50 protein-coding genes, 2 tRNA genes, 3 rRNA genes and 1 other RNA gene (1 of these 56 cut by a window edge) are annotated in these 55795 nt (G+C 69.7%); 26 read left to right on the plus strand and 30 right to left on the minus strand.

Going from position 1 to position 55795, the window contains the following annotated elements; translation table 11 throughout:
* The first annotated feature begins 28 nt into the window (after positions 1-28).
* The 5 genes from H0E84_RS17335 to H0E84_RS17355 all read left to right on the plus strand — a co-directional run bounded on the left by H0E84_RS17335 (position 29) and on the right by H0E84_RS17355 (position 5277).
* Entirely contained in the window at positions 29-1000 is a 972-nt protein-coding gene (locus tag H0E84_RS17335; RefSeq protein WP_180679912.1) for an aldo/keto reductase, read from the plus strand.
* A 96-nt stretch (positions 1001-1096) separates the two neighbouring features.
* Positions 1097-1291 (plus strand): hemin uptake protein HemP, encoded by a 195-nt coding sequence (gene hemP / locus H0E84_RS17340; protein WP_180679913.1) that lies wholly within the window; start codon positions 1097-1099, stop codon positions 1289-1291.
* A gap of 142 nt (positions 1292-1433) precedes the next feature.
* Positions 1434-3656, plus strand: a complete 2223-nt coding sequence (locus tag H0E84_RS17345) for a TonB-dependent hemoglobin/transferrin/lactoferrin family receptor (RefSeq protein ID WP_257644281.1) — start codon at positions 1434-1436, stop codon at positions 3654-3656.
* Positions 3653-4309, plus strand: a complete 657-nt coding sequence (locus tag H0E84_RS17350) for a Hemin transport protein (protein WP_425600507.1) — start codon at positions 3653-3655, stop codon at positions 4307-4309. The genes H0E84_RS17345 and H0E84_RS17350 overlap by 4 nt, the downstream gene beginning before the upstream one ends.
* On the plus strand, positions 4306-5277 hold the full coding sequence (locus H0E84_RS17355; RefSeq protein WP_180679914.1) for a DUF6607 family protein: 972 nt from the start codon (positions 4306-4308) through the stop codon (positions 5275-5277). Before H0E84_RS17350 ends, H0E84_RS17355 begins: the two co-directional genes overlap by 4 nt.
* A gap of 18 nt (positions 5278-5295) precedes the next feature.
* Here H0E84_RS17355 and H0E84_RS17360 read toward each other — a convergent pair whose 3' ends face one another.
* The 5 genes from H0E84_RS17360 to H0E84_RS17380 all read right to left on the minus strand — a co-directional run bounded on the left by H0E84_RS17360 (position 5296) and on the right by H0E84_RS17380 (position 9226).
* A complete protein-coding gene (locus H0E84_RS17360) occupies positions 5296-6336 on the minus strand; it encodes an alpha/beta fold hydrolase (RefSeq protein WP_180679915.1) in 1041 nt (346 codons plus the stop codon).
* 258 nt (positions 6337-6594) lie between these two features.
* A complete protein-coding gene (locus tag H0E84_RS17365) occupies positions 6595-6834 on the minus strand; it encodes a hypothetical protein (protein WP_180679916.1) in 240 nt (79 codons plus the stop codon).
* A gap of 9 nt (positions 6835-6843) precedes the next feature.
* Entirely contained in the window at positions 6844-7974 is a 1131-nt protein-coding gene (locus tag H0E84_RS17370; protein ID WP_180679917.1) for a PDZ domain-containing protein, read from the minus strand.
* A gap of 24 nt (positions 7975-7998) precedes the next feature.
* Positions 7999-8580 (minus strand): hypothetical protein, encoded by a 582-nt coding sequence (locus tag H0E84_RS17375; RefSeq protein WP_180679918.1) that lies wholly within the window; start codon positions 8578-8580, stop codon positions 7999-8001.
* Positions 8573-9226, minus strand: coding sequence for an RNA polymerase sigma factor (locus tag H0E84_RS17380; RefSeq protein WP_180679919.1), 654 nt, complete (start codon positions 9224-9226; stop codon positions 8573-8575). Before H0E84_RS17380 ends, H0E84_RS17375 begins: the two co-directional genes overlap by 8 nt.
* A gap of 125 nt (positions 9227-9351) precedes the next feature.
* Between H0E84_RS17380 and H0E84_RS17385 the strand changes: the two genes are divergently transcribed.
* Positions 9352-10311, plus strand: a complete 960-nt coding sequence (locus H0E84_RS17385; RefSeq protein ID WP_180679920.1) for an SPFH domain-containing protein — start codon at positions 9352-9354, stop codon at positions 10309-10311.
* A 3-nt stretch (positions 10312-10314) separates the two neighbouring features.
* Entirely contained in the window at positions 10315-10749 is a 435-nt protein-coding gene (locus H0E84_RS17390) for an NfeD family protein (protein WP_180679921.1), read from the plus strand.
* 324 nt (positions 10750-11073) lie between these two features.
* On the opposite strand, the gene H0E84_RS17395 is transcribed toward H0E84_RS17390, so the two are convergent.
* Complete coding sequence (locus H0E84_RS17395) at positions 11074-12909, minus strand: M48 family metallopeptidase (RefSeq protein WP_345776340.1); 1836 nt, start codon at positions 12907-12909, stop codon at positions 11074-11076.
* Between the two features lie 47 nt (positions 12910-12956).
* Entirely contained in the window at positions 12957-13559 is a 603-nt protein-coding gene (locus H0E84_RS17400; protein WP_180679922.1) for a LemA family protein, read from the minus strand.
* A gap of 82 nt (positions 13560-13641) precedes the next feature.
* On the opposite strand from H0E84_RS17400, the gene H0E84_RS17405 reads away from it, so the two are divergent.
* From H0E84_RS17405 to H0E84_RS17420, 4 genes are all read left to right on the plus strand, one after another.
* On the plus strand, positions 13642-15042 hold the full coding sequence (locus tag H0E84_RS17405) for a serine hydrolase domain-containing protein (protein ID WP_180679923.1): 1401 nt from the start codon (positions 13642-13644) through the stop codon (positions 15040-15042).
* A 244-nt stretch (positions 15043-15286) separates the two neighbouring features.
* Entirely contained in the window at positions 15287-15697 is a 411-nt protein-coding gene (locus tag H0E84_RS17410) for a hypothetical protein (protein WP_180679924.1), read from the plus strand.
* Positions 15694-17169, plus strand: coding sequence for a DUF7125 family protein (locus H0E84_RS17415; RefSeq protein WP_180679925.1), 1476 nt, complete (start codon positions 15694-15696; stop codon positions 17167-17169). Before H0E84_RS17410 ends, H0E84_RS17415 begins: the two co-directional genes overlap by 4 nt.
* A 17-nt stretch (positions 17170-17186) precedes the next feature.
* On the plus strand, positions 17187-17933 hold the full coding sequence (locus H0E84_RS17420; RefSeq protein WP_180679926.1) for a GGDEF domain-containing protein: 747 nt from the start codon (positions 17187-17189) through the stop codon (positions 17931-17933).
* A gap of 96 nt (positions 17934-18029) precedes the next feature.
* On the opposite strand, the gene H0E84_RS17425 is transcribed toward H0E84_RS17420, so the two are convergent.
* The 4 genes from H0E84_RS17425 to H0E84_RS17440 form a co-directional block, all read right to left on the minus strand.
* Positions 18030-18482, minus strand: a complete 453-nt coding sequence (locus H0E84_RS17425; protein WP_180679927.1) for a hypothetical protein — start codon at positions 18480-18482, stop codon at positions 18030-18032.
* Positions 18483-19518: 1036 nt separating this feature from the next.
* Positions 19519-19914, minus strand: a complete 396-nt coding sequence (gcvH, locus tag H0E84_RS17430; RefSeq protein WP_180679928.1) for a glycine cleavage system protein GcvH — start codon at positions 19912-19914, stop codon at positions 19519-19521.
* A gap of 279 nt (positions 19915-20193) precedes the next feature.
* On the minus strand, positions 20194-21300 hold the full coding sequence (gene gcvT, locus H0E84_RS17435; RefSeq protein WP_180679929.1) for a glycine cleavage system aminomethyltransferase GcvT: 1107 nt from the start codon (positions 21298-21300) through the stop codon (positions 20194-20196).
* Between the two features lie 125 nt (positions 21301-21425).
* A complete protein-coding gene (locus tag H0E84_RS17440; protein ID WP_180679930.1) occupies positions 21426-22682 on the minus strand; it encodes a 6-phosphofructokinase in 1257 nt (418 codons plus the stop codon).
* Between the two features lie 131 nt (positions 22683-22813).
* Here H0E84_RS17440 and H0E84_RS17445 point away from each other — a divergent pair, with 131 nt between their 5' ends.
* From H0E84_RS17445 to H0E84_RS17460, 4 genes are all read left to right on the plus strand, one after another.
* Positions 22814-23395, plus strand: coding sequence for an adenylate kinase (locus tag H0E84_RS17445; protein ID WP_180679931.1), 582 nt, complete (start codon positions 22814-22816; stop codon positions 23393-23395).
* 3 nt (positions 23396-23398) lie between these two features.
* On the plus strand, positions 23399-23920 hold the full coding sequence (locus tag H0E84_RS17450; protein ID WP_180679932.1) for a hypothetical protein: 522 nt from the start codon (positions 23399-23401) through the stop codon (positions 23918-23920).
* 22 nt (positions 23921-23942) lie between these two features.
* Positions 23943-25382 (plus strand): UDP-N-acetylmuramate:L-alanyl-gamma-D-glutamyl-meso-diaminopimelate ligase, encoded by a 1440-nt coding sequence (gene mpl / locus H0E84_RS17455; RefSeq protein ID WP_180679933.1) that lies wholly within the window; start codon positions 23943-23945, stop codon positions 25380-25382.
* 64 nt (positions 25383-25446) lie between these two features.
* Entirely contained in the window at positions 25447-26028 is a 582-nt protein-coding gene (locus H0E84_RS17460) for an LON peptidase substrate-binding domain-containing protein (RefSeq protein WP_180679934.1), read from the plus strand.
* Positions 26029-26040: 12 nt separating this feature from the next.
* Here the strand turns inward: H0E84_RS17460 and H0E84_RS17465 are convergent, their stop codons facing one another.
* On the minus strand, positions 26041-28059 hold the full coding sequence (locus H0E84_RS17465) for a bifunctional DedA family/phosphatase PAP2 family protein (protein ID WP_180679935.1): 2019 nt from the start codon (positions 28057-28059) through the stop codon (positions 26041-26043).
* Between the two features lie 112 nt (positions 28060-28171).
* Between H0E84_RS17465 and H0E84_RS17470 the strand changes: the two genes are divergently transcribed.
* Together H0E84_RS17470 and H0E84_RS17475 are read left to right on the plus strand one after the other, a co-directional pair.
* Positions 28172-28834 carry a protein kinase family protein gene (locus H0E84_RS17470; RefSeq protein ID WP_180679936.1) on the plus strand — a complete coding sequence of 221 codons (663 nt, stop codon included), beginning with the start codon at positions 28172-28174 and terminating at the stop codon, positions 28832-28834.
* 151 nt (positions 28835-28985) lie between these two features.
* Positions 28986-29804, plus strand: a complete 819-nt coding sequence (locus tag H0E84_RS17475) for an SDR family oxidoreductase (protein WP_180679937.1) — start codon at positions 28986-28988, stop codon at positions 29802-29804.
* 37 nt (positions 29805-29841) lie between these two features.
* Here the strand turns inward: H0E84_RS17475 and H0E84_RS17480 are convergent, their stop codons facing one another.
* Positions 29842-30711 (minus strand): ion transporter, encoded by an 870-nt coding sequence (locus tag H0E84_RS17480; RefSeq protein WP_180680089.1) that lies wholly within the window; start codon positions 30709-30711, stop codon positions 29842-29844.
* A 92-nt stretch (positions 30712-30803) separates the two neighbouring features.
* Between H0E84_RS17480 and H0E84_RS17485 the strand changes: the two genes are divergently transcribed.
* The gene (locus tag H0E84_RS17485; protein WP_345776341.1) at positions 30804-32009 is read left to right on the plus strand and encodes an acetylornithine transaminase; all 1206 of its coding nucleotides are present in this window, start codon (positions 30804-30806) and stop codon (positions 32007-32009) included.
* A gap of 29 nt (positions 32010-32038) precedes the next feature.
* Here the strand turns inward: H0E84_RS17485 and H0E84_RS17490 are convergent, their stop codons facing one another.
* The 5 genes from H0E84_RS17490 to thiE form a co-directional block, all read right to left on the minus strand.
* Entirely contained in the window at positions 32039-34267 is a 2229-nt protein-coding gene (locus H0E84_RS17490; protein WP_180679939.1) for a TonB-dependent receptor family protein, read from the minus strand.
* 292 nt (positions 34268-34559) lie between these two features.
* Complete coding sequence (locus tag H0E84_RS17495; RefSeq protein ID WP_180679940.1) at positions 34560-35684, minus strand: trans-sulfuration enzyme family protein; 1125 nt, start codon at positions 35682-35684, stop codon at positions 34560-34562.
* 54 nt (positions 35685-35738) lie between these two features.
* Positions 35739-36404: an HAD-IA family hydrolase gene (locus H0E84_RS17500; RefSeq protein WP_180679941.1), complete on the minus strand. Its 666-nt coding sequence runs from the start codon at positions 36402-36404 to the stop codon at positions 35739-35741.
* The gene (hemL, locus tag H0E84_RS17505) at positions 36401-37693 is read right to left on the minus strand and encodes a glutamate-1-semialdehyde 2,1-aminomutase (RefSeq protein ID WP_180679942.1); all 1293 of its coding nucleotides are present in this window, start codon (positions 37691-37693) and stop codon (positions 36401-36403) included. The genes H0E84_RS17500 and hemL overlap by 4 nt, the downstream gene beginning before the upstream one ends.
* 83 nt (positions 37694-37776) lie before the next feature.
* Positions 37777-38418, minus strand: a complete 642-nt coding sequence (gene thiE / locus H0E84_RS17510) for a thiamine phosphate synthase (protein WP_180679943.1) — start codon at positions 38416-38418, stop codon at positions 37777-37779.
* A 68-nt stretch (positions 38419-38486) separates the two neighbouring features.
* On the opposite strand from thiE, the gene H0E84_RS17515 reads away from it, so the two are divergent.
* On the plus strand, positions 38487-38678 hold the full coding sequence (locus H0E84_RS17515; protein WP_180679944.1) for a rubredoxin: 192 nt from the start codon (positions 38487-38489) through the stop codon (positions 38676-38678).
* 38 nt (positions 38679-38716) lie between these two features.
* Here H0E84_RS17515 and H0E84_RS17520 read toward each other — a convergent pair whose 3' ends face one another.
* Together H0E84_RS17520 and H0E84_RS17525 are read right to left on the minus strand one after the other, a co-directional pair.
* Positions 38717-39562 (minus strand): SirB1 family protein, encoded by an 846-nt coding sequence (locus H0E84_RS17520; protein WP_180679945.1) that lies wholly within the window; start codon positions 39560-39562, stop codon positions 38717-38719.
* Between the two features lie 47 nt (positions 39563-39609).
* Complete coding sequence (locus tag H0E84_RS17525) at positions 39610-40062, minus strand: DUF192 domain-containing protein (RefSeq protein ID WP_180679946.1); 453 nt, start codon at positions 40060-40062, stop codon at positions 39610-39612.
* Positions 40063-40646: 584 nt separating this feature from the next.
* On the opposite strand from H0E84_RS17525, the gene H0E84_RS17530 reads away from it, so the two are divergent.
* The 5 genes from H0E84_RS17530 (at position 40647) to rrf (ending at position 45886) form a co-directional block, all read left to right on the plus strand.
* Positions 40647-42191, plus strand: a 16S ribosomal RNA gene (locus tag H0E84_RS17530).
* A gap of 105 nt (positions 42192-42296) precedes the next feature.
* Positions 42297-42372 (plus strand) — tRNA-Ala (locus H0E84_RS17535).
* A 69-nt stretch (positions 42373-42441) separates the two neighbouring features.
* A tRNA-Ile gene (locus tag H0E84_RS17540) sits at positions 42442-42518 on the plus strand.
* Between the two features lie 233 nt (positions 42519-42751).
* A 23S ribosomal RNA gene (locus H0E84_RS17545) occupies positions 42752-45633 on the plus strand.
* A gap of 139 nt (positions 45634-45772) precedes the next feature.
* A 5S ribosomal RNA gene (rrf, locus tag H0E84_RS17550) occupies positions 45773-45886 on the plus strand.
* Together the 16S, 23S and 5S rRNA genes with 2 tRNA genes alongside form the textbook arrangement of a ribosomal RNA operon.
* 255 nt (positions 45887-46141) lie before the next feature.
* Here the strand turns inward: rrf and rpiA are convergent.
* From rpiA to H0E84_RS17585, 7 genes are all read right to left on the minus strand, one after another.
* Complete coding sequence (gene rpiA / locus H0E84_RS17555) at positions 46142-46789, minus strand: ribose-5-phosphate isomerase RpiA (RefSeq protein WP_180679947.1); 648 nt, start codon at positions 46787-46789, stop codon at positions 46142-46144.
* Between the two features lie 11 nt (positions 46790-46800).
* Entirely contained in the window at positions 46801-47271 is a 471-nt protein-coding gene (locus H0E84_RS17560) for an EVE domain-containing protein (RefSeq protein WP_180679948.1), read from the minus strand.
* Positions 47268-47855 carry a 5-formyltetrahydrofolate cyclo-ligase gene (locus H0E84_RS17565; RefSeq protein ID WP_180679949.1) on the minus strand — a complete coding sequence of 196 codons (588 nt, stop codon included), beginning with the start codon at positions 47853-47855 and terminating at the stop codon, positions 47268-47270. The genes H0E84_RS17560 and H0E84_RS17565 overlap by 4 nt, the downstream gene beginning before the upstream one ends.
* Before the next feature lie 123 nt (positions 47856-47978).
* Positions 47979-48164: non-coding RNA, 6S RNA (gene ssrS, locus H0E84_RS17570), on the minus strand.
* A gap of 142 nt (positions 48165-48306) precedes the next feature.
* Positions 48307-48603 carry a cell division protein ZapA gene (locus H0E84_RS17575; protein WP_180679950.1) on the minus strand — a complete coding sequence of 99 codons (297 nt, stop codon included), beginning with the start codon at positions 48601-48603 and terminating at the stop codon, positions 48307-48309.
* Positions 48600-48821 (minus strand): TIGR02449 family protein, encoded by a 222-nt coding sequence (locus H0E84_RS17580; protein ID WP_180679951.1) that lies wholly within the window; start codon positions 48819-48821, stop codon positions 48600-48602. Before H0E84_RS17580 ends, H0E84_RS17575 begins: the two co-directional genes overlap by 4 nt.
* Before the next feature lie 31 nt (positions 48822-48852).
* The gene (locus tag H0E84_RS17585; protein WP_345776342.1) at positions 48853-51072 is read right to left on the minus strand and encodes a putative bifunctional diguanylate cyclase/phosphodiesterase; all 2220 of its coding nucleotides are present in this window, start codon (positions 51070-51072) and stop codon (positions 48853-48855) included.
* A 123-nt stretch (positions 51073-51195) separates the two neighbouring features.
* On the opposite strand from H0E84_RS17585, the gene H0E84_RS17590 reads away from it, so the two are divergent.
* Both H0E84_RS17590 and H0E84_RS17595 read left to right on the plus strand, forming a co-directional pair.
* On the plus strand, positions 51196-51735 hold the full coding sequence (locus H0E84_RS17590) for a UPF0149 family protein (RefSeq protein ID WP_180679952.1): 540 nt from the start codon (positions 51196-51198) through the stop codon (positions 51733-51735).
* Between the two features lie 70 nt (positions 51736-51805).
* Positions 51806-53167, plus strand: coding sequence for an aminopeptidase P N-terminal domain-containing protein (locus H0E84_RS17595; RefSeq protein ID WP_180679953.1), 1362 nt, complete (start codon positions 51806-51808; stop codon positions 53165-53167).
* Here the strand turns inward: H0E84_RS17595 and pepQ are convergent.
* The 3 genes from pepQ to H0E84_RS17610 form a co-directional block, all read right to left on the minus strand.
* On the minus strand, positions 53142-54470 hold the full coding sequence (pepQ, locus tag H0E84_RS17600) for a Xaa-Pro dipeptidase (RefSeq protein ID WP_180679954.1): 1329 nt from the start codon (positions 54468-54470) through the stop codon (positions 53142-53144). The genes H0E84_RS17595 and pepQ overlap by 26 nt on opposite strands.
* 79 nt (positions 54471-54549) lie before the next feature.
* The gene (locus H0E84_RS17605) at positions 54550-54903 is read right to left on the minus strand and encodes a PilZ domain-containing protein (RefSeq protein WP_180679955.1); all 354 of its coding nucleotides are present in this window, start codon (positions 54901-54903) and stop codon (positions 54550-54552) included.
* On the minus strand, positions 54900-55795 hold the final stretch of the coding sequence (locus H0E84_RS17610) for a DUF1631 domain-containing protein (protein ID WP_180679956.1). Its footprint extends 1396 nt past the window's final position; the window shows 896 of its 2292 coding nt (coding positions 1397-2292); its start codon lies beyond the right edge, outside the window; the stop codon is at positions 54900-54902. Before H0E84_RS17610 ends, H0E84_RS17605 begins: the two co-directional genes overlap by 4 nt.

Here is a 55795-nt window from a genome sequence, read left to right on the forward strand (position 1 = left end):
CTGTCGGCCCGTCCCGAAGGAGCCTGCCATGCAGTATCGCCGCCTCGGCCACTCCGGCCTGCAGCTGTCCGCGCTGTCGTTCGGCGCCTGGGTGACGTTCGGCAAGCAGGTCGGGCGCGGCGCGGCGCGCGAACTCATCGCCGCGGCCTGGGATCACGGCATCAACTTTTTCGACAACGCCGAGGGCTATGCCAACGGCGAGGCGGAACGGGTGATGGGCGACGCGATCGCCGACCTGCGGCTGCCGCGCGACGGCTTCTGCGTCTCGAGCAAGGTGTTCTTCGGCGCGGCCGACGCGCCGCGGCCGACCCAGAAGGGGCTGTCGCGCAAGCACGTCCACGATGCCTGCCACGCGGCCCTCGCGCGCCTGCGGGTGGACTATCTCGACCTGTACTTCTGCCACCGCCCCGATCCCGACGCACCAGTGGCGGAGACGGTCTGGGCGATGGACACCCTGATCCGCCAGGGCAAGGTGCTGTACTGGGGCACCTCCGAATGGCCGGCGGCGCTGATCCGCGAAGCGGCCGACCTGGCGCGCAAGCACCGCCTGCACCCGCCGACGATGGAGCAGCCGCAGTACAACCTGCTGCATCGCGAGCGCGTGGAGCTGGAATACGCGCCGCTGTACGGGGAGCTGGGCCTGGGTACCACCATCTGGTCGCCGTTGGCCTCGGGGTTGCTCACCGGCAAGTACAACGAAGGGGTGGTCGGCGACTCGCGCCTGGGCCAGGAGGGCTACCAGTGGCTGCAGCGCTGGGTGCTCGGCGACAGCGGCGAGCGACGCGTCGAGCGCGCCCGGGCCTTCACCGCGCTGGCGGCGGAACTGGGGGTGGCGCCGGCGCCCCTGGCGATTGCCTGGTGCCTGCGCAATCCGCACGTCTCCACGGTGCTCACGGGCGCGACCCGGGTCTCGCAGCTGCTGCAGAACCTCGAGGCGCTGGACCTGGACGCGCGCATCGACGACGCCACCTGGAAACGCGTCGAGGCGGCGGTCCGCTAGCGTTCGGTCCGCCGGAGAGCTGCGGAGCGCCGCCCGGGCACTTGACAGTCGAATGAGAATCATTAGCATCGACTCCTCCCGCCAGGAGTCGCGCCGATGCTTGCCTTCCATCCCCACGACACGGCGCCCGCCGCGGTCGAATCGGGCTCCGCCCCAGGCGCCGGCCGCGGCGAAGCCGAGGTCGACAGCGCGCGCCTGCTGCGCGGCCGGCGCGAGCTGCTGATCCGCCATGGCGACGAGTGCTATCGCCTGCGCCATACCCGCAACGACAAGTTGATCCTGACCAAGTGATCCGCACCGGACGCCCCGCAAAGGGGCGCCCGGCCACCGTAAACGAGCGGCCCCGCGGCCGCCCGCCGTTCCTCCAGGCCCGCCCGCCCCGGCCCCGTCCGGACGCCAGCTCGCCGCCCGCCTTTTCATCCGCGAGCACGAGATGCGCCCGAACCGACTCTTCCTTGCCCTCTGCCTGGCGCTGCCGGGCGCCGCCTTCGCCGCGACCGCGCCCGAGGCGCCGGCAGACACCGGTCCCGTCGAATTCGACCGGGTGGTGGTCACCGCGACGCGCACCGAGCGCGCAATCGCCGATGTCCCCAACACCGTCGACGTGATCGAGCGCGAGCGCATGGACGAACTGCTGGTGCGCGATCTGAAGGACCTGTTCCGCTACGAGCCGGGCATCACCGTGACGCAGTCGTTCGGCCGCTTCGGCATCGGCGACATCCGCATCCGCGGACTCGGCGGCAACCGCGTGCGCATCCTGGTCGACGGCATCCCGGTGTCGGACGCCTTCGAGATCGGCAGCTTCTCCAACGCCAACCGCAATTTCGTCGATCTGGACACGCTCAAGCGCGTCGAGGTGGTGCGCGGGCCCGGCAGCGCGCTCTATGGCTCCGACGCCCTCGGCGGCGTGGTCTCCTTCGTGAGCAAGGACCCTTCGGACTATCTGGAGGCGGGCAGGGACGCCCATTTCGGTTTCAAGCTCGGCGCGGAGAGCGACTGGGACGGCCTGTTCGGCGGCGCCACGGCCGCCTTCGGCGGCGACCGCTGGTCCGGCCTGGTGGCAGTGGGGCACCGCCAGGGCCGGGAGCTCGAGAACCAGGGCGAGGACGACAGCGCCGGCGCCGCCCGCACCCGTCCCAATCCGCAGGACCGCAACGGCCGCAGCCTGCTGTCGAAGCTGGTGTTCGCGCCGTCGACCGACCAGCGTTTCCGCCTGACGGTGGAGGGCAACGAGGATCGCGCCGACACCGACGTGCTGACCCAGCGCGGCTTCCAGGCGCTCACCGGCGCCACCAATACTTTGGTGCTGGCCGACGATCGCCAGACCCGCGCGCGGGTGGCGTTCGCGCACGAGATCGACGCGCTCGGCAGCGCCTTCGCCGACGCGCTCGACTGGCAGGTCTACCGCCAGGACAGCGAGACCACCCAGGACACGCTGGAGGAGCGGGTCACCGCCGCCGGTGTGCCGGAACGGCGCGAACGCAGCTTCAACTTCGACCAGCGCGCGTACGGAGCGCAGGCGAACTTCGTCAAGGGATTCGTCACCGGCGCGGTGCAGCACGACCTGGCCTGGGGCCTGGACGTTTCGCGCACCGAGACGCGGCAGAAGCGCGACGGCAGGGTGACCGACCTGGTCACCGGCGCCAGCACCAACATGATGCTGCCCGACGTGTTCCCGGTCCGCGACTTCCCGGTCAGCCGCACCACCACCGCGGCCCTCTACCTGCAGGACGAAATCGCCTTCGCCGACGGCACGTTCCGGCTGGTGCCGGCGCTGCGGGTGGATCGCTACGAACTGGATCCAGAGATCGACGGCATCTTCGCCGAGGACAACCCCGGGGTCGAGGTGGTGGGCCTGTCCGAGACGGAGGTCCTGCCAAAGCTGGGTGCGGTGTGGAAGTTCTTCGGCGACTGGTCGCTGTTCGGCGGCTACGCCCGAGGCTTCCGCGCGCCGCCGTACAACGACGTCAACATCGGCTTTACCAACCTCATGTTCGGCTACACCGCCATCGCCAATCCCGGGCTGAAGCCGGAGACCAGTGACGGGCTCGAGGCCGGGCTGCGCTTCGCCGGCCAAGCCGTCCATGCCGGCCTGACCGGCTACCACAACCGCTACGACGACTTCATCGAGTCGTTCCGCTTCGTCGGCTTCAACGACCAGGGACTGATGGTGTTCCAGTCTCAGAACGTGGCCGATGCGCGCATCTACGGCGCCGAATTGAAGGCCGGGGTCGACCTGGGCGCGCTGTCGCAGGCCTGGGCGGGGTGGTCGGTGCGCGGCTCGGCCGCCTGGTCGCGCGGCGAGGACCGCACCGCCGACGCGCCGCTGGATTCGGTCGATCCCCTGACCGCGGCGCTGGGCGTCGGCTACGCCGCCGACGCCTGGGGCGTCGAACTGGCCGGCCGCTTCGCCGGCAAGAAGCGCCGCGTGTCCGACCCCGATCTCTACCGCACCGCGGGCTACGGCGTGCTCGACCTCTACGCGCACTGGGCGTTCGCGCCGGGCGCGCGGGTCAACCTCGGGCTGTTCAACCTGGCCGACCGCAAGTACTGGGCCGCCGGCGACCTGCCGCTGGTGGCCGCCACCAGCGGCACGCTCGATCGCTACACCGCGCCGGGCCGCAATTTCGCGGTCAGCCTGGCGGTGGAGTTCTGACGGTGGCGCGGGCCCTGCCGATCGGCGGCATTCCCGCCGCGTGGGAGCCGACGGCGGCGCTGCCGCAGCCGCGCGAACTGGCCGCGCTGGGCACCGTGGCGTGCCTGTATCGCGCGCAGCCGGGCGGCGAACTGGCCGGCTGGTGCCGGGCGCGGCGGGTCGTCGCGCGCAGCGTCATGGACAGCGACGGCCTGCAGGCCAGCCTGGATTTCCTCGACGGCGGCGGCGACTGCTGCTGGCGGCTGTTCCTGCTTCCCGACACCGATTTCCTCGCCTGGGAACGCCTCGCCTCGCGGCTGCCTCCGGCAGCGCCGGAGGCCGCCGCCGGGATCGCCGAACGGCTGTGGCGGGGCCTGGCCGGACGGCTGGGCGCTGCGCAATGGCAGTGCAGCGTGCTGCGGCTGGACGTCTCCAATCCCGGCCCCGGCTTCGCCGGCCATGCGCTGCTGTCGGCGAGCCTGGCCACCGTGTCCGACCTCGGGGCGGCGATGGCGGCGCGGATCGCGCGGCAGCACGCCGCGGGCAACGCCGCCCTGATCCACGAATGCTGCTGCGCGCGCGCCGCGCGCGCCTCGCGTTCCGCCGCCGATGCCGCAGCGCATCGCGTATCGGCTTTCGCCCACCGCCAGTCCGCAACGAGGATCCTTCCATGACGCCAGCCAGATTCCTTTCGCTCGCCGCCTCCGTATCGCTGTGGCTGTCCTGTGCGACCGCCGCCGCGCAGCAGTCGCCGGAGCCCGACCCGCAGCGCGATCGCGCCGCCATCCTCGCCATGCAGGGCGAGTACGACGTCGACTTCAGTTTCGACGAGACCGTGCTGCTGGCCCCGGACTACGAGCGCGCGTCGGCCAAGCGCAGCGGCGGCAGCGAGATCGTGATCGTGGTCGAGGACGGTCCGAAGCGGATCGTGCTGCAGCACATCCTGGTCGATCCGAAGAGCGGCCACGTGACCAAGCACTGGCGGCAGGACTGGGAATACGAGGCGCCACGGCGCTTCGAGTTCAGCGCCGACCAGACCTGGCACGTCCGCGACATCGCCCCGGAACTCACCCGCGGCGCCTGGACCCAGTGCGTGTACGAGGTCAGCGACGCGCCGCGCTACTGCGGGACCGGCCGCTGGAACCACCGCTACGGCGTGGCCACCTGGACCTCGGACCGCACCTGGCGCCCGCTGCCGCGGCGCGAGTACACCACCCGCGAGGACTACAACGCGCTGAACGTCGAGAACCGCCACACCCTCGTGCCCGGCGGCTGGACCCACGAGCAGGACAACACCAAGGTGGTGCGCGCCGCCGACGGCAGCACCGTGCGAACCATCGCCCGCGAGTTCGGTTTCAACGACTACCGCAGCGACACCGAAGTCGACTTCACCCCCGCCATCGACTACTGGCGGGCGACGAAGGACTACTGGGCGCGGGTGCGGGCGCATTGGGATGCCTACCTGTCGCAGCCGCCGGGACTGCGGCTGAAGACCGAGGTCGATGGCATGGCGATGATCGTCCCGCTCTTCGAGCAGGCGCAGCGCGTGCAGGACGGAGAAACCGTGAGCGACGCGGAAATGGAGGCGGTGTTCGCGCAATGGGCGGAGGCGGCCCCGGGGGCCGGCGCGGGAGCGCGTTGACCCGCGCCGCCCCGGCAATCAGGGGCCGTGGAAATGCGCGATCAGGGCCGCGGTCACCGGGTCGATCGCATGGGGCGGCAGGTCGTGGCCCATGTCGTCGATCCACAAGCCCCGGGCGCCGGGGATGGTCGCGACCAGCTTTCGGCCGTGGGCGATCGGCACGAAGGGGTCCGCGGTCCCGTGCAGCACCAGCGTCCGGACGCCCTCGAGCCGTTCCAGGCGCGCCAGGCGCGCGCCCGAGCGCTGGACCGCGGCCTGGTGCGCCGCGGACGCGCGCAGGTTGTAGCCTCGGCGCACGCGCAGGTTGTACAGCACCTGGCGGGCGATCTCGGAAACGTCGTGCGGATGCGCGGAGGCTTCTCCCGCCAGGATGATCCGGCTGGCGACGTGGAGCTTGATCGCGTTGCGTTCCCCGCCCGCCAGGCCGTACTTCAGTGCGGTACGGATCAGGCTGTAGGCCACGTCAGAGGAGAGCGGCGGCAACGTCGGATCCCGGACATCGGCGATGGACATGATCAGGGCCAGGCTCGAGACCCGGCCTGGATGGTCGAGGACCAGCTCCTGCGCGATCAGCCCTCCCATCGACGCCCCGACGACGTGCGCCCGCTCGATGTCCAGCGCGTCCAGGACGGCGATCCCGTCGGCCGCCATGTCGGAAAGATCGTAGGCGTCCGACGCGCCGTCGGGCGCGCGCCAGTCGGACATGCCGGTCCCGCGATGATCGTAGCGGACCACCCGGTATCCGGCTGCGGTGAGCGCCTCGATGAACGGTTGCGGCCATCCGAGGGCGTCGTTGGAAATGCCCATGATCAGCAGTACGGTGCCGCGCGGCGGTCCGCCGGGGTCGATGCGCTCGTACCAGATGGACCAGCCCTGCGAATCCGCCAGCCCGCTGTGCCCGGTCACCAGTTCGGGCAGGGGCGAGCCGATCGCCCGGTCGATGGCCTGCTCGGTTCCCTGCGGCAGCGGCGGGCCGGACCGGTACAGGTACACGGCCACGCCCGCCGACAGCGACAGCAGCACGACCAAAACGGCCAGCAGGATGGGTTTCAGGCGCATGGACGGAACCTCGATCGGCGGGGTCGGCGGGCCCGACCATCCCGCGCGACCGGGGCTCGTAGCGTTGATTGGGACGCGGCGAGGGATTCGCAAGCGCGCCGCGAGCCGCGCTCGGCGGACTACGGATCGGCCGGGGCGTCGCCGAGCTTCCGCAGGCCTGTCCTGGCGCTGTCGTTGCCGGCATACACCTCCAAGGTGGGGACCGGCGCGGCAATGGGCGGCGTGGAGGCTGCGCCGCCCCACGCGCCATCGGGCGGATCAGGGGGGGCGCGGCTGGCAGCGCCCAACCAGGCCGATCGCCAGGCGTGGCTGGCCGCGGGCATCGTGGACGACCAGTCCGCCGGCGCCGCTGCCGCCGCCGCTGCAGCGGTCCTGCGCCGCCGCGAGATAGACCGTGCCGGCCGCCCCTGCGAGTAGGGCGGCGATGGCGCCGACGCGGTAGCGCAGCAGGCGCCGCCGCATGGCGTCGGGGTCGGGACCGGCGTCGTCGTCGCGCATCGTCGTTGCTCAGCCGAGGCTTGCGGCGGCAGCGGTCGTGGCCACTGCCAGGACTCGGACGCGCGTGGGAGGCGCCGGCGCCCCGGGCGGCGGCGGCGCGGGCGGTGCTTCGGCCTTCGGCGGGGCAGGCGGACGCGGCGGTGCCGGAGGCGCGGGAATCCGCAGCGCGCGCAGCCTGGGGACGGTGATCCGGGTGGTGGCGGACCTGCGGTCGCGCAGGTAGGTCACTTCCACCCGGGCATCGGCGGGCTTGTCGCGCAAGGCGGCCATCGCCTCGCGCGGCGTGCCCACCTCGCGTCCGTCGATGCGCTGGATCACGTCGCCGGGCTGCAGCTCGTCGAGCCCGCCCGCCGACAGCACCAGGACGCCGCGCTCGGTGCCGAAATAGCGCCCGAGCCGGGGATCCACCTCGGCCAGGTTGAGGCCGTTCCAGCGGAAGGCCGACAGCAGCATCGGCGGTGCGCAGTCGTCGCCGTCGCAGTGCGCGTCGAGGCCGGAGTCGGCGAGCGCCGCCCGCACTTCGGCGGCGATGTCGGGAATCTGGATGTCGCGCAAGGCGGCGGCCGCGAGGTCCATCCCTTCCGAGGCGCGCAGCCGCGCTTCGCGCAGCACCTCGTCCATGTCCAGGTCCGCGCCGTGAAGCACAGCCATGCCGCGGTCGACCTTCGGTGTGAGCGCCACGGTCGCGGCACGGCCTTCGCGCTCGTAGCCGATCCTGACCGGTTTGTCCGCGGCGAGCGAGCCGAGCAGCTTGCGCGCGTTGGCGGCGCGCAGCTCGCCGCCGCTGCCGAGAATGCGGGTGCCGTCCACCGACACCAGTCGGTCGCCGCTCCTCAGCCCTGCCTCGTCGGCGGCGCTGCCGGGCGTGACCCCGGCGATGCGCACGCCGGCCTGCGCATCGGGTGCGAGCAGCACCCCGAGCACCGGCCGGCCGGCCAGGCGCTGGCGCAGGTCGGCGATGCGGGCGTCGTGGGCCATGCCGTCCTCCGACAATTCGGCCACGCGCGCGGCGGCGCGGGCCAGTTCGGCACGGGCCGCGGCGAGGGCGTCCGATTCGGCCGCATCCTGGGCGCAGGCGGCACCGGCGGCGAGGGACAGGGCGGCTGCCAGGAGGCCGCGGGTGAATGGAGATCGGGTCATGTCGGCTCCAGGTGGGTTGCGTGGTCAGTAGACCCGCACGAGCGCGGGGTCGTATTGGTCGCCGTGGGCTGCCAGCCAGCCGCGCGTGCCCTCGAAGCCGGCCAGTGCGCGCAGCGTGTCCACGCGTGCCTGCCACAGGTCCAGTTCGCGCTCGGGCGGCAGTTCCGGCTGCGCCAGCGCGGCGTCGAGCGCCGCCAGACGGGCTTCCATCTCGCCTGCCAGCAGCGCGGCGGTGCCGCTGGACACGCGCGCGTCCTGGATCAGCGGCAGCAGCGACTCGAGCTGCGCCGATTCGGCCTGCAGCGCCGCGAGCGCGCCGTCGGGCCCGGTCGCGACGACAGGCGCGGAAGGGCCGGCGTGCGTCGTGCCGCGCGGGCCTGCGTCGTCTTCCATGGCCGGCATCTGCAGCCGCCACGGCAGCGCGATCGCAAGCAGCAGCGCCGCGGCCGCTGCCGTCCACGGGATCCAGCGGCGAGGGCGGCGGCGCGCGTCCAGCCTGGCCGCGAGTGCGCTCCAGCCGTCCCGGGGCGGAGCCTCCGAGGGCAGCGTCGCGAAGGCGGCGCCCCAGTCGCCGGGTCCGGCCGCGCGGTCGTGGGGCTCATGCATGGCTGCACTCCGCGGCGGCGGGGGCTTCGAGCAGCGCCCGCAGCCGCCGGCTGCCGCGCGCCAGCTGCGACTTGGAGAAGCTGGGAGTGCGCTGCATCAGCGCGGCGATCTCTTCGTGGGTGTAGCCCTCGGCGTGATACAGCCACAGCACGCTGCGGGTCGCCGCGGGCAGGGCCGACAGCGCGCGCTGCAGCCGCGCCGCATCGGCGGCCGCAGACGGCGGCGGCTGTTCGCCGGCGGGCTCGTGCGCGTCGAGGTCCAGCGCGTCGCCGATGCGGCGATGGCGCCGCAGGCGCATCAGCGCTTCGTTGACCGCGATCTGCCGCAGCCAGCCCCAGAACGGGCTGCTGCCGCGGAATTCGCCGATCCGGTCGATCATCTTCAGCATCGTGTCCTGCAGCACTTCGAAAGCCTCCTCGCGGTCGCCGCAGATGCGCAGCGCCAGGGTGAATGCGGGCCGCTCGAACCAGCGATAGAGTTGTTCCAGCGCTGCACGCTCGCCGCGCCGCGCCCGCGCCAGCAGCGCCGCCGGCACCTCGATCGCGAAGCTCGAGCGCGGCCCGGGCGCGGCGACGACCGAGGCGGCGCAGCCATCGGCGGCGGTAGCCGGGGCGGGGCGGGCGGGTTGCGGCGATTCGGCGGCCATTCCCCATTCTGGATGCGCCGGGGCGCGAAAGCGTCGCAGACGCCGTCGCCCCTGCGGTCCGGGACCGGCAGGTCCTATACTTGCCGGCAGCCGGGGGGAGCCGCGCTGCGAGAGGGGAGAGGATCATGGGGGCATCGGGATTTCTGGCGGCGGTCTTGCTGGTCGCCGGCATCGTCGTGTTGTTCAAGACCGTGCGGATGGTGCCGCAGGGCTACGAATGGACCGTCGAGCGGTTCGGCAAGTACACCCACACCATGGATCCGGGGCTGCATTTCCTGGTTCCGGTGGTCTACGGCGTCGGCCGCAAGATCAACATGATGGAGCAGGTGCTGGACGTCCCCAGCCAGGACGTGATCACCAAGGACAACGCGGTGGTCAAGGTGGATGGCGTGGTGTTCTTCCAGGTGCTGGACGCCGCCAAGGCCGCCTACGAGGTGGCGAACCTCGAGGTCGCCACGATCGCGCTGGTGCAGACCAACATCCGCACCGTGATCGGCTCGATGGACCTGGACGAGTCGCTGAGCAACCGCGAGACCATCAACGCGCAGCTGCTCAACGTGGTCGACCAGGCCACCAATCCCTGGGGGATCAAGGTCACCCGCATCGAGATCCGCGACATCCAGCCGCCGCGCGACCTGATCGATTCGATGGCGCGGCAGATGAAGGCCGAGCGCGAGCGCCGCGCGGTAATCCTGGAGGCCGAGGGGCACCGGCAGTCGGCGATCCTGCGCGCCGAAGGCGAGAAGCAGGCGGCGATCCTGGAAGCGGAGGGCGAGAAGGAGGCGGCGTTCCGCGAGGCCGAGGCGCGCGAGCGGCTCGCCGAGGCGGAGGCGAAGGCCACCGGCATGGTGTCCGAGGCGATCGCCCAGGGCGACGTGCAGGCGATCAACTACTTCATCGCCCAGAAGTACGTGGAAGCCTTCGAGAAGCTGGCCACGGCGCCCAACCAGAAGTTCGTGCTGATGCCGATGGAGGCCAGCGGCCTGATCGGCACCATCGGCGGCGTCGCCGAGCTGGCGAAGGAGGCGCTGGGCAAGCAGCAATCGGCCACGCAGACGCGGCTGGCGCCGCGGCAGGAGAGCTGAGCCGTGCGCTGGGACGTGGTGGCCTGGGCGGCGATCGCGCTGCTGCTGTTCGCGGCCGAGACCTTGGCGCCGGGCGCGTTCATGCTGTGGATGGGCTTTGCCGCGGTGGCAGTGTTCCTGGCGGTGCTGTTCGTGCCGGGGATCCCGCTGCTGGCGCAGATCGGGGCGTTCGTGGTGCTGAGCTTCGTGTCGATCCAGGTCTACCGGAAGTGGTTCCGCCAGCATGCGCGCCAGAGCGACCATCCGACGCTCAACAAGCGCGCCGCCCAGCACGTCGGCCGGGTGGTGGCGCTGGAGCAGCCGATCGTGGCCGGCCGCGGCCGGGTCAAGATCGGCGACGCCTTCTGGGTAGTCGAGGGCCCGGACCTGGAGATCGGTACCCCGGTGCGCATCGTCGGTACCGACGGGGTGGTGCTGAAGGTCGACGCGCAGGCCTGAACGACACCATCCCCCCGTGGGTGGCGGGGACGGGACAGCCGGGGATGCGCCGGGGGCGGGCCGGGGGATACGTGACAAGTCGCTCCCCGATACTCGCTTGGTTGTCACGCATCCCCCGGCCCGCCTGGGACGACGTGGCGACCGGGCCGGAAAGCGTGGCTCGCGGCCGAGTGCAGTCGCTCGGCTCCTGCTTTCTGGAGGCGCCGTCGAATGTCTCTCCGTCTGGTGGGGTGGCGCCGAGCGAGTATCGGGGGGCGACTTGCGGCGCCGCCCCACCCGATGGCCCCAGGTGGCTTCCGGCCGTTCGTTCGAGCGGCTCTGGCCTCAGCCGCGGTCGAGCATCGGCGGCAGCGGGCAGTGGAGCACGCCGCAGATGGTGCGCAGCAGCTCCGCTTCGGCCACCGAGACGCGGCCGTCGTGCATCGCCGCGGCGGTGACCGCCTCCACCATCACCTGCTTGGCCAGGGGCGCCAGGCGGTCCAGAGGCTCCCACACCGCGTCCAGCGCCTGCACGCCGCGGGCGGGTGGTTCGTAGGGCACGTGGTCGCGCGGCAGCACCCGCTGCAGCCCGGCCAGATAGGCGCGCTTTGCTTCGGCCGGGTCGGCATGGCCGGCCTGGGCGACGACCGCCAGCAGCGTCGAGAACTCGTGCTTGACGCCGCCCGGCTTGCCCCGGCCGGTGCGCCCGTGGCGCGCCGGATCCAGGGTTTCGCGAACCTGGGTCTCGAGCAGCGTGCCCAGGCAGTACTCGAACAGCGAGACGTGGTCGTCGGCGTGGACCACCGCGTGCACGGTGTCGAGGAAGGCGTCGAGGTCGGGCCGCGGCCGCAGCCGCAGCACGGGAAAGGCCAGGGAGGCCAACGGCAGGCGCTGCATGGGGTGCAGGTCCTGCAGGCCGGTCTTGCGCAGGTGCGCGGCGCGCTCGGCGACGCGCGCGCCCAGCCGCGCCGAGATCTCCTGGTGCTGCCGCCGGCGTACCTCGCCCTCGCCTTCGAGCAGCAGCGCCAGCAGCAGCGGCATGACGCTCTCGCGCTCGCGCGCAAGCACGCGCAGGGACTCCGGCATCGCCGCCACCAGCGCATCGGCGCGCCGGTAGTCGTCGTCCTGCGGATGCGCCACCTGCGCCGAAACCATCGGCGGGGTCAGGTCCATTTCGGCGCTGGCGGCGGGCAGGGCGCCGTGGTCGTGCGCGGCCAGGCCCAATTGCACGTCCTCCTCCAGTCCGTTCGGCGGCGCCGCCAGCCACTGCGCGCGCAGGCGCTCCACCTGTTCGGGGCGGAAGCCGGGTTCCAGGGCCTGGATCCGCTGCAGGATCGGCGGGTGGGTGGCGAACAGCCCGCGCAGGCCGACGCCGTCGCCGAACAGCATGTGGCTGACTTCCTCGGCATCGCCGCGCTGCTCCAGCTGCGAGCCCTCGCGCAGGCCGGCGATCTTCTTCAACGCCCCGGACAGGCCGCTGGTCTGGCGCGTGAACTGCACCGCCGAGGCGTCGGCCAGGACTTCGCGCGAGCGGCTCACCCCGGCCTTGATCATGCGCCCGAAGAACACGCCGACGTAGCCGATGACCAGTGCGACGATCGCCGCGCCCAGGATCCCCAGTGCGCCGCGGCCGCGGATGCCATAGCTGTGCAGGAGGATCTTGCGGCCGATCAGCCCGAGCATGAGGATCCCGAACAGGATTCCCATCAGGCGGATGTTCAGGCGCATGTCGCCGTTGAGCACGTGGCTGAACTCGTGCGCCACCACGCCCTGCAGCTCGTCGCGGTTGAGGCGGTCGAGCGCGCCGCGGGTCACCGCCACCACCGCGTCCGAGGGCGAATATCCCGCGGCGAAGGCGTTGATGCCCGCCTCGTGCTCGAGCACGTAGACCTTGGGGACCGGCACGCCGGAGGCGATCGACATCTCCTCGACCACGTTGCGCAGCCGGCGCAGCTGCGGATCCGCGGTGTCCTCGGCGACGGCCACGCCGCCCAGCTGTACCGCCACCGCCTCGCCGCCGGCGCCCAGCGAGGAGATCCGGTAGAGCGAGCCGAGGCCGATGATCGCCACCGTGGCGACGGTCGCCAACAGCAGCGTCGCCGGCCTGGGCCCGGCGAACGCCAGCACCACCAGGTTCACCGTCACCACGATCCCGATCACCGCAAGCGCGAACAGCAACACCAGCCGGGTGGTGTTGCGTCGGGCCTGGGCCTGGCGTTCGAAGAAGTTCAGAACTCGACCTTCGGCGCCTCGCGCACCTCGGCCTTGTCTTCCGGGATCTCCAGCAGCGCGGCGGGGGCGAAGCTGAACATGCCGGCGACGATGTTCGAGGGGAACACCTCGCGCCGGTTGTTGTAGGCCATTACCGAGTCGTTATAGGCCTGGCGTGCGAAGGCGACGCGGTTCTCGGTGCTGGTCAGCTCCTCGGTCAGCTGCATCATGTTCTGGTTGGCCTTGAGGTCTGGATAGGCCTCGACCACGACCATCAGCCGGCCCAGCGCGCCGTTCAGGGCGCCCTGGGTCTGGGCCAGTTCGGCCATTGCCGCCGGGTCGCCCGGACTGGCCTTGGCCGCGGACAATCCCGCCTGCGCCGCGGTGCGGGCCGCGGTCACCGCCTCGAGCGTGCCGCGCTCGTGCGACAAGTAGCCCTTGGCGGTCTCGACCAGGTTGGGGATCAGGTCGAAGCGCCGCTGCAGCTGCACGTCGATCTGGGCGAAGGCGTTCTTGAAGGCGTTGCGGGCCGTGACCAGGCCGTTGTAGATGCCCACCGCCCACAGGGCGAAGGCCACCAGGATGCCGAGAAATACCAGCAGGATCAGCGCGCTACCCATCGAAGCTCCCCTTGTTCATGCAAATCCGGATACAGGCGCTATGATCGGCCCGCAAGCCAAGCATACGCAGGGGGCAGACCCGATGAAAGACAAAGCGCAGCCGCGCCGTCGGCACCGGGTACGGGCCTGGCAGCTGGGGCTGGTGGGACTGTTGATGCCGATGGCGCTGGGAAGCGCGGCGCAGACGCCGGGCGCGGTGCAGCCCGCGCCGGCCAGCGCCCATCCGGAAACCATGACCGCGTTCCCGCCGCCCACCGACGGGCGGCCGATGCAGATGCCGCCTCCGGCGGCGACGATGCCGCTGGCCGCCGATTTCGACGTACGCCGGTTCGAGGCGATGGCGCAGGCGATGGTCGCCGACCAGCGCGTACCCGGCCTGGCGATGGCGATCGTGCACAACGGGCGCGTGCTCAGCGCGCGCGGCTACGGCATCACCGACGTGCGCGCCGCCGAGCCGGTCGACGCCCATACCGTGTTCCGCCTGGCGTCGCTGTCCAAGTCGTTCGCCGGCACCCTGGCCGGCGTGCTGGTGTCCGAGGGCGCGCTGCGCTGGGACAGCAAGGTGGTCGACTACATGCCCGGCCTGCAGCTGTCGGATCCCGGGGCGGCCGGCCGCATCACCGTCGCCGACGTGCTCAGCCACCGCGTCGGCCTCGGCCGCCATACCTACGACCGCGACATCGAGCGCGGCGCCGACTACAACGCGCTGGTGCAGAAGCTCGCCCAGGCGCCGATGACCTGCGAGCCGGGCGACTGCTACAGCTACCAGAACGTCGCCTTCAGCCTGGTCGGCGACGTGGTATTCGCGACCTCGGGCCAGTTCTACAACGAGGCGGTGTCGCGGCGCCTGTTCAAGCCGCTGGGCATGAACGACGCCAGCCTCGGCCTGGAAGGCATCCAGGCGAGCGCGCGCTGGGCCAAGCCGCACGTGCGCGCGGGCAAGGGCTGGAGCTCGCTGATGCCCAAGCCGACCTACTATCGCGTGTCTCCGGCGGCCGGCGTCAACGCCAGCATCGCGGACATGGCGCAGTGGCTGATCGCGCAGGGCGGACACCGGCCCGACGTGCTGCCGGCGCCGCTGCTTTCGACGCTGCACGCCCCGATCGTCGGCACTCCCGGAGAAATGCGCAGCCGGTCCGCCTCGTGGCGCGGCCAGCGCCTCAACGCCGCCGGCTACGGCCTTGGGTGGCGGATCTACGACTACGCAGGCCACCGCATGGTCTTCCACGGCGGCGCGGTGCAGGGTTATCGCGGACTGATGGCGCTGCTGCCGGAGCGCGATCTCGGCCTGGTCGTGCTCTGGAACAGCGAGAGCAGCCTGCCTTCGGGCCTGCTGCCCACCATCCTCGACAGCGCCATCGGGTTGCAGTCGGACCGCTGGCTCGACGTCGACATCGAGTCCCTGTACGCGGCCGGCGAACGGCCCAGCCAGGGTCAGACGGCCGGCGGCGGCACCTCGGTCTCGCGCGCCCAGCCCGAATAAGCTCCCAAAAAAGCGGCCAGGTTCATTCTGCCGGGCCCGTGGCAGTCCCAGGGACGGCTGGAGCACAAGCGTGGCAACGGCCGATGCCTGGCGTCCCCGCGACCGGCTCTGCGGTTCCGAGCTGCAGAACGCCGCACCTCTCGGCGCTGGCTTCACACCATGCCCGCGTCGCCAGCACTACTCTTCCTGCCACTACGCCACAAGGCAATGGCTGGTCCCCTGAGTGGAAAGGCCGAATCCGTGGTTGGCAGCGACCCTGCGCGCAAGGGTCGGCGAAAGCTTGGAGCCGGCAAGGATCGCCGACGTGCTGGTCTCCATCCTGCGCGAGATCCAGGCCGCCCTGGTCCCGGTCATGGGATCGCATGGCTTCGCGCTGATCTACCGGCGCAGTCTTTATCTCAGCGCTACCCTGGGGCCGCTGATGACGAGCCTCTCCGACCAGGAAGGGGCGCCGGGTACGCCTGATTTCGACGCGTTGCGATCCGCGGTCGCCCAGCACAGCGGGGTCGACGCCATCAGCAACGGCGCGTCACTGCTGCAAACGATCCACGACCTGCTCGTCACCCTGGTCGGGCTGTCGCTTACCGAGCGGCTGCTTCGTTCCGTGCGGGCGAATCATTCGAGCGGCCCGCCCGCTCCGGACAATTCATCATGAAAACGAAATCGATCATCCAATGCTTGCGCACCGGCGTGCCCGGACTGGACGAGGTGCTGGGTGGTGGGTTTCCGGAGTTCTCGTTCAACCTGATTTCCGGCGCCCCGGGCAGCGGCAAGACCACCCTGGCGCACCAGATCATGTTCGCCCTGTCCACGCCCGAGCGTCCCGCCCTGTATCTGACCGTGCTGGGCGAGCCGCCGCTGAAGATGCTGCGCTATCAGCAGCAGTTCGATTTCTTCGACAGCGACGCGATCGGCCGCTCCATCCACTTCATCAACCTGTCCGACGAGGTGGGCAAGTCGGGCCTCGACCAGCTCCTGCGTCGCATCGTGGCCGAGGTCGAAAAGCACGGTCCGTCGCTGGTCTTCGTGGACTCGTTCCGCTCGATTGCGCAGGCCAACGCGATCCAGGGCCGGTCGGACAACGACCTGCAGCAGTTCATCCAGCAGCTCGGCATGCTGATGACGAGTTGGCAGGCGACGACGTTCCTGATCGGCGAGTACTCCACCGAGACCGAAGCCAACCCGGTTTTCACGGTGGCCGACGGCATGATCTGCATGCAGCAGAGCGTCCAGCGCAACTCCATGGTCCGCAAGCTGGAGGTCGCGAAGATGCGCGGCCGCCCGCCGTTGCCGGGGTTGCATACGTTCCGGATCGGGGAAGCCGGCATCACGGTCTTCGCACCCGCCCGCGTGCAGCCCATGCCCGGGACGATCGACGAACCGGGCGCTTCGCGCGCCCTGATGGGCGTGCCGGGCCTGGACGAGATGCTGGGGGGCGGCCTGCCGCGCGGCTACTCGTTGCTCGTCGCGGGGCCCTCGGGGTCCGGCAAGAGCATCCTGGCCGCCGCGTTCCTGGCCGAAGGCGCGCGCTGCGGCGAGGCCGGCGTGATCGCGGCGTTCGAACAGCACCCGCATCGATCGCGCAATCCCGCGCTGGCCGACCTGGTCGGCAGCGGGCGGGTCGGCGTCGTGGACAGCCGAGCGCCCGACCTTTCCATCGACGAAGTCGTCGGCCTGCTGCTGGGCGAGATCCGCCGTCTCGATGCGAAGCGAGTCGTCATCGATTCCCTTTCGGGTTTCGAACTGGCCCTGGCCCCCACCTTCCGCGCCGACTTCCGCGAGAACCTGGCGCGCATGGTCGCCGCGCTGGCGGGCGCGGGCGTCACCGTGTTGATGACCTCCGAACTCGAGGACCGCTACACCGACCTGCGCTTCAGCCCCTACGGGACCGCCTTCATGACCGACGCGATCATCGTGCAGCGCTACATGGAGGTCGACAGCCGGTTGCTGCGGATGATGGCGGTCGTCAAGGTGCGGGCCAGCGACCACTCGAACGAGTTGCGCGAATACAGCATCGACGGCGACGGCCTGCGCATCGGCGACAAGCTCGTCCGGCTCGAGGGCCTGCTCGGCGGGAGGCCGCGACGGCCCGACGCTTCCGGTGGGCCGGGCGGCCGCCCGGAGTGAAGCGCGAGCCTGCAGCCATGAACGCATCTTCCGGCAGCGATGGTTCCCCCGTGTCTCGGGCCGGCGAAGAACTGGCCCGTCTCCAGGAGCGGATCGGGTTGGCGCGCGAGGAGCTGGCCCGCCTGCAGCGCCTGGCCTGTGCCGAAGAACGGCGCGTGGACGACTGCCTGCTGGTCGAGGCCGTCGAGCAGATGGTCGCTTCCACCCTTCGCGCCCACCTGCAAGCCGAGGATGCCGCGTCCCGGCTCGAGGAGGTGTCGCGGTCGGCCGAGCTCGATGGATTGACCGGCCTTCCCAATCGGACAGTGCTGCTCGACCGTCTGGGGCGGGCGATCGCCAGTGCGAAGCGCCGTGGTACGCATCTGGCGCTGCTGTTCGTGGATATCGACGACTTCAAGCGCATCAACGATACGCTGGGCCACGCGGGCGGCGACCAGGCCCTCCGGTTCGCGGCCCGATGCCTCGCTTCGGCGGTTCGCGAAGCCGATACCGTCAGCCGATACGGTGGGGACGAGTTCCTCATATTGCTGGATGAGGTCTCCGGCCCGTCGGGTGCCCTGGTCGTGGCCAACAAGGTCATCGCGGCGCTCGGCGCCCCCAGCCAGCTGGGTGGTCAACGGATCAGGTTGAAGGGAAGCATCGGCATCAGCATCTATCCGGAAGACGGCGAAGACGATGCGACGCTGATCGCCCAGGCCGACGCCGCCATGTACATGGCCAAAAGAGGGGCATGCGGGTCCGTCGCGACCGCGCGGAGCCGGTGAAGGCGCCAGCTCCGGAGCCGGTCGAGCCAAAAAAAAACTCCCTCTCCGCCTGGGCACGCGGAGAGGGAGTCCTGACTACGAACAACCGGGGCTTGCTTACATCAGCGGTGCGGGCGCGGCCGGGATCACGACCGGAGCCGCTTTCCGGGCACGCCGCGCAGGCTTCGCCTTCTTTTTGGCGGCCTTCTTGGCCGGCTTCTTCTTGGCCGCCTTCTTGGCGCGCTTCTTGGTGGCGGTCTTGGTCGCCGCCTTCTTGGCCGGGCGCTTCTTGGCGACCTTCTTCGCGGACTTCTTGGTGGCCTTCTTCGCGGTCTTCTTGGCGGTCTTCTTGCGGACTGCCTTCTTGGCGACCTTCTTCTTGGCTACCTTCTTTTTCGCGACCTTCTTTTTCGCGACCTTCTTCTTGGCTACCTTCTTCTTGGCGGCCGGGCGCTTGGCGACCTTGCGGGTTGCCTTCTTGGCGGTCTTGCGGACTGCCTTCTTCGCCTTGGCGACCTTTTTCGCCGCCTTCTTGGCGGGACGTTTCTTTGCAGCTTTCTTAGTGGCCATGTGATGGCTCTCCTCGTCAGTTGACTTGCTTTGCTTCCAGTGCCCAGTACGCAAACACATCGCGGGTATCGGACCCGCGATCAACCGCCGACGCGCACCGCGCATCGGGACGGATGGGGTGCCGGCACGGGAGCGGCCGGCGGGCGCGGACAGGTCCGCGTCGAACGAAAACACCCGCGACGCGATGCGTCGCGGGTGCGGTGTAGGGGTGGGTCGCGTTTTTGCAGGGGAGACGAAGGCTGATTCCACCTTTGGCAAGTTCGGGGCGGAAGGCTGAGTTGTCTGGTGCGTTTTTCGTCTTGACTCGGATCACTCGTTCCTGCAGCAACGTCTGCTTGGGCGAAACCTAATCACGGTTTTTTCCACTGTCAACACCCCGAAGCGATAATTTTCCGGGGTCTGTCGCGGCTGCTCGCCCCTGAAACCGCCGCGATCGCCGCGTGCGGCGTCGGCGGATTGCCGGGCACGCGGTCGGTGCAGCGGCAACGCGCGTGCGAAACCGCTTTTTTCAAGCGCTTTTCTTCTCGTTGCGCGGGTGCGGCACGAAGACGCCTTGCGCGGCGACGCGCGCCGGACGCGTCGCTCGCGCGGGCTGACCGGATGCCGAGCGGGCGTCGAGACGATGGTCGAACGGGGAGCGGATTTCGCGTTGCACAAGTCCGTTTGCGCGAAAGTGCGCGAACTTCGCGACGGCCGCGAGCGTCTTCTTCGTCTTCCGCGACCGCTCCCCGCGATGTCCTTCCGGGTCTGCAGTCGGCGTTGCGAAGAACGCATGAAGGTCGTCCGGCAGCCGTTCGCGTTCCAGTGCGGCAGCCGCTGATCGTCGTGCATGCCCGCTTGCGGGAGTTATCCGGAACAGGCTTCGCGAAGGATCTCCGGCAGAGCCGCCGGGGGGTGACGCCGTGTTCAGTGCCGGCAGGCCGATGGCGGAGGAGCGGAACGTCCCGCGTCCGCAGCCTGTGCGGCTGCGGACTGCCGCCCGCCCGCGACTACGCCGTGGCGGGGGGCTGCTGCACGCCGCCCGGAGGGTCGGCGATCAGAGGTCGTCGTCCTCGAGCAGCGACCCATAGGCGTCCGGATCGAGCAGCTCGTTGAGCTGGTCGGTGTCGTCGGCCTGGACCACGAAGATCCACCCCTCGCCGTAGGCGTCCTCGTTGATGGTTTCGGGTTTGTCCGCCAAGTCGTCGTTCACCGCGACGATGGTGCCGGAGACGGGCGCGTACACGTCCGACGCCGCCTTGACCGACTCGACCACCGCTGCGGCGTTGCCGGCCTCCACCTTGTCGCCCACGTGCGGGAGGTCGACGTACACCAGGTCGCCCAGCAATCCCTGCGCATGGTCGGAAATGCCCACGGTCACCTTGCCGTCGTCCTCGACGCGCGCCCACTCGTGGGACTTCATGAACTTCAGGTCGCCTGGGATCTCGCTCATGTCTGGCTCCGGGGTGGGGGTCGCGGTGTCGGGAGAAGCGGGCGCTAGTGTAGCGAAGGTGATGCGGGGGTTGTCAGCCCCTGCCAGCGCCTGGCGTCCGCTGGCGGGCATGTCCCGGGCCGCGGGATCGCGGTCCTCCGCCCGCAGCGCGCGAGGGGCGCCGAGACAGGCCGGAAAGTCACGAGGCCGGGGTGGTTCCTGCGGCGATCCGGCATGACGATCGCGGCCGGCGGCCGGCCGGCAAGCGCATCCGCCGTGTCGGCCGCGGCTCCTGGCGGCCTAGCCGAGGACTCCCGGCTGCGCCTGCCCTTCGCGTACGAACGGGAACTTCACCGGTCGCAGCGGAACCTCGCGGCCGCGGAGGTCCACACGCACCGCGCCCGGATCGCCCGCCGGTACCCGCGCGAATGCGATCGCCTTGCCGAGCGTGGGCGAGAACGTGCCGGACAGGACCTCGCCCTCGCCGTTGCCCGTCAGCACGCGCTGGCCGTGGCGCAGCACGCCGCGTTCGTCCATCACCACCCCGATCAGCTGGCGCGGGGCGCCCTCGGTCCTCTGCCGCTCGAGCGCGTCGCGGCCGATGAAGTCGCGACCCTCGTCGAACGCCACGGTCCAGCCCAGGCCCGCTTCGTACGGGGTGACGGTGTCGTCCATGTCCTGGCCGTACAGCGCCATGCCCGCCTCCAGGCGCAGGGTGTCGCGCGCACCGAGGCCCGCGGGCGCGACCCCGGCATCGAGCAGCGCGCTCCAGAGCGCCACCGCGTCGGTGTCGGGCAGCACGATCTCGAAGCCGTCCTCGCCGGTATAGCCGGTGCGGGCGACGAACAGGGCGGCGCCCGACGCCGTTCGCGCTTCGGTGGCGGCGAAGCGGCTCAGCTTCTCCACCGCCGCGCGATCCTCCTCGCGCAGCAGGCCGATCACCCGCGCCCGCGCCTGCGGCCCCTGCACCGCGATCATCGCCAGTTCCGGGCGCTCGCTCACCTCGACCGCGAATTCGCCGGCGTGGCCGGCGATCCAGGCCAGGTCCCTGTCGCGGGTGGCGGCATTGACCACCAGGCGAAAGAAGCCCTCGCCGAGGAAATACACGATCAGGTCGTCGATCACCCCGCCTTCGGGGTTGAGCATGCAGGTGTAGAGCGCCTTGCCGGGCTTCTTCAGCTTGTCCACCGAGTTGGCGAGCAGCCGGCGCAGGAACGCACGCGCGCGCTCGCCTCGCAGGTCGACCACGGTCATGTGGCTGACGTCGAACATGCCGGCCTCGCGGCGCACCCGGTGGTGCTCCTCGATCTGCGAACCGTAGTTGAGCGGCATGTCCCAGCCGCCGAAGTCCACCATCCGGGCGCCGAGCGCGCGATGGCTGTCGTTGAGGATGGTCCTGCGGATCATGGCGGCGGGCTCGTCTGCGAAGGCCGGGCATTATCCCAGATGCGATGGCCGCGGGCCGAAGGGTCCATCCGCGGCGCCGCCGGAACCGGAGCGCCGGCCGCGCACGCGCGCCCGGCGCCCCCGCGTCAACCGTCCCAGCCGGGCAGCTTCTTCTTCACCGCGACGTTCTTCAGGGTGACGTACGCGGGAATGCCGTCGCGCCCGTAGGGCGGATAGGCCTCGCCGCGGATCAGCGGCTCGAGGTAGCGGCGCGCGTTGGCTGTGATGCCGAAACCGTCCTTGCGCAGGAAGCCCGCCGGCATCTTCTTCTCGTGGTTGGCCACCTTATCCAGCGGAGCGCTCTCGATCTTCCAGCGGTAGGGCTTGTCGGAGGTGCGGCGGATCACCGGCATGGTGGCGTTGCGCCCGGCCAGCGCGAACTGCACCGCCGCCTTGCCCACCGCCTGCGCCTGCAGCAGGTCGGTCTGCGAGGCGATGTGCCGCGCCGAGCGCTGCAGGTAGTCGGGCAGCGTCCAGTGCACCTTGAAGCCGAGTTCGTCCTTGACCTTGCCGGCCAGGTACGAGGCCACCCCGCCGAGCTGGGTATGGCCGAACGAATCCTTGCCGCCGCCGGCGTCGGCGACGAAACGGCCGTCGGCGGTCTGAATGCCTTCGCTGGCCACGACCACGCAGTAGCCCACCTTCGCCACCACCTTCTTCACCTGGGCCAGGAAGACGGCCTCGTCGTAGGCCCGCTCGGGGAACAGGATGATGTGCGGGGCATCGTCGGGGCCCTGGCCGGCGAGGCCAGCCGCCGCCGCCAGCCAGCCGGCATGGCGGCCCATCGCCTCGTACACGAACACCTTGGTGGACGTGTCGGCCATCGCCGCGACGTCGAGCGCGGCTTCGCGCACCGAGACCGCGGTGTACTTGGCGGCCGAACCGAAACCGGGACAGCAGTCGGTCACCGCCAGGTCGTTGTCGATGGTCTTGGGTACCCCGATGCAGGTCAGCGGATAGTCGAACTCCGCCGCCAGCTGCGAGACCTTGAGCGCGGTGTCGGCCGAATCGTTGCCGCCGTTGTAGAGGAACCAGCGCACGTCGTGGGCGCGCAGCACCTCGAGCAGGCGCTCGTACCTGGCGCGATCGGCTTCGAGCGACTTGAGCTTGTACCGGCAGGAGCCGAACGCCCCGCCCGGGGTGTGGGCGAGGCCGCGGATCGCCGCGGCGGACTCCTTGCCGGTATCGATCAGGTCCTCGCGCAGGGCGCCGAGGATGCCGTTGCGGGCGGCGAGGACCTTGACCTTGCGTGCGCGCGCCTCGCTGATGACCCCGGAGGCGGTGGCGTTGATGACGGCGGTGACGCCGCCCGACTGGGCGTAGAGCAGGGTTCCGGATGGCATGGCGAACTCGTATGGAGGGAGGGGAGGCCGGAAATCGCCGGCGGATACGGTAAGCTGACGCCTGCGACGGCGCGCGGGGCAGTTTAACGCCACATCCGCGCCGTCCGGATTCCGTCCGTGTGGAGCGAACGATGCGACTGGTTCTTCTTGGTGCGCCCGGGTCGGGCAAGGGCACGCAGGCCGCGCGGCTGAAGGATGCGCTGAACGTGCCGCATATTTCCACCGGCGACCTGCTGCGCGCCGAAGTCGCCGCCGGCACCCCGTTGGGGCTGCAGGCGAAGGAAGTGATGGCCCGTGGCGACCTGGTCTCGGACGAGATCCTGCTGGGCATGCTGGAAGACCGCTTCTCCCGCGACGACACCCGCGAGGGCTTCATCCTCGACGGCTACCCGCGCAACCTGGCCCAGGCGGCGGCGCTGGACGCGCTGCTGCAGCGCCTGGGGCAGCCGTTCGATGCCGCGGTGCAGTTGGCGGTGGACAACGAACTGCTGATCGAGCGCCTGGCCGGCCGCGCCCAGGCCGAGGGCCGCGCCGACGACCGGCCCGAATCGGTGCGCAAGCGCCTGCAGGTCTACGATCAGCAGACCGCGCCGGTGATCGAGTTCTACCGGCAACACGGGCAGCTGACGGTGGTCGACGGCGTGGGTTCCCTGGACGACGTGTTCAACCGGATCCTGGCGGCGATCGCCCCGGCGGCCACGACCGCCGGTTGAGCCTTGCCGAACCCGTGGCTGCGTTTCCTGGCGCTGCGAGGGCCGCTGCAGGCGCTGCCGCCGGCGTGGTCGCCGACGCTGCTGCTGTGGGGGCTGGCGCTGGCGGCGATCCCGGTCGTCGGCCTGGTCGCGCCGCACCCCGCACAGGGCGCCGCCGCGCCGATGCTGGCCGCGGCGACGATGGAGATCCTGCTGTGCTGGCTGCTGCTGACGGCGGCCGGCCGGCGCGCGCTGCTGCTGCCGGCGCTGCAGGCGTTGGCGATGGCGGCGCTGGTGCGGGTGGCGGCTTCGCTGCCGCTGCTGTGGCTGGCGGTGCAGCCGCCGCCCACCGCGGAACGCGCCGGCGGCCTGCTGCTCGCCGTGGTCGCCGTGCTGGCACTGGAGGCGGCGCTGCTGGCCTGGCTGCTGCGCTACTGGTTCCGGCTGTGGCAGCAGGCGCTGTTGGCCACGCGCGCCAGGGTGGCCGCGATCACCGCAGCGATGGCGGCAACGCTCCTGCTGCTGCATCTGGGGCTCGATTGGTGACGGCCCGATGCGCGCGGCGGGGATGCGATCCATCGCGGCGGCGACAACGTTTCGACAGGGGCCGGGCGACGGCCGGAGCGGGAAAGCCTTGAAGATCCATATCCTCGGGATCGCCGGCACCTTCATGGGCGGCGTGGCGGCGCTGGCGCGCGAGCTGGGCCATACGGTGGAGGGCAGCGACCAGGCGGTCTACCCGCCGATGTCGACCCAGCTCGAATCGCTGGGGATCGGACTGCGCCAGGGCTACCTGCCCGCGCACGTCTCTCCCGACTGCGATGCGGTGGTGGTCGGCAACGCGCTCTCGCGCGGCAACGCCGCGGTCGAACACGTGCTCGACCGCGGGATGCGCTACACCTCCGGAGCGCAGTGGCTGGCCGAGGAGGTGCTGCCGGGGCGCGAGACGATCGCCGTGGCCGGCACTCACGGCAAGACCACCACCACGGCCATCCTCGCCTTCCTGCTGCAGGCGGCCGGCCGCGAACCCGGCTTCCTGATCGGCGGGGTCGCCGGCGACTTCGACGTGTCGGCGCGTCTCGGCGGCGGCCGCGAGTTCGTCGTCGAGGCGGACGAGTACGACACCGCCTTCTTCGACAAGCGCAGCAAGTTCGTGCACTACCGGCCGGCGGTGGCGGTGCTCAACAATCTCGAGTTCGACCACGCCGACATCTTCCCGGACGTGGCCGCGATCCAGCGCCAGTTCCACCACCTGGTCCGCACCGTGCCCGGGCGCGGGCGGCTGATCGTCAACGGCGAGGACGCACGCCTGGCCGAGGTGCTGGAGATGGGCTGCTGGACGCCCGTCGAGCGCTTCGGCATCGACGGCGCGTTCGACTGGAACGCGCGCCTCGAGCGGGACGATGGCAGCGTGTTCACGGTGCAGCGCGGCGGCCGCGAGGTGGGCACCGTGCGCTGGCCGCTGCTGGGGCGCCACAACGTGATGAACGCGCTGGCGGCGCTGGCCGCCTGCGCCGCGGTGGGGGTCGACGTGGACGCGTCGATTCCGGCGCTGGCCGGATTCGGCGGCATCCGGCGGCGCATGGAACTGCTGGGCGAGGCGGATGGGATCTCGGTCTACGACGACTTCGCCCACCATCCCACGGCGATCGCCACCACGCTCGCGGGGCTGCGCGCCCGGGTCGGGGGCGCGCGCGTGGTGGTGGCGCTGGAGCCGCGCAGCAATTCGATGCGGCTGGGCGCGCACGCCGAGGCGCTGGCGCCGGCGCTGTCTGGCGCCGACGCGGTGGTGTTCCTGCATCGGCCGGAGCTGGCCTGGGATGCCGGCAGCGTGGTCGCCGCGTTGCGCGGCCGGGCGCAGGCGGTGGCCGACGTCGAAACGCTGGTGCGGGCGCTCGGCGCGATCGCGCGCGGCGGCGACCATGTCGTGTTCATGTCCAACGGCGGTTTCGACGGCGCGCCACGGCGCTTCCTGGCCGCACTGCGCGGCGAGCAGCCTCGGGCCTGAGCGCCGCGCCCGGCCGTGCGCCGCGGCGGTGTTCATCCACGCCGATCCGTGGCACAACTGCCGCATGAGCGACGACGGCCAGCTCCTGCCGCTGTTCCCGCTGCACTCGGTGCTGGTGCCGGGCGCGGCGCTCGGGCTGCGGGTCTTCGAGCCGCGCTACCTCGACCTGGTGCGCGACTGCGGCCGCAGCGGAGGGACCTTCGGCATCTGCCTGATCCTCGATGGCGAGGAGAGCGGCGCTCCGGCATCGCCGGCCGCGTACGGCACCGAGGCGCTGATCGAGGACTTCGACCGCGATGCGGACGGCCTGCTGTCGCTGCGCGTGCGCGGCGCGCGGCGCTTCCGGGTGCACAGCACCCGGGTCCGCGACAACGGCCTGGTAGTGGCCGGGATCGCGTGGCAGGACGAGGATCCGCGCGTGCGCCTGCTGCCGGAGCATGCGCTGCTGGCCGAACTGCTGCGGCGGATCCTGGAGCATGCCGGTGCGGCGGTCTCGGGGGTACCCAAGGCGCGGTTCGACGATGCCGGCTGGGTCGGCTGGCGCCTTGCCGAACTGTTGCCGCTGGAGCATGCGCAGCGGCAGGCCCTGCTGCAGGAGGCGGACCCGCACCGGCGGCTGCAGCAGTTGCTCGAATTCGTATCCTGAACCGCGGCGCGGTCAGCCGGGCGGGGGCGTGGCCGGAAGCGCCGGCCCGGCGGTGCGGATGCGCAGCACCGGCCGGCCCGAGCGCGGGTGCGTGTCGCTGCGCGCATCGAGGCCCCCGACGTCGCCGCGCAGGCGTTCCCACGCGGTGGCGCCGGCATCGCCCTGCGGCTGCCAGAGTCCGAACAGGCCGAACGGCCGGGTGTAGTCCAGCGTCTGTACCGAGCCGATCCACAGCGGCGTCCCGCCGGACAGGCGCGCCGGCGCGCGCCACAGCCGCAGCACCTGGATGCGCTCGGGCGAGAGCGGGCGCCGCAGCAGCAGCGATTCCGCGCTGGTCTCGAGGGTGGCCGGCAGCACCGGCTGGGCGTCCGGCGCGGTGTCGTCGTCGAGCAGTCCGAGGGTGGCGGTCCAGTCCGCCTGGGGCTGGATGCGCCAGCCATGCGGCTCCAGCTGGGCCTGCAGCGGCTGCAGCGGGCCTGCAACCTGGACGTCGAGGGGCCAGCGCTGTTCGCTGTCGCGCTCGTTGCGCTGCGACGGCAGGCGCGCCCACCCGCTCCGCCACCAGTCGTCCTGCGCCATGCTGATGTTCGGCAGCGGCGGGGTGAAGCTCGCCAGCAGCGGGTCCACTGCGCGCGGCGCGTGCCATGCCGCCGCCACCACGAAGCTGCCGTAGAAGACCCAGGCCAGCGGCCGCATCCAGAACGAGCGCGCCACGTGGCGCCGGTACGCCAGCCCCAGCGCCAGCAGCCAGACGATGCCCAGCAGCATTCCGCCGACCACGTCGCTGAGCCAGTGCGCGCCGAGGTAGATGCGCGAGAAGCCCAGCAGCGACACCACCACGCCGGACACCAGGTAGGGCCATACCCGGGTGCGGCCCGGCAACTCGCGCGCGATCAGCACCGCGAAGAACCCGAAGGCGATCGTGGCCATCGTCACGGTCATCGACGGGAAACCGAAGCCGAGGTGCGCGGTCGGCGGCTGCGGCATGTCGATCAGCCGCTCCAGCACGGTGGTCAGCACCAGCCCGAAGGCGAGGGCCGCCAGCCAGTGCGCGGCGGCGATCCAGCGCCGCCGCCAGAGCAGCCACAGCGTCGCCAGCCCGGCCGCCGGCACCAGCACCGCCGCGTCGCCGATCGACGCCAGCCCCGCGAGCATGCGGTCGGCCAGCGGGTTGCGCAGGGAAACCATGAACTCGTACACGCTGCGGTCGATCGCCAGCGGCTCGCCGCGCATCAGGACCGTGGTCAGCAGCGCGAACCAGGCCCAGGCGATCGCCAGCAGGCAGGCCGCGAGGATCGCCAGCGACGGAGACTCCGGTCGGTTGGGGTCGATCAGCGCCGCGGCGTAGCGACCCAGGCGCGGATGGGTGCGCGTCCATTTCAGCGCGCGCGCCAGCAGCGCATTGGCGTGGCCGTCGAACCAGCGCCAGGTGTAGAGCACGCTGGCCCACGCCAGCGCCATCACCGCGAGCATCGCCCCGAGCACCAGGGCGAGGCGGTCGGCGACCGCCGCCACCGCGTCGTAGGAGGCGCCGAACAGCCACCCCGGCGCCAGGAACGCCACCGACCAGGAGACCGCCGCGAACAGGCTCACCGGCACGTAGCGGCGCAGCGGCATCCGCAGCATCCCGGCGATCGCCGGTACGAACGGCCGCACCGCGCCGACGTAGCGCGCGATCAGGATGCTCTTGGTGCCATGCCTGCGAAACAGGGTCTCGCCGCGGTCGAGCAGCTGCGGATAGCGCCGGAACGGCCAGTGGGCGTGCATCTGCGAACCCCAGCGGCGTCCGACCCAGAAGCTCAGCGCGTCGCCGGCGAAGGCGCCCGCGGCGGCGCAGGCGATCGCGTAGCCGCCGTCGATGTGCCCGAGCCCGATCAGCGTCCCCACCGCGAAGAGCAGCGGCAGCGCCGGTACCACGATGCCCAGCACCACCAGCGAATCGAGAAACGCGATCAGGAAGATCAGGCCGCCCGCGGCCACGGGATGCGCGCTGATCCAGGCGAGGATGCTGTCGAACCAGGCATCTGTCATCGCGCAATTATGGCAGCCGCGGTGCCGGCGGCGGGTCGCCTTCGACCATGGTTGCGCGACCGGGTGCCGGGTGCGGCGCTCCGGGGCCGGAGCCAGCGCCTACAATGCGGCGATGGCACGCGAGGACGCCGTCGAGATCCAGGCCTTGAAGGCCGACAGCTTCGGCCGCATCGCGCTGATGCGCGACGCGCGCGGCGTGTTCGTGCGCCGCGATCTCGCCCACGTGCCGCCGTGGCTGCGGCTGCCGGCCTGGTGGCTGGCGCGCCGCGAGGCGCGCGGCCTGCGCCGCGTGGCCGGCCTGCCCGCGGTCCCTCGCCTGCTGGGATGGGACGGGCGGCGCCTGGACCGCAGCCACCTGGCCGGTGCGGCCATGTACCAGCGCCCGCCGCGAGGCGACCTGCGCTATTTCCGCCAGGCCAGGCGCCTGCTGCAGGCCCTGCACCGGCATGGCCTGGCGCACAACGACCTCGCCAAGGAGGCCAACTGGCTGGTGCTCGAGGACGGCAGCCCGGGGATCATCGACTTCCAGCTCGCCACCTGCGGCAATCCGCGCGCGCGCTGGATGCGGCTGCTGGCGCGCGAGGACCTGCGCCACCTGCTCAAGCACAAGCGCATGTACTGCCGCGAGTTCCTGACCCCGGTGGAGCGGCGGTTGCTCAAGCGCCACTCCTGGCTGCGCGACCTCTGGTTCCGCACCGGCAAGCCGGTGTACCGCTTCGTCACCCGGCGCATTCTCAAGTGGGAGGACAACGAGGGCCAGGGGCCGAAGCCTTGAGAGCCGGTGATTCGTGATTGGCAGAACCGCGATTGGTGATTCGTGATTCGCAAGAGCAGGAGCCCGAGTGCGCTAGCATCTGACCAATCACCAATCACCAATCACCAATCACCAATCACCAATCACCAATCACCAATCACGGGTATCCCCCATGTCCACGCTCGCTGGCAAGACGCTCTTCATCACCGGCGCCTCGCGCGGGATCGGCCTGGCGATCGCGCTGCGCGCGGCGCGCGACGGCGCCAACGTGGCGATCGCCGCCAAGTCCGACGTTCCCAACCCGAAGCTGCCCGGCACCATCCATACCGCCGCCCAGGCGGTGGCCGATGCCGGCGGGCAGGGGCTGGCGCTCAAGTGCGACATCCGCGAAGAGGACCAGGTGCGCGCGGCGGTGGCGGCCGCAGTGGATGCCTTCGGCGGCATCGACATCCTGGTCAACAACGCCAGCGCGATCTGGCTGCGCGGCGCGCTGGACACGCCGATGAAGCGCTTCGACCTGATGCAGCAGGTCAACGCGCGCGGCAGCTTCCTGTGCGCCCAGGCCTGCCTGCCGCACCTGCTCGAGGCGCCCGATCCCCACATCCTCACCCTTGCGCCGCCGCCTTCGCTGGACCCGAAATGGTGGGCGCCGCATACCGGCTATACCCTGGCCAAGATGGGGATGAGCTTCGTCACCCTCGGCCTGGCCGGGGAGTTCGGCCCGCGCGGCGTGGCGGTCAACGCGCTGTGGCCGCGCACCCTGATCGCCACCGACGCGCTGAACATGATCCCCGGCGTGGAGCAGGGCAACGGCCGCGACCCGGCGATCATGGCCGATGCCGCGCACGCGATCCTCACCCGTCCCGCGCGGGGCTTCAGCGGGCAGTTCCTGATCGACGACGAAGTGCTGCGGGAGGCCGGCATCGCCGACCTGGACCGCTATGCGGTGGATCCGTCGCAGCCGCTGCTGCCCGACCTGTTCCTCGATTGAAGGCGCCCCGGCGCGCCCGCACCCGGGTTCGCCGCCCTCAGTCCGCGCGCGGCAGCGGTCCGCCGCAGCGGCGGCAGTGCGCGGCGTCCGCGGCATGGCCGCGCAGGCCGCATTGCCCGCAGCCGCGCGCGTCGTGGCTGCGCGCCTCCGCGTCTTCCTGGCGCAGGTGGGTGACCAGCTCGGCGGTGTAGATGCCGGTGGGGATGGCGATGATGCTGTAGCCGATCAGCACCAGGATCGAGGTGATGAAACGTCCGGTCGGGGTGACCGGCACGATGTCGCCGAACCCGACCGTGGCCACGGTGATGATCGCCCAGTACATGCTCAGCGGAATGTTGTCGAAGCCGTTGGCCGGACCCTCGATCACGTAGATCAGCGCGCCGGCGATCACCACGATCGTGACCACCGCGAAGATGAACACGAAGATCTTGCGCCGGCTGCGCCACAGCGCCTGTACCAGCACCCCGCTTTCCTCGACGTAGCGGGTCAGCTTGAGAATCCGGAACAGGCGCAGGATGCGCAGCACCCGCACCACCAGCAGGCTCTGGCTGCCGGGCAGCAGCAGCGACAGGTAGGTGGGCAGGATCGACAGCAGGTCGATCACCCCCCAGATGCTCAGCGCGTAGCGCAGCGGCCGCCGCACCACCACCAGCCGCAGCACGTATTCGGCGGTGAACAGCAGCGTGAACGCCCATTCCAGCCCGTAGAGCAGCCGTGCGTGGCCCAGATGGATGGAGGCCACGCTGTCCAGCATCACCGCCACCACGCTGGCCAGGATCGCCACCACCAGCAGCAGGTCGAAATTGCGCGACAGCGGGGTGTCGTGCCGGTAGATGATGTCGAACCCGATGCGGCGCCAGCCGGTGGCGCTGGCGGGCTCGAGTGGTGGGGCGGTGCCCGGACGCATCGGCATGCTCATCCGCCGATTGTGCCGCAGGTGCGGCGATCGGTGAGAATGCACCTCCTCCGCATGGATTCTGGACGATGCCGGATACGGTCGTGTCGCCTCTCTCGCTCGCCGACCGGTACCTGCCGGTCTACCGGCAGCGCGCGCTGGTGCTCGAGCGCGGCCGCGGATCGCGGCTGTGGGACAGCGACGGCCGCGAGTACGTCGACTTCGCGGCCGGGATCGCCGTCTGCGGCCTCGGCCACGGCGACCCGGACCTGCTGGCGGCGCTGCAGGAGCAGGCGGGGCGCCTGTGGCATACCAGCAACGTATTCCACAGCGAGCCGCCGCTGCGCCTGGCCGACGAGCTGGTCAGGGCCTCGCGTTTCGCCACGCGCGTGTTCCTGTGCAACTCCGGCGCCGAGGCCAACGAAGCGGCGATCAAGCTGGTGCGCAAATGGGCGGCGACCCAGGGGCGCCCGCCGGAGCGGCGCACCATCCTCACTTTCAGGGGCTCGTTCCACGGCCGTACCCTGGCCGCGGTGACCGCCACCGCGCAGCCGAAGTACCAGGCCGGCTACGAGCCGCTGCCTGGCGGGTTCCGTCATGTCGATTTCAACGACGTTGCGGCGCTCGAGGCGGCGATGGGGGGCGGCGACGTGGCCGCCGTGCTGGTCGAGCCGGTGCAGGGCGAAGGCGGAGTGATGCCGGCCGCGCCCGGCTTCCTGCAGGCGATACGCGCGCTCTGCGACCGCCACCGCGCGCTGCTGGTGCTGGACGAGATCCAGTGCGGCATGGGCCGCACCGGCGGGCTGTTCGCCCACTGGCAGGACGGCGTCACCCCGGACGTCGTCACCCTGGCCAAGGCGCTGGGCGGGGGCTTCCCGATCGGCGCCATGCTGGCCGGGCCGGAAGTGGCCGAGGTGATGCGGTTCGGCGACCACGGCACCACGTTCGGCGGCAACCCGCTGGCGGCGGCGGTGGCGCGGGTGGCGCTGCGCAAGCTGGGTTCGGCGGAGATCGCGGCCAACGTCGCCCGGCAGTCCGCCGCCCTGCGCGCCGGCCTGGCCGCGCTCGACGACAAACTGCGGCTGTTCTCCGGCGTGCGCGGACGTGGCCTGATGCTGGGGGCGGTGCTGGCGCCCGATCTCGCCGGGCGCGCCGGCGAGATCCTCGACCACGCCGCTGCCGAGGGCCTGCTGCTGCTGCAGGCGGGGCCGGACGTGCTGCGTTTCGTGCCGCCGCTGAACATCGGCGACGACGACATCGCCGAGGGCCTGCAGCGCCTGGGCGCCGCGCTGCGCGCGCTGGCGCGCTGAGGCCGGCTGCGGCGCTCCGTGCCGCCTGCTCAGAACCGGTAGCGAACCCCGACAAAGGCGCTGCGCGGGCGCCCCGGCCGCGCGCCGTAGGGGCGCCGCGCGGCCAGGTAGGTCTCGCCCAGCAGGTTCTCCACCTTGCCCAGCAGCTCCAGCTCGCCGGCGATGCGCCAGCTGGCGGCGAGATCGACGATGGTGGCGCCGCCGATGCGTTCCCCGGCCGGGATGTTTCCCTGGCCGGCGGTCTCGCGCATCTCGTCGATCCAGGTCGCGCTGAGGTCGGCGGACCAGCGCTCGCCTTCGGCGCCGACACCCAGCCACAGCAGCTGCTCGGGCAGGTAGGGCAGGGCGTCGCCCGCGGCCACCTCGCCCCATTCCTCGAAGTCGCTGCCGAAGCTATTGCGGAACTCGGCATCGGTCCAGGTATAGCTGGCGCGCAGCGGGAACCGCACCGCGCCGTCGCGATTCGCGGTCCAGGCCAGGCGGGCTTCCATGCCCGCCATGCGCGCCCGGCCACCGTCGAACTGCGCGCCGATGTCGCAGCCGCCTCCGGTGGACTCGGTGCAGGTGCCGACGAGATTGGCGTAGTCGTTGTAGAAGGCCACGGCCTCGCCGGAGAGCCCGCCGCGGTCGAGGCGCACGCCCAGCTCGTGGTTGCGGCTGCGCTCCGGCTCGGCGTCGGACCCGGGGCCGGGCGGGTTGAAGCCGCGGGTGACGCTGCCGAAAAGCGTCCAGCCCGCGCCCAAGTCCCAGCTTGCGCCGAAGCCGGGGATCCACTGGTCGATCTCGCTGCGGGTGACGCGGGTCGGCGCCTGCCCGCGGCCTTCGGGCGTGCGCGCGTAGTCCACGCGCTGCAGGCGGATGTCCTCGTAGCGCAGCCCCGGCGCCAGGGTCAGGCGGCCCACCGAGATCTCGTCGGAGAGGTACCACGACCAGGCTTCGGCGCTGCCGACGCGATTGTCCTGGCTTCCGGGCAGCCCGGGGGTGGTCAGCAGCATCCGGCCGTCCTGCATCCGGTAGCGATCGTCCTGCTGGAAGCGGTCCTCCTCGTCCTCGTGGTAGCGCACGCTCGCCTGCAGCTGGTGCGATGCATGCGCGCCGTCGATGCGCCAGCCTAGCGCCGTCTGCACCCCGCGCGCCTCGTAGGCGCGGTTGTTGTTGCGGATGCGCAGCGCGTCGGCGGGCGAGTCGCCGCCGGTGAGCCAGGCGAATTCGGCGGCGAAGGCGTCCGGGTCGGCCAGCACCGCGCCGAGGCCGGTGCCGGCGACGTCCTGCAGCTTGTACCAGGCGCGGGTGGTCTCGTGGCGATAGACGACGGTGCTCAGGTCGACGCGATCGTTGAAGGCGATGGCATGGCGCAGCTGCGCGTCGGTGTGCTCGACCTCGATGTCGTCGAGCCGGCTGGCGGCGTAGCGGCGGTACGGGGTCGCGCGGAAATCCGCCTCGGCGAGGCCGAGATAGGTCTCGTCGGAGTCCTGGTCGCTGCGGCCCAGGCGCAATTCGACGCGCTGGGCCGGGCCGTCGCGGGAGTCGCTGGTCCAGGCCAGCTTGACCAGGCTGTCCTGCAGGTCGTAGCCGGTGTCGCCGCCGCCGTCGAGCCGCTTGAAGCCGTCGCTGTGCTGCTGCACGGTCTCGACCAGGAAGCCGAAGCCGTTGTCCTGCCGTCCGCCGAGCCAGGCGTGGCCGAGGACGGTGTCGTCGCGGCCGAACAGCACGCTGGCATGCCCGCCGAGGGGCGCCTCGGGAATCGGGGTGGAGATGAGGTTGATCGCGCCACCGGTGGTGCGGGGCCCGTTGCGCACTGCGGCCGCACCCTTGAGGATCTCCACGGCGCTCATTCGCGCGGCCGTGGGAAAGTAGTAGGCGGCGGGGGCGGCGTAGGCCGCCGGGGCGATCAGCACGCCGTCCTCCATCAGGGTGATGCGGCTGCTGCGGTCGATGCCGGAGCCGCGGATGCCGATGTTCGGGCGCAGGCCGTAGCCGTCCTCCTCGATCACGTAGACGCCGGGCGCCTGCCGCAGCACGCGCTGGATGTCGGTATGGGAAAAATCCTGCAGCGCGTCGATGCCGATGTACTGGGCGGCGCCGGTGATCTCCCGGGCGCGCGCGGCGCTGCCGATCACCTGGATCCGGTCGAGGGTGTTGGCATCGGTGGCTGGGGCCGACTCCGCGTACACGGGGCCATGGAGTGCGGCCAGAAGCGCCAGGCACAGGATTGCGCCCTGCGGACGGCGGGCGAGGGTCTCTCGGAAATTCGGCATCGGGGCGGGTCAGAAGTTGGGGGAAAGGCCGGGCTCGGCTCGATGCGATTGTAAATGATAATGATACGTATTGACGAAAACGGTCGGCCGGGTCTGGCCCGCCGTCGTAGAGCGGAGCTTGCTCCGCTGCTCCCGGCTCCGGAGCCCACGCAGCCGAGCAAGCTCGGCTCTACGAGGCCCCGGAGCCCACGCAGCCGAGCAAGCTCGGCTCTACGAGGCCCCGGAGCCCACGCAGCCGAGCAAGCTCGGCTCTACGGGGCTACGGAGCCCACGCAGCAGAGCGAGTTCGGCTCTACAGCCCGGTCAATCCCTGGCGCAGATCCTCGATCAGATCCTCGACGTGCTCCAGGCCGACAGACAGCCGCAGCAGCCCCGGCGGGGAGACCGGCCGGTCTCCCTCCACCGAGGCACGGTGTTCGACCAGCGATTCGCAGCCGCCCAGCGAGGTGGCATTGGTGAACAGCCGCAGCGCGCCGGCCAGCCCAAGCGCCGCGTCGCGTCCCCCGCGCAACTCGATGCTGAGCATGCCGCCGGCGTCATCCATCTGCCGTGCGGCGACCGCGTGGCCGGGGTGCGACGCGAGCCCGGGATAGTGGACCCGCTCGACCTGCGGTTGCACGGCGAGGAATTCCGCGACCCGGCGCGCATTGGCGCAGTGCACCGCCATCCGCGCCGGCAGCGACCGGCAGCCGCGCAGCGTCAGCCAGGCACTGAACGGTGCCAGCGTGGCGCCGGTGGCGTGCAGGCGGCGCGCCACCCGTGCGAAGCAGGCGTCGGCGCGCGCGAACGCCAGCGCCCCGCCGAGCACGTCGCTGTGGCCGCCGAAGTACTTGGTGGTCGAATGCATGACCACGTCGGCACCGAGCGCCAGCGGCCGCTGCAGCACCGGCGTGGCGAAGGTGTTGTCGCAGGCGAGCAGCGCGCCGTGCTCGTGGGCGATCGCCGCCAGTGCGGCGACGTCGCTCACCGCCAGCAGCGGATTGGACGGCGTCTCGACCCAGACCAGGGCCGCCCCGCCCGCACAGGCGGCACGCACCGCCGCCGGGTCGGTGGTGTCGACCGCGATCGCTTCGATGCCCCGCTCCGGAAGGAACTCCGCCGCCAGCACGCGCAGGCCGGTATAGCAGTCTTGCGGGAACAGGACCCTGGTGCGGGGGCCGAGCGAATCGAGCAGCGCCGAGATCGCCGCCATGCCGGAGGCGAAGGTCAGCGCCGCAGCGGCTCCCTCCAGCGCGGCGATGGCGGCGCGCAGGCGGTCGTTGGTCGGGTCGCCCTCGCGCTGGTACTCGTAGCCGGCCGCGCGTTCGGCGGCCGGCCCGTGGCGGAAGGTGGTGGACAGATGGATCGGCGGCGACAGCGCGCCGGTGGCGGCGTCGGCGTCGCCGCCGGCGTGGATGGCGAGGGTTTCCAGGCGCATGGATCGGTTCCGTGGCGGTGCACCCGCAGGTTGCGGGAGCGGTCCCGGGAGAAGCTAGCCGATCCCGGCGCCGATTGCGTGCGCGCCCGGGTCCGGCTGCAGCGCGAAGCCGTGGCGGCGCAGCGCGGCGCCCAGGCTCGCCGCATCCGCCACGCATTCCGCGTGCAGGCCCACCGCGCGGGCGCCGGCCACGTTGGCGGGCTTGTCGTCGAGGAACAGCGCCTGTCCGGGCGCGGTATCGAAATGCGCCAGCGCGCGCCGGAAGATCGCGGCATCCGGTTTGCGCATGCACAGCGCGCCCGAGCACAGCACCGCGCCCTCGAGAACCGGGAACAGCGGCGCCAGCAGCGTCCGGCAGGCCTCTGCGAGCAATGCGCCGTTGTTGGTCAGGATCCCGACCCGCGCCTGCGCGGCCACCGCCTGCGCCAGCGCGACGACCGCCGGGTCGACGCTGCTTCCGGCCACCCGGGAAGCGATCCACAGCGCCTCGTCGACCGGTGCGCCCAGCCCCGCCCCGAGCCTGTCCAGATAGGTGGCGGTATCGATCAGGCCGCCGTCGTAGTCGCTTTCCAGGCCCGACTCGAACAGCACCTGGGAGACGCGTTCCCCTGCGACGCCGCAGCCCTGCGCAAGATGCGCGATGCGCGCCTGGTGCGAATAGCGGGCCAGCACGTCGTCGAAGTCGAACAGCACCAGCTGCGGCAGCGAAGCCCCGTTCATGCGCGGGCGGCAGCGAACGCCTCGCGCGCGGCGTCGACGGTGGCAGCGACGATGGTTTCGTCGTGCGCGGCCGAGACGAATCCCGCCTCGAACGCCGACGGCGCCAGGAACACCCCGCGCGCGAGCATGGCGCGGAAGAAGCGCGCGAACGCCGCGGCGTCGCAGGCCACCGCGCCGGCGTAGGTATCGACGGCCGGCGCCGCGGTGAAGAACAGCCCGAACATCGCGCCGACGCGATTGGTGGTGAGCGGCACGCCGGAATCGCGCGCCGCCGCCTCGAGGCCGTCGCACAGGGCGTTGGCCGTGGCCTCCAGTCGCTGGTGGAACTCCGGTTCCTGCACCAGTTCCAGCATCGCCAGGCCCGCCGCCATCGCCACCGGGTTTCCGCTCAGGGTCCCGGCCTGGTACACCGGGCCCGCCGGCGAGACCTGCTCCATCAGCTCGCGGCGGCCGCCGTAGGCGCCGACCGGCATGCCGCCGCCGATGATCTTGCCGAAGGTGCTGAGGTCCGGAGTCACCCCGTAGCGCGCCTGGGCGCCGCCGAGGGCGACGCGGAAGCCGGTCATCACCTCGTCGAAGATCAGCACCGCGCCGTGGCGGGTGCACAGTTCGCGCAGGTGCGGGAGATAGCCGTCGCGCGGCGGCAGGCAGTTGGCGTTGCCTACCACCGGCTCGATGATCAGCCCGGCGATGTCGTCGCCGGAGCGGTCGAACAGCGCGGTTGCGGCGTCGAAGTCGTTGTAGGGCAGGGTGAGGGTCAGGTCCGCGAGCGCCTTGGGCACGCCGGGCGAGTCGGGCACGCCGAAGGTCAGGGCGCCGCTGCCAGCCTTGACCAGGAAGGAGTCGCCATGGCCGTGGTAGCAGCCCTCGAACTTGACGATGCGCGCCCGTCCGGTGGCGCCGCGCGCCAGGCGGATCGCCGACAGGGTCGCCTCGGTGCCGGAATTGACCATCCGCACCATCTCGCAGGACGGCACCAGCCGGGCGAGGGTTTCGGCCATCGTCACCTCGGCCGCGCAGGGCGCCCCGAAGGACAGCCCGTCGCGCGCCGCGCGCTCGACCGCCTCGCGCACCCGCGGATGGTTGTGGCCGGCGATCATCGGCCCCCACGAGCCGACGTAGTCGATGTAGCGGTTGCCGTCGACGTCGAACAGATACGGGCCGTCGGCGCGCGCGACGAAGAACGGCTCGCCGCCGACCGAGCGGAAGGCGCGTACCGGGGAATTCACGCCTCCGGGCATCAGTTCGCGGGCGCGGGCGAAGAGGGCGTTCGAGCGGGACTGGTTCATGTCGGGTCCTGTGGCGATGCGGTGGCGCCACCGCGGTCGGCGGATTCGCGTGCGTGCGGCGACGCCCAGAGACGCTGGTCGAATCAGGTCGCGCCGGGGGCGTCGAAGCAGCGTCGCAGGGAGCGCGCTGCGGCCGCCGGGTCGCCGGCCTCGAACACGCCGCCGATGACCGCGATCAGGTCCGCGCCCGCCTCCACCAGCGGCCCGGCATTGTCGGCGGTGATGCCGCCGATCGCCACCCTTGGCAGCCCCCAGCGGGCGGCGGCGCCCAGCAGCTCCGGACCGGCGCGGCGCGCTGCGGTCTTGCTCCGGGTCGGGAAGAACGCGCCGAAAGCGAGATAGCTGGCGCCCGCCGCCGTCGCGCGCGCGGCCCGCGCCAGGTCGTCGTAGCAGGACACCCCGATGATCGCGTCGACGCCGAGCGCCGCGCGCGCCGCCGCCGGATCGCCGTCGTCCTCTCCCAGATGCAGTCCGTCGGCGCCCACCGCGCGCGCGAGGTCCAGGTCGTCGTTGACGATCAGCGGCACGCCGGCGGCGCTGCAGCGCTTCCGCAGCGCGGCGGCCTGCTCCCGGCGCAGGTCCGCGCTGGCCGCCTTGTTGCGGTATTGCAGCCACGTGGCCTCGCCGAGCACGGCGTCGACGCGGCGCAGCAGCTGCGTGGTGTCCGGTTCGTCCGGCGTGACCAGGTAGAGGCCCCGGGGTGACGGGGCTGGGGGTCCGTTCATGCGCATCGGTTCCGAAACAGGCCTGCAGATGGGACAATGGCCCATTCCGCAACGCAGTGCACCTTCGGATGAACCAGCCCGCCACACAGGCCGCCTTCCGCACCTGGATGTGCGTCGTCTGCGGCTTCATCTACGACGAGGCCGCGGGATTGCCCGAGGAGGGCATCGCTCCCGGCACGCGCTGGGAGGACGTGCCCGAGGACTGGACCTGTCCCGACTGCGGCGTCACCAAGGACGATTTCGAGATGATGCCGCTGTAGGACGCGTTCCGCTCCGCCGGGCCGCGTTCCAGGGTCCGTCAATTCAGGCGCCCGGGGTCGCCGCTCGCCTCGATCAGGTACTCGCGCATCGCCCGGGCGTCGGGCGCGTCGGGCGCCAGCAGCAGATAGCGTCCGAGGTCCTGGCGCGCGCCGCGGCGGTAGTCGAGCTGCAGGTAGCCGAGCCCACGGTCGCGCAGCGCCTCGGCATCGTCGGGCAGCAGCTTGAGCACGCGGTCGGCGCAGCGCACGGCGCGCGCCCAGTCGCCGCTCTCGGCGTACACGCCGTGCAGGTTGCGCAGCATTCGGCCGAGGATCGCGCGGTGGGAGGCGGGATGCAGGATCTGCTGCAGCACGTGGTCGTCGATCGCGCTTCCGCCCACGTGCGGTCGCGCGCGTTCGCGCAGTTCGTCGACGTCGAGCGGGCGGCCGCGATTGAACGGATCCATCACCAGCAGGCCGTCGTCCACCGGCAGCCGCACCAGGAAGTGGCCGGGAAACGACACCCCGTCCAGCGGCATGCCCAGGCGCCTGGCGACTTCCATCTGCACCAGCGCCAGCGAGATCGGAATGCCCAGGCGCCGTTCGAACACCTCGTTGAGATAGCTGTTGCGCGGGTCGTAGTACTCGTCGTGGTTGCCGCTGTATCCGACCTCGTCGAACAGGTATTCGTTGACGGCCAGCATCTTCAGCGGCCATAGCGGAATCGACCCGAGGCGCGGACGCAGCTGTTCGACGTGGCGCTGGAGCACGCCGTCGTATTGCCGGGGATCGAGGTCGGGGTATTCGTCGCGGGCGATCAGCAGCGCGGTGCCGAGCAGGGGGATCGAGGCGTCGTCTAGCGCGGCCAGCCTGTCCCAGTCCGGCAGCGGGGATTCGCGGTCCATGGCCCAAGCCTGCGCCGCATGCCTGCGTAGCGCAAGGCGCGGGCGGATCAGCGGGCTTCGGCGATGCCCGGGCCGAGCCGGAGTTCGTCGCCGTCGCGCAGGCCCAGCCGCGCCGCTTCGCCCGCATTCAGCTCCAGCACGTAGCGTGCCGGCGCCGAACTCGGGTACGCGGGGCAACCCACGCCGCTGACGCAGGGGGGAACGTCGCGCTGTTGCGAAACCAGGCGCAGCCCGTTGTCGAAGTACAGGATGTCCAGGGGAATGCGCGTGTTCTTCATCCAGTAGGCCTGGCGCTCCTCGCGCTCGTGGATGAACAGCATCCCGCGGCCAGCGTCCAGGGCGTCGCGGAACATGAGGCCGCGGGCCCGGGACTGGTCGTCGGCCGCGATTTCCACCAGGTAGCGGTGCCCGCCCACTTCCACCCACGGTTCGCGGGCGCTGGCGCAAGCCGCGCAGAGCAGGAGGACCAGCGGCAGGATCAGGTGTCGGAAGGTCGGCATGGGGGAAGTGGTCCGGGTCTTGGGGGCGTGTCCAGGCGACGATCCTGCAGGCGGGCGCGCTGCGTCAAGAAGAATCCAGGCCGGAAGCCGCTGGACCCCCTTCCCAGGCCATCGCAACCAGTGCACAATGCGCCCCCCGCGACGGAGCGGCCGGCTCGCCGGCTCCCGGGACGGGGCGGAGAATCGACCATCGTGAGGTGTTGACGTTCTCCGAAACCGCGCTAGAATGTGCGGCTCCCTCGACGGGAAGCGCCTTCGGGCCGGAACGTTGAACGGATGGCAAGGTCGCCCCGAAATGGGTGTTGACGAAAGCCAAAGTCGCGCTAAGATGGGCGGCTCACCTCGGCGGAAGTCGAGGATTGCGGATCCAGGCGCTGAGGCCTGATCCCGAAGTTCTTTGACAGTGTGCGCAGGTGACTTGTGCGGGCGTCTGGCGGGTGGATGACCATCCAACTTGCAGACGTTCGTAACAGAGCAACAAGTCAATTCAAATGCATGCAAATGCAAGCGAGTAATTTGGGGCTCAGGAGCGACGACTGCACTCAAGCAATTGACCGAGTCCTTCGGGACGAAGTCGCAATACTTAAGTGAAGAGTTTGATCCTGGCTCAGAGTGAACGCTGGCGGCAGGCCTAACACATGCAAGTCGAACGGCAGCACAGGGGAGCTTGCTCCCTGGGTGGCGAGTGGCGGACGGGTGAGTAATGCATCGGAATCTGCCTATTTGTGGGGGATAACGTAGGGAAACTTACGCTAATACCGCATACGACCTACGGGTGAAAGCGGAGGACCTTCGGGCTTCGCGCAGATAGATGAGCCGATGTCGGATTAGCTAGTTGGCGGGGTAAAGGCCCACCAAGGCGACGATCCGTAGCTGGTCTGAGAGGATGATCAGCCACACTGGAACTGAGACACGGTCCAGACTCCTACGGGAGGCAGCAGTGGGGAATATTGGACAATGGGCGCAAGCCTGATCCAGCCATGCCGCGTGGGTGAAGAAGGCCTTCGGGTTGTAAAGCCCTTTTGTTGGGAAAGAAAAGCAATCGGTTAATACCCGGTTGTTCTGACGGTACCCAAAGAATAAGCACCGGCTAACTTCGTGCCAGCAGCCGCGGTAATACGAAGGGTGCAAGCGTTACTCGGAATTACTGGGCGTAAAGCGTGCGTAGGTGGTTCGTTAAGTCTGATGTGAAAGCCCTGGGCTCAACCTGGGAATTGCATTGGATACTGGCGGGCTAGAGTACGGTAGAGGGTGGCGGAATTCCCGGTGTAGCAGTGAAATGCGTAGAGATCGGGAGGAACATCCGTGGCGAAGGCGGCCACCTGGACCAGTACTGACACTGAGGCACGAAAGCGTGGGGAGCAAACAGGATTAGATACCCTGGTAGTCCACGCCCTAAACGATGCGAACTGGATGTTGGGTTCAACTAGGAACTCAGTATCGAAGCTAACGCGTTAAGTTCGCCGCCTGGGGAGTACGGTCGCAAGACTGAAACTCAAAGGAATTGACGGGGGCCCGCACAAGCGGTGGAGTATGTGGTTTAATTCGATGCAACGCGAAGAACCTTACCTGGCCTTGACATGCACGGAACTTTCCAGAGATGGATTGGTGCCTTCGGGAACCGTGACACAGGTGCTGCATGGCTGTCGTCAGCTCGTGTCGTGAGATGTTGGGTTAAGTCCCGCAACGAGCGCAACCCTTGTCCTTAGTTGCCAGCACGTAATGGTGGGAACTCTAAGGAGACCGCCGGTGACAAACCGGAGGAAGGTGGGGATGACGTCAAGTCATCATGGCCCTTACGGCCAGGGCTACACACGTACTACAATGGGAAGGACAGAGGGCTGCAAACCCGCGAGGGCAAGCCAATCCCAGAAACCTTCTCTCAGTCCGGATCGGAGTCTGCAACTCGACTCCGTGAAGTCGGAATCGCTAGTAATCGCAGATCAGCATTGCTGCGGTGAATACGTTCCCGGGCCTTGTACACACCGCCCGTCACACCATGGGAGTTTGTTGCACCAGAAGCAGGTAGCCTAACCGCAAGGAGGGCGCTTGCCACGGTGTGGCCGATGACTGGGGTGAAGTCGTAACAAGGTAGCCGTATCGGAAGGTGCGGCTGGATCACCTCCTTTAGAGAACCGGACGGCATACGCCTGTCCAGGCGTCCGCACAAGTGACCTGCATCCAGTAGTTCCCGGCGACATGTCAAGCATGTCTGCCGCGGGAGCGTCCCTTACGGGGCCATAGCTCAGCTGGGAGAGCACCTGCTTTGCAAGCAGGGGGTCGTCGGTTCGATCCCGACTGGCTCCACCACGCTCCCCCGGTCATGCGGACTTCCTCGTGCGTCGGCCTGGTTGGCCGGACCCGAGGGCGAGCATCTTCGGGTCTGTAGCTCAGGTGGTTAGAGCGCACCCCTGATAAGGGTGAGGTCGGTGGTTCGAGTCCTCCCAGACCCACCATCGATGCGACTCCCGCAAAGAACACTGGATGACCTGCACACACTCAAGAATTGATGCGCAGCGGCGCTGAAGCCGTTGCGATGATCTTTGAAAATCGGGATGTAGCGAAGCGTTTGAGACGAATGTCCAGACGTGTCGTAGAGGCTAAGGCGGGGGCTTCGAGCCCCTGAAATGAAACTTGAATGTCGTTGATATTCGCAACGATGTGGCCCCGAGGCGACTTGGGGTTATATGGTCAAGCGAATAAGCGCACACGGTGGATGCCTTGGCGGTCAGAGGCGATGAAGGACGTGGCAGCCTGCGAAAAGTGTCGGGGAGCTGGCAACAAGCTTTGATCCGGCAATGTCCGAATGGGGAAACCCACCTCGCAAGAGGTATCGTGCAGTGAATACATAGCTGTACGAGGCGAACGCGGTGAACTGAAATATCTAAGTAACCGTAGGAAAAGAAATCAACCGAGATTCCCTGAGTAGCGACGAGCGAACGGGGAACAGCCCAAAAGTCGAATTGGTTCTAGCAAAACAGTCTGGAACGACTGGCCATAGAAGGTGACAGCCCTGTATGCGAAAGGGCCATTTCGATGAAAAATGAGTAGGGCGGGGCACGTGAAACCCTGTCTGAACATGGGGGGACCATCCTCCAAGGCTAAATACTCCTGACCGACCGATAGTGAACCAGTACCGTGAGGGAAAGGCGAAAAGAACCCCGGCGAGGGGAGTGAAATAGACCCTGAAACCGTGTGCGTACAAGCAGTAGGAGCCCTTCGGGGTGACTGCGTACCTTTTGTATAATGGGTCAGCGACTTACTGTTCGTGGCGAGCTTAACCGTATAGGGGAGGCGAAGGGAAACCGAGTCTGATAAGGGCGCATAGTCGCGGGCAGTAGACCCGAAACCGGGTGATCTAGTCATGCCCAGGGTGAAGGTTGAGTAACATCAACTGGAGGCCCGAACCCACTCCCGTTGCAAAGGTAGGGGATGAGGTGTGATTAGGAGTGAAAAGCTAATCGAACCCGGAGATAGCTGGTTCTCCTCGAAAGCTATTTAGGTAGCGCCTCATGTGAATCCTCTCGGGGGTAGAGCACTGTTATGGCTAGGGGGTCATCGCGACTTACCAAACCATGGCAAACTCCGAATACCGAGACGGACTGCATGGGAGACACACGGCGGGTGCTAACGTCCGTCGTGAAAAGGGAAACAACCCAGACCCACAGCTAAGGTCCCAAATTCATCGCTAAGTGGGAAACGATGTGGAAAGGCACAGACAGCCAGGAGGTTGGCTTAGAAGCAGCCACCCTTTAAAGAAAGCGTAATAGCTCACTGGTCGAGTCGGTCTGCGCGGAAGATTTAACGGGGCTAAGCGATGAACCGAAGCTTGGGGTGCACAAACTTGTTTGTGCGCGGTAGAGGAGCGTTCCGTAAGCCGTTGAAGGTGGATTGAGAAGTCCGCTGGAGGTATCGGAAGTGCGAATGCTGACATGAGTAACGATAATGCGGGTGAAAAGCCCGCACGCCGAAAGCCTAAGGTTTCCTTGCGCAACGTTAATCGGCGCAGGGTGAGTCGGCCCCTAAGGCGAGGCAGAAATGCGTAGTCGATGGGAAGCTGGTTAATATTCCAGCACCTCGCATAAGTGCGATGGGGGGACGGAGAAGGGTAGGTGTACCGGGCGTTGGTTGTCCCGGGGAAAGGAGGTAGGTTTGGGGCTTAGGCAAATCCGGGCCCCTTCAAGACCGAGCACCGAGACGAGTCCTATTGGACGAAGTCACTGATCCCACGCTTCCAGGAAAAGCCCCTAAGCTTCAGCTTATGCAGACCGTACCGTAAACCGACACAGGTGGGCAGGATGAGAATTCTCAGGCGCTTGAGAGAACTCGGGTGAAGGAACTAGGCAACATAGCACCGTAACTTCGGGAGAAGGTGCGCCCTTGGTCGTGGCCCATGCGGGCTATAGCGATCGGGGGCCGCAGTGACCAGGCCGCTGCGACTGTTTATCAAAAACACAGGACTCTGCAAACACGAAAGTGGACGTATAGGGTCTGACGCCTGCCCGGTGCCGGAAGGTTAATTGATGGGGTCAGCCGCAAGGCGAAGCTCTTGATCGAAGCCCCGGTAAACGGCGGCCGTAACTATAACGGTCCTAAGGTAGCGAAATTCCTTGTCGGGTAAGTTCCGACCTGCACGAATGGCGTAACGATGGCGGCGCTGTCTCCACCCGAGACTCAGTGAAATTGAAATCGCTGTGAAGATGCAGCGTTCCCGTGGCAAGACGGAAAGACCCCGTGAACCTTTACTATAGCTTTACACTGAACGTTGAGTTCGTCTGTGTAGGATAGGTGGGAGGCTTTGAAGCGATGGCGCTAGCTGTCGTGGAGCCAACCTTGAAATACCACCCTGTCGTGCTTGACGTTCTAACCTGGGCCCGTAATCCGGGTCGGGGACCGTGTATGGTGGGTAGTTTGACTGGGGCGGTCTCCTCCCAAAGAGTAACGGAGGAGCACGAAGGTACGCTCAGCGCGGTCGGACATCGCGCACTGTGTGCAAAGGCATAAGCGTGCTTGACTGCAAGATCGACGGATCAAGCAGGTACGAAAGTAGGTCTTAGTGATCCGGTGGTTCTGTATGGAAGGGCCATCGCTCAACGGATAAAAGGTACTCCGGGGATAACAGGCTGATACCGCCCAAGAGTTCATATCGACGGCGGTGTTTGGCACCTCGATGTCGGCTCATCACATCCTGGGGCTGTAGTCGGTCCCAAGGGTATGGCTGTTCGCCATTTAAAGTGGTACGCGAGCTGGGTTCAGAACGTCGTGAGACAGTTCGGTCCCTATCTGCCATGGGCGTTGGAGATTTGAGAGGGGCTGCTCCTAGTACGAGAGGACCGGAGTGGACGAACCTCTGGTGTTCCGGTTGTCACGCCAGTGGCACTGCCGGGTAGCTATGTTCGGAAACGATAACCGCTGAAAGCATCTAAGCGGGAAGCGTGCCTCAAGATGAGATCTCCCGGGAGCTTGACTCCCCTAAAGGAACCATCAAGACCAGGTGGTTGATAGGCTGGGTGTGTAAGCACAGCAATGTGTTGAGCTAACCAGTACTAATGATCCGTGCGGCTTGACCATATAACCTCAAGTGGCCTTGGACTCGACGACGCGTCGACGTTCGGACCAGAGCTTCGCTACGTCCCACCCTACGAGAGCGTGAGCGCGATCGCTCCCTCGGCAGCTGCCGTCGGAGCGACCCGCGACCCTCCACCCTCTCCCTGGTGACAATAGCTGCGTGGAACCACCCGATCCCATTCCGAACTCGGAAGTGAAACGCGTACGCGCCGATGGTAGTGTGCACTCAGCATGCGAGAGTAGGTCATCGCCAGGGTTTTTACCCGGAAACCCCGCAGCCTGGCTGCGGGGTTTCTTCTTTGTGCGAACGAAATCGGGTCGGAGTCGACTATCCCGCGAACCTGGAGGCGGATCGCTACCGGCAACGAAAAGTCGAGCCCACCCCCAGCGGCGATGCGTCGGGTATCGTCTTCCCGCCTTCGCGGGAGTGGCCGCTCAGGAGCGGTCCGTTATCCGACCAAGCAAGTGCGTTCGACTCCCAGGCCGGTTTGGGGCCGTGCGGCTGGCTGACTCAGAGCAGCTGCGGGGGCTCGCCACCGACGATGACGATGTCAGCCGGGCGGCGTGCGAACAGTCCAACGGCGACGACCCCGGGAATCTGGTTGAGTTCGCGTTCCACCACCAGCGGCTCGGCGATCGCCAGCCCGTGCACGTCCAGGATCCAGTTGCCGTTGTCGGTCACGGTGCCCTCGCGCCAGACGGGCTGGCCGCCCGTGGCTGCGAGGATCGCCCGCGCCGCCAGGCTGCGGGCCATCGGGATCACTTCCACCGGCAGCGGAAAACGGCCGAGCACCGGGACCTGCTTGGCCGGGTCGATGATGCAGACGAAGCGCTCGCTGGCCTCGGCGATGATCTTTTCCCGCGTCAGGGCTGCGCCGCCGCCCTTGATCAGGCGCTTGTGCGGATCGCATTCGTCGGCGCCGTCGACGTAGAGCGGCAGCGGCCCGACCGCGTTCAGGTCCATGACCTCGATGCCGTGGCTACGCAGGCGTTCGGTGCTCTGTTCCGAACTGGAGACGGCGCCGGCGATGCGGTCGCGCATCCGTCCGAGCGCGTCGATGAAGTAGGTCACCGTCGAACCGGTGCCGACCCCCACGATCATGCCGTCCTCGACGTAGTCGATGGCCTTTTCGCCGGCGAGGCGTTTCGCTGCGGACATGATGGCTCCGGTCATTCCAGTGCGAGCAGGAGTTTCCACTGCGCGGCGGTCACCGGCAGCACCGACAGGCGCGTGCCCCTGCGGATCAACGCGAAGTCCTCGCCGAGCCGCGCCGCATGCGCGCGGATCTCGTCCAACGGCACCGCCCGCTCCAGTTTTCGCACGAAGCGCACGTCCACCAGAAACCAGCGCGGCTCCTCGCGGGTGGACTTTTCGTCGAAGTATTTGGAACGGCGATCGAACTGGGTCGGGTCTGGGTATGCGGCCGTGGCTACCTCGGCGACCCCGTAGATGCCGGGGATTGCGGTGCTCGAGTGGTAGAACAGGACCCCGTCGCCGGGGCGCATGCCGTCGCGCATGAAGTTGCGCGCCTGGTAGTTGCGTACCCCGGTCCACGGCTCGGTGCCGACGCGCTCGAGGTCGTCGATCGAGAAGTCGTCCGGTTCGGACTTCATCAGCCAGTAGCGTTTGCGGGTGGTCATGTGCTGCCAGGGCGCGGGTGGGTGGCGGATTCGGTGCAGACCGCGTCGACCGGGACGTCCCAGTCCGCTGCCGGCAGGGCCGCGACGCGCTGCGCCTCGAACGCGGCGCCCACCAGCAGCGGCGGCGCTCCGGATTCGCGACGGAAGGCGAAGGTGCGATCGTACCAGCCGGCGCCCATGCCGAGCCGGTTGCCGGCGGCGTCGAATCCCACCAGCGGCAGGATCGCCAGGGCCAGCGCTTCGCCGCCGATCAGCGATGCGGGCGCGACGTCGGGCTCCGGGATCCCGTAGCGATTGGCGACGAGCGGATCTCCCGCCCGCCACGGCGCGAAGCGCAGCCGCGAGTCCTCGCAGAGGACCGGCAGGCAGTACACCAGCGGCGGGGGCAGCCGCAGCTGCCAGACGTGCAGGGCGATCTCGCCGTCGCTGGCCCAGTACCCCGCGGCGTATCCGCTCCCGGGGAGATCGGGAAACGCAAGCAGGCGCTGCGCGAGCGCCTCGGCAGCGGCGATGCGGGCGGCGGCGGGAATCGCGCGTCGCCGATCGCGCAGGTCGCGGCGAAGGGCCGCGCGGTCGTCGGTCATCTGGCGGAACGCAGGAAGGCCAGCCGGGATTGTGCCCGCCGGCGCGCCGGCGGCAAAGCCCCGAGGGACTGCGCCGCCAGCGGGCGCTGCGGCGCGGGCAAGAAGCCCGCGCGGAAAAGAGGTACGTCCTCCGCCATGGCGATGCGCGCGAAACGACCTTGAACCCGGGGTTCAAGTGGGAACGCCGTGCTTCCATCGGGCTTCCCGCTGCGAGGCGGACATGCACACCCGGAAACCGCTGCGTCCCCGAGGTCGTCGTTAAGGGACAAGGCGAATGTTTGCGCACGCCGTCGAACACGGCAGAGGACGCAGCGCCAGTATAGCCCGGACGGTCGGTCCGCCAAGTCCGTTTGTCGGCAGGAGGACGACGCGATTGCGTCGCCGTTCAAGTCGGCGCTTATCGGCGGCACCGACGTTGCGGTCGTGGCGTGCGCGGGGCAAGGTGCAGTGGTCAGCCGACGTCCGCTGCTGCGTCGAGCCTGCGCTGCAGTTCCCCCAGCGCACGCGCCAGTTCGCGCTCGCGTCGCCCCTGCTCGTTGCGCAGCTGCTCGAGCTCGTGGGCCAGGTTCAGGGCGGCGAGCACGGCGACGCGGTCGACCGCGGCCATGCGGTTGGCGCCGCGCACCTCGCGCATCCTGGTGTCGAGCAGCCGCGCCGCCGACATCAGCGCGTCGCGGCCGTCGGCCTCCACGCCGACGGTGTACTCGCGGTCCAGCACGCGGACGTTGACCGGCTCGGAGGCGCTCACGTGTGCTGCTCCAGGGACTTGAGCCGCGCGATCATCGCCTCCACGCGCGAGCGTGCCTGTTCGTTCTTGGCCAGCAGCTGCGAGCGGTCGCTGGCGAGCTGCTCGTGCTGCTGCCGCAGGCTGCGGTTCTCTTCGGACAGCCGGCGGGCGCGATCGACCAGTTCGTCGATGCGCGCGACCATGGCGTGCAGCTGGGCGATCGGATCCTGGTTTTCCATCACGGCAAGATAGGCAGGCGGCGGGGGGCGGTCAAGGCGAGACGGAGGGCATCTGGCGACGGCCCGCGTCCTGCGCCCGGGTCCAGTTGCGGATGAAGGCGAGGCAGGCGTGCGGGTCGAGGGGTTGGGCCAGCCAGAAGCCCTGGATCTCGTCGCATCGGTGCTGCGACAGGAATCGCAGCTGGGCTTCGGTCTCCACCCCCTCGGCGACCACGTTCAGGCCCAGCGAGTGGGCCATGGTGATCACCGTGCTGGTGATGGCGGCGTCCTCCGGGTCGTGACTGAGGTCGTCGATGAAGGCCTTGTCGATCTTGATCGTGGTGATCGGCAGGCGCTTGAGGTAGGCCAGCGAGGAGTAGCCCGTGCCGAAGTCGTCGATCGCCAGCGACACGCCGAGGGTCCGGAACGCCTGCAGCTTGGCGGCGGTCTGCTCGGCGTTGGCCATGAGCACGCTTTCGGTCAGCTCCAGCTCTAGCGCCTCCGGGGCCAGGCCGACGTCGGCCAGCACCCGCTGCACCACTCCCGGGAAGTCGCCGCGCAGCAGTTGCAGCACCGAGACGTTCACCGCGACCGTCAGGCCGCCCAGCCCGTGCTGCTGCCAGCGGCGTAGGGTCAGGCAGGCCTCGCGAAGCACCCATTCGCCGATCTCCAGGATCAGGCCGCTCTCCTCGGCGAGCGGGATGAAGTCCGCCGGGGCGATCTCGCCGTGCTCGTCGCTGGACCAGCGCAGCAGCGCTTCGACCCCGGTGATCCGCGAGTCGGCCAGGGCGAGGCGCGGCTGGAAGGCCAGTCGCAGCTCGCCGCGGTCGAGCACCTTGCGCAGCGCCCCCGACAGCGTGGCGCGCTGCCGCGTGGCCACGTCCATCGCATCGTCGTAGCGCATGAAGGTGCGGCGGCCGGCGGCCTTGGCCTGGTACATGGCGGTGTCGGCGCGCTTGAGCAGGGCGGTGGGCACGTGGCCGTGGTCGGGATACAGGCTGATTCCGATCGAGGTGGAGATCGCGATCTCCTGGCGCTCGTCGAGCAGCAGCGGCGCCTCGAAGGCCATGATGATCTCGCGCGCGGTGCGCTCGGCCGCTTCCGGCGTTTCCAGATTCTCCAGCACCACGGTGAACTCGTCCCCGGACAGTCGCGCCACGGTGTGGTGCTGGCCAACGGTGTCCTGCAGCCGCTTGGCGGCCGCGCGCAGGATCCGGTCGCCTGCGGCATGGCCGAGCGAATCGTTGATGTCCTTGAAGCGGTCGAGGTCGAGGAACAGCACGGCAATGCGGCTGCCCTGGCGGCGCGCGCGCACGATCGCGCGCGACAGGCGTTCGGACAGCAGCGCCCGGTTCGGAAGATTGGTCAGGGTGTCGAAGTTCGCCAGGTAGCGCAGCTCCTGCTCGGCGCGCTTCTGCCGGGTGATGTCGTTGAGCACGGTGACGTAGAGCACGTCGTTCTCGTGGCCGCCCGACACCAGGCTGGCTTCGATCGAGCAGAGGAATTCCTCGCCGTCCTTGCGCCGCTGCCACATCTCGCCGCTCCAGCGGCCGTGGCGGATCAGCTGCCTGCGGATATGGCCATAGAACGCGGCGTCGTGCTGGCTGCTGTCGAGCAGGTCGGCATTGGCGCCGATCGCTTCCTGCTCCTCGTATCCGGTGATGCGCAGGAAGGCGGGATTGACCGAGACGAAGTGGAAATCGCGGTCGACCACGGACACCGCCTCGCTCATGCTGTGCAGCACCTCGCTGGCGATCCGACGATCTCGGTCGGCCTGCCGGCTGTCGGTGATGTCGAGCGCGGTGCCTGCCACGCGCAGGGCCCTGCCGCTGCTGTCGCGGCGTACCACGCGCCCACGGGCGCGCACCCAGACCGGATCGGGTCCGTCCAGCAGCACCCTTGCCTCGGCCAGAAAGCTCCTGTCGATGCCGTCCAGGTGCTGCTGCAACTGCCGCCGCGCGGGTTCGATGTCGTCCGGGTGCAGCAGCCGCACCGGATCGAACACCCGCTCGACCATGACGTCGGAGCGGTCGCGTGGGCCTGCTTCGACCTGCAGCAGCCGGAGGCGGTCCTGGACCACGTCGTATTCCCAGTAGTGCTCGCCGGTCGCCCAGAGCGCCATCATCAGGCGTTCTTCGCGGTCGCGCAGCGCCTTCATGCGCCGGCGCTGCTGCGCGCGGCGGCGCAGCAGCCAGGCCAGGGCCGCGGCGAGCGCCGTCAACAGGACGATCGCAGCGCCCAGCAGGCGCGGGTCGGCGGGATCGGTCAGCACTGCAGCCCCTGGGTGCCGCAGAGTTGCGGCCGGGCCAGTGTAGGCGCCCGCCGGGCCGGTCAACAAGCCGGCGCCGGCATCGTTGGTACACTGGCGTTCCAAGGATTTGCGGCGAACAGCGACGTGACCGAACCCCTTCCTTCCCTGGCCGAGGTGCACGGCGCATGCCGATCGGCCGGACTGGGCATCGCTGCCACCGAACTGCACGGCAGCCTGTGCGGCTGGCTGGCGGGGGGCGGCGCGGACGGCCCCGGCTGGCTGAACCGGGTCCTGGTGGACGAATCGGTGCCGGAGCCCGGCGACGCCCTCGAGCAACTGCGCCGCGCCAGCGTCACCCAACTGGAAGACCGCAGCTTCGCCTTCCAGCTGCTGCTTCCCGACGCCGACGCGACCCTGTACGAGCGCAGTGCGGCGCTGTTCGACTGGTGCCGCGGATTCCTGGGCGGGTTCGGGCTGGCGGGCGGGCAGGCGCCTCCATTGTCCGAAGAGGGGCGCGAGGCGCTCGCGGATCTCGCCAAGCTGGCCGCAGCCACGCCGCAGGAGGGAGGCGACCAGGAGGACGAGGCCGCGCTGGCGGAGATAGAGGAGTTCGTGCGGGTGGCGGTGCTGCTGCTGCACGGCGACTGCGCGCTCGGCCCTCGCCACCGGCAGCGACTGAACTGATGACCTGGATGCGCATGGCGCACCGGGCGGCCGGCACGGCGCTTCGCCATCCGCCTCCCGGCACCGCCGCATGACCCGAACCACCGGCATCTCCCTCGCCGCCTACGCGCGCCGCCGCCGCCAGCTGATGCGGATGGCGGGTCCGGACGCGATGGTCGTGGTGCCCTCGGCGCCCGAACGCGTTCGCAGCCGCGATACCCACCATCCGTACCGCCAGGATTCAGATCTCTGGTACCTGGCCGGTTTCGCCGAACCGGAGGCGGTGCTGGTGCTGGTGCCCGGCCGCAGCCATGGCGAGTCGCTGCTGTTCTGCCGCGAGCGCGACCCCGACCGCGAGGGTTGGGACGGACCGCGCATCGGTCCGGACGCTGCGGTGGACGTGCTGGGCATGGACGATGCCTATCCGATCGACGACCTCGACGAGATCCTGCCAGGCCTGCTCGAGGGCCGGACCCGCGTCTACTACCACTTCGGCCGCGACACCGAATTCGATCTCAAGCTGATCGGCTGGCTCAACCGCGTGCGCGCCCAGGCGCGGCTCGGTGCGCAGCCGCCGCACGAGTTCCTGGAACTGGGGCACCTGCTCGACGAGATGCGCCTGTTCAAGTCGCGCGACGAGGTGAAGCTGATGCGCCGCGCGGCGAGGATCAGCGTGCGCGCCCATCAGGCGGCGATGCGCGCAGCACGCCCCGGCATGCACGAGTACGAGCTGCAGGCCGCGCTCGAGTACGAATTCCGCCGCAGCGACGCGGTGCCCGCCTACGAGACCATCGTCGGCGCCGGGAACAACGCCTGCGTGCTGCACTATCGCGCCAACGCCGCCCGGGCCGCCGCCGGCGAACTGGTGCTGGTCGATGCCGGCGCCGAGTACCGGGGATACGCCGCCGACATCACCCGGACCTTCCCGGTGGACGGCCGCTTCGCGCCGGCGCAGCGCGCGCTGCACGACCTCGTGGCCGCGGCCCAGGCCGCTGGGATCGCGCAGGCACGGCCGGGCGTGCCCTACGACGCGGTGCACGAGGCCGCGGTGGCGACCCTCACCGAGGGACTGCTGCGGCTCGGCCTGCTCAAGGGCAGGCTCGAAAAGCAGCTGGCCAGCGGCGGCTACCGGCGCTACTTCCGGCACAAGACCGGGCACTGGATCGGCCTGGACGTGCACGACGTCGGCGAGTATCGGGTCGACGGCCAATCGCGGCTGCTCGAGCCCGGCATGGCCTTCACCGTCGAGCCGGGTCTCTACGTCCCGGCCGACGACGACAGCGTGGCGGCGAAGTGGCGCGGCATCGGCATCCGCATCGAGGACGATCTGCTGGTGACCCGCGACGGCCACGAGTTGCTGACCGACGGTCTGGCGCGGTCCGCCGACGAGATCGAGGCGTTCATGGCGGGCGCCCGACCCGCGGGGGTCAGTCGGCGAACGCCTCGCGGGTGAGGTTGAGCGGCTCGCGCTCGGTGACCACGATGTCGTCCTCGATGCGGATGCCGCCGTAGGGACGGAAGGCGTCGACGCGCTCCCAGTCCACCGCGCCGGCGTGCGGTCCCTGGCGCAGTTCGTCGAGCAGCAGCTCGGCGAAGTACAGTCCAGGCTCGTTGGTCACCACCATCCCGGGGGCCAGGGTCCGCGTCAGCCGCAGGTAGGGGTGGCCTTCCGGCCTGGCGATGGTGCCGCCGCGCTCGGATTCGGCGAAACCGGCGACGTCGTGCACCTGCAGCCCGATGCCGTGTCCCAGCCCGTGCGGGAAGAACTTCGCGCTCACCCCGGACTCCACCGCCGACTCCGCGGACATCGTCAGTATCCCGAACTCGTGCAGCACGCCGGAAAGCTCCAGATGCGCCTGCAGGTGCAGCTCGCGATAGTCGCGACCGGGGGCGAAGGCGGCCGAGAGCCGCTGTTGCACGGCGTCCACCGCGTCGATCATCCGCTGGAATTCGCCGTCGGTGTCGGCGGCATGAGTGCGGGTGATGTCGCAGGCGTAGCCGCCGAAGCTGGCGCCGGCGTCGATCAGGAAGCTGCGCAGCGGCCTGGGCGGCACGCGGTCGCGCTCGGTATAGTGCAGCACCGCGCCGTGGGCGTTGAGCGCCACGATGTTGCTGTAGGGCAGTTCGGCGCTGTCCTGGCCGGCGGCCTGGCAGTACGCCAGGTGGATGCCGAACTCGCTGGCGCCGGCGCGGAACGCGCGCTCGGCTGCGCGGTGGCCGCGCACGCCGCGCAGCGTGGCCTGGCGCAGCATCGCGATCTCGTAGGGCGTCTTGAAGGCGCGATGGTAGTCGAGGTGGTCGAGCACCGGCTGCGGATTGTTGGGCTTGAACGCGCCGTACTGGCCCAACGCGCTCTGTGCCTCGCCGAGGATCGCGCAGCGCGCGGCGTCGGCCGGCAGGTGCCGCGACGCCTCCTCCGGCTTGCGGATCACCACCAGCTCGAAGTGCTCGGCCCAATACCCGGAAGGCGCGTCCGGCACCACGTGCCAGTAGTCGAACGGCTGCAGGTACACCAGCTTCGGCCGTCGCCCGGGCGTGACCACCAGCCAGCTGCCGGGATTGCGCGTCAGCGGGGCCCAGGCCTTGAACTGCGGGTTGACCGCGTAGGGATAGTCGCGATCGTCGAACAGCTGGTAGTGGACGGTGCCGCTGGGGATCACCAGGTGATCGAAACCGCCGCGCTCGAGCGCGGTCTCGGCGCGCTGCTGCATCACGGCCAGATGCGCGGCATAAAGGGGTGCGGGGTCGGGAGTCATCGGGTCTCGCGGGTGCCGGAAAGGCCCATTGTCGCGCAGACGCGACGGCGGCCCAAGTCGCCAGGGCCGCCGCCGGGCCCTAGACGTACTGGCTGCCCGGCGTGTCGACCCAGGTGCGCAACTGTCGCGCCTGCTCGTCGTTGAGCCCGATGAACCGCAGTCCCGTCCAGGCTTGCCCGGCGGCGCTGACCTGGTCGGTCCAGAGCAGGTGCGCCCCCAGTTCCAGGGGATGGTCGCGTCGCTCCCGGCTGCCGGGCAGGGTGAAGCGGAACTGGTAGAGCGCGTCGTTGACCAGCTCGGTGTTGGCCAGCAGCAGCATGCCGGTCTCGGACAGGTTGGCGATGCGTCCGACCACGTCGCCGGTCATGGCGTCGGTGACGACGATGGTATCCGGCGCCTTGCGGCGGCGCGCGCGGCGGAATTCCTGGGTCATGCCGGTGCTCCGGCAGCGGCGGCGCCGTCGCCGCGCCCGGCGAAGCTGCGCAGGGCGCTCACCGCGGCCTGCCAGGCGCGATCGACCAGGCGCCCGCGTTGCGCGGTGACCAGCCGTGCCTGGCCGCTGGCGAACATGCGCGACAGGCTGTCCAGCGATTGCTCGTCGACGCGCTGGCCGCGCTGGTTGACGAACAGGGCATTGTCGGTGAGCGGGCTGTACCAGGACAGGCGCCGTCGGATCACGTCGCCCTGCTGGTTGGTGACGAACTCGATCCAGGCGCCGAACGGCATCACCCGCAATTGTTCGTAGTGGGCCTGTTCGACCGGCGTGCGCGGCGGCAGTTTCGGTCGCGCCGCCTTGGCCTTGTCCTCGCCCAGGCGCACCCGCGCCTTGAGCTTGACCGCCAGCTCGGTACGCGAGGCCGGATCGTCGTCCTCGTCGTCGACGTGGCCGGTGAGCCGCTGCGCGATGACCGTCGCCTCCTCGCCGTGGTAGCCGACCAGCCCGAGCGAGGTCTCGACGTGGCCGCCGAGTTCCGGATCGGCGGCCGGCCGTTCCTGGGTGCAGGCGGCGATGATGCTGCGGGTGGCGTCGAGCTGCTGCCGCCAGCTGTCGGAGTCCTCGCCATGGCGCAGCAGGGTGAGGGTCAGCACGTCCGCCCAGGCCTGGTTGAGCAGGGCGCGCACGAACTTGGGCAGGCGCTGGTCGCCGATGGCCTGTTCGAGTGCCTCGCCGGCGCGCATCTTGGCGACTTCCAGCTTCTCCTTGCCGCGGGCGGCCTCGACGTGGCGCCGTTCCAGCATCTCCGCCTTGCGCACCTGCACCTGCAGGTGTTCCTGCAGCTGGCTGTTGGCCTCGGAGAACACCGCGGGATCGTCGTCGAACCGTT

The sequence above is a fragment of the Luteimonas salinisoli genome, from assembly GCF_013425525.1.
Lineage (GTDB): Bacteria > Pseudomonadota > Gammaproteobacteria > Xanthomonadales > Xanthomonadaceae > Luteimonas > Luteimonas salinisoli.

Bases quoted from the DNA above. Each gene is read 5' to 3' on its own strand.
- H0E84_RS17400 (WP_180679922.1), bottom strand. From the start codon at position 13,559: ATGGGTAGCGCGCTGATCCTGCTGGTATTTCTCGGCATCCTGGTGGCC.
- H0E84_RS17440 (WP_180679930.1), bottom strand. From the start codon at position 22,682: ATGCCATCCGGAACCCTGCTCTACGCCCAGTCGGGCGGCGTCACCGCC.
- H0E84_RS17355 (WP_180679914.1), top strand. From the start codon at position 4,306: ATGACGCCAGCCAGATTCCTTTCGCTCGCCGCCTCCGTATCGCTGTGG.
- H0E84_RS17580 (WP_180679951.1), bottom strand. From the start codon at position 48,821: ATGGAAAACCAGGATCCGATCGCCCAGCTGCACGCCATGGTCGCGCGC.
- H0E84_RS17335 (WP_180679912.1), top strand. From the start codon at position 29: ATGCAGTATCGCCGCCTCGGCCACTCCGGCCTGCAGCTGTCCGCGCTG.
- pepQ (WP_180679954.1), bottom strand. From the start codon at position 54,470: ATGACTCCCGACCCCGCACCCCTTTATGCCGCGCATCTGGCCGTGATG.
- H0E84_RS17500 (WP_180679941.1), bottom strand. From the start codon at position 36,404: ATGAACGGGGCTTCGCTGCCGCAGCTGGTGCTGTTCGACTTCGACGAC.
- H0E84_RS17445 (WP_180679931.1), top strand. From the start codon at position 22,814: ATGCGACTGGTTCTTCTTGGTGCGCCCGGGTCGGGCAAGGGCACGCAG.
- H0E84_RS17420 (WP_180679926.1), top strand. From the start codon at position 17,187: ATGAACGCATCTTCCGGCAGCGATGGTTCCCCCGTGTCTCGGGCCGGC.
- rpiA (WP_180679947.1), bottom strand. From the start codon at position 46,789: ATGTCCGCAGCGAAACGCCTCGCCGGCGAAAAGGCCATCGACTACGTC.
- H0E84_RS17560 (WP_180679948.1), bottom strand. From the start codon at position 47,271: ATGACCACCCGCAAACGCTACTGGCTGATGAAGTCCGAACCGGACGAC.
- H0E84_RS17565 (WP_180679949.1), bottom strand. From the start codon at position 47,855: ATGACCGACGACCGCGCGGCCCTTCGCCGCGACCTGCGCGATCGGCGA.
- H0E84_RS17385 (WP_180679920.1), top strand. From the start codon at position 9,352: ATGGGGGCATCGGGATTTCTGGCGGCGGTCTTGCTGGTCGCCGGCATC.
- H0E84_RS17605 (WP_180679955.1), bottom strand. From the start codon at position 54,903: ATGACCCAGGAATTCCGCCGCGCGCGCCGCCGCAAGGCGCCGGATACC.
- H0E84_RS17425 (WP_180679927.1), bottom strand. From the start codon at position 18,482: ATGGCCACTAAGAAAGCTGCAAAGAAACGTCCCGCCAAGAAGGCGGCG.
- H0E84_RS17415 (WP_180679925.1), top strand. From the start codon at position 15,694: ATGAAAACGAAATCGATCATCCAATGCTTGCGCACCGGCGTGCCCGGA.
- H0E84_RS17365 (WP_180679916.1), bottom strand. From the start codon at position 6,834: ATGCGCGACGACGACGCCGGTCCCGACCCCGACGCCATGCGGCGGCGC.
- H0E84_RS17515 (WP_180679944.1), top strand. From the start codon at position 38,487: ATGAACCAGCCCGCCACACAGGCCGCCTTCCGCACCTGGATGTGCGTC.
- thiE (WP_180679943.1), bottom strand. From the start codon at position 38,418: ATGAACGGACCCCCAGCCCCGTCACCCCGGGGCCTCTACCTGGTCACG.
- H0E84_RS17495 (WP_180679940.1), bottom strand. From the start codon at position 35,684: ATGCGCCTGGAAACCCTCGCCATCCACGCCGGCGGCGACGCCGACGCC.
- mpl (WP_180679933.1), top strand. From the start codon at position 23,943: ATGCGATCCATCGCGGCGGCGACAACGTTTCGACAGGGGCCGGGCGAC.
- H0E84_RS17375 (WP_180679918.1), bottom strand. From the start codon at position 8,580: ATGCATGAGCCCCACGACCGCGCGGCCGGACCCGGCGACTGGGGCGCC.
- H0E84_RS17480 (WP_180680089.1), bottom strand. From the start codon at position 30,711: ATGCGTCCGGGCACCGCCCCACCACTCGAGCCCGCCAGCGCCACCGGC.
- H0E84_RS17370 (WP_180679917.1), bottom strand. From the start codon at position 7,974: ATGACCCGATCTCCATTCACCCGCGGCCTCCTGGCAGCCGCCCTGTCC.
- H0E84_RS17380 (WP_180679919.1), bottom strand. From the start codon at position 9,226: ATGGCCGCCGAATCGCCGCAACCCGCCCGCCCCGCCCCGGCTACCGCC.
- H0E84_RS17360 (WP_180679915.1), bottom strand. From the start codon at position 6,336: ATGCGCCTGAAACCCATCCTGCTGGCCGTTTTGGTCGTGCTGCTGTCG.
- H0E84_RS17525 (WP_180679946.1), bottom strand. From the start codon at position 40,062: ATGCCGACCTTCCGACACCTGATCCTGCCGCTGGTCCTCCTGCTCTGC.
- H0E84_RS17520 (WP_180679945.1), bottom strand. From the start codon at position 39,562: ATGGACCGCGAATCCCCGCTGCCGGACTGGGACAGGCTGGCCGCGCTA.
- gcvH (WP_180679928.1), bottom strand. From the start codon at position 19,914: ATGAGCGAGATCCCAGGCGACCTGAAGTTCATGAAGTCCCACGAGTGG.
- H0E84_RS17345 (WP_257644281.1), top strand. From the start codon at position 1,434: ATGCGCCCGAACCGACTCTTCCTTGCCCTCTGCCTGGCGCTGCCGGGC.
- H0E84_RS17490 (WP_180679939.1), bottom strand. From the start codon at position 34,267: ATGCCGAATTTCCGAGAGACCCTCGCCCGCCGTCCGCAGGGCGCAATC.
- H0E84_RS17460 (WP_180679934.1), top strand. From the start codon at position 25,447: ATGAGCGACGACGGCCAGCTCCTGCCGCTGTTCCCGCTGCACTCGGTG.
- H0E84_RS17475 (WP_180679937.1), top strand. From the start codon at position 28,986: ATGTCCACGCTCGCTGGCAAGACGCTCTTCATCACCGGCGCCTCGCGC.
- gcvT (WP_180679929.1), bottom strand. From the start codon at position 21,300: ATGATCCGCAGGACCATCCTCAACGACAGCCATCGCGCGCTCGGCGCC.
- H0E84_RS17470 (WP_180679936.1), top strand. From the start codon at position 28,172: ATGGCACGCGAGGACGCCGTCGAGATCCAGGCCTTGAAGGCCGACAGC.
- H0E84_RS17595 (WP_180679953.1), top strand. From the start codon at position 51,806: ATGACCCGAACCACCGGCATCTCCCTCGCCGCCTACGCGCGCCGCCGC.
- hemP (WP_180679913.1), top strand. From the start codon at position 1,097: ATGCTTGCCTTCCATCCCCACGACACGGCGCCCGCCGCGGTCGAATCG.
- H0E84_RS17465 (WP_180679935.1), bottom strand. From the start codon at position 28,059: ATGACAGATGCCTGGTTCGACAGCATCCTCGCCTGGATCAGCGCGCAT.
- hemL (WP_180679942.1), bottom strand. From the start codon at position 37,693: ATGAACCAGTCCCGCTCGAACGCCCTCTTCGCCCGCGCCCGCGAACTG.
- H0E84_RS17405 (WP_180679923.1), top strand. From the start codon at position 13,642: ATGAAAGACAAAGCGCAGCCGCGCCGTCGGCACCGGGTACGGGCCTGG.